The sequence below is a fragment of the Rhodococcus sp. NPDC058505 genome (assembly GCF_042720095.1).
GTDB lineage: Bacteria > Actinomycetota > Actinomycetes > Mycobacteriales > Mycobacteriaceae > Rhodococcus_G.
Map to the genome: position 1 here is coordinate 1 of NZ_JBHXNB010000016.1, position 50144 is coordinate 50144.

At 71.3% G+C, this 50144-nt stretch carries 50 protein-coding genes, 1 tRNA gene and 1 other RNA gene; 29 read left to right on the forward strand and 23 right to left on the reverse strand.

What is annotated here, in order from left to right:
• The 5 genes from sucB to ACFWPA_RS13480 all read left to right on the forward strand — a co-directional run.
• The coding region (gene sucB, locus ACFWPA_RS13460; RefSeq protein ID WP_378570471.1) for a 2-oxoglutarate dehydrogenase, E2 component, dihydrolipoamide succinyltransferase at positions 1-1061 on the forward strand (1061 nt) is incomplete at its 5' end.
• A gap of 138 nt (positions 1062-1199) precedes the next feature.
• Positions 1200-2093 carry a TIGR01777 family oxidoreductase gene (locus ACFWPA_RS13465; protein WP_378570473.1) on the forward strand — a complete coding sequence of 298 codons (894 nt, stop codon included), beginning with the start codon at positions 1200-1202 and terminating at the stop codon, positions 2091-2093.
• Between the two features lie 69 nt (positions 2094-2162).
• Entirely contained in the window at positions 2163-2927 is a 765-nt protein-coding gene (gene lipB / locus ACFWPA_RS13470; RefSeq protein WP_378508397.1) for a lipoyl(octanoyl) transferase LipB, read from the forward strand.
• A gap of 44 nt (positions 2928-2971) precedes the next feature.
• Entirely contained in the window at positions 2972-4003 is a 1032-nt protein-coding gene (gene lipA / locus ACFWPA_RS13475; protein ID WP_378508435.1) for a lipoyl synthase, read from the forward strand.
• A 78-nt stretch (positions 4004-4081) separates the two neighbouring features.
• Positions 4082-4837 (forward strand): DUF4191 domain-containing protein, encoded by a 756-nt coding sequence (locus ACFWPA_RS13480; RefSeq protein ID WP_378508396.1) that lies wholly within the window; start codon positions 4082-4084, stop codon positions 4835-4837.
• A gap of 176 nt (positions 4838-5013) precedes the next feature.
• Here the strand turns inward: ACFWPA_RS13480 and ACFWPA_RS13485 are convergent, their stop codons facing one another.
• Positions 5014-5511 carry an RDD family protein gene (locus ACFWPA_RS13485; RefSeq protein ID WP_378508395.1) on the reverse strand — a complete coding sequence of 166 codons (498 nt, stop codon included), beginning with the start codon at positions 5509-5511 and terminating at the stop codon, positions 5014-5016.
• Positions 5512-5705: 194 nt separating this feature from the next.
• Between ACFWPA_RS13485 and glnA (ACFWPA_RS13490) the strand changes: the two genes are divergently transcribed.
• The 7 genes from glnA (ACFWPA_RS13490) (at position 5706) to ACFWPA_RS13520 (ending at position 14924) form a co-directional block, all read left to right on the forward strand.
• A complete protein-coding gene (glnA, locus tag ACFWPA_RS13490; protein ID WP_378508394.1) occupies positions 5706-7142 on the forward strand; it encodes a type I glutamate--ammonia ligase in 1437 nt (478 codons plus the stop codon).
• A gap of 249 nt (positions 7143-7391) precedes the next feature.
• On the forward strand, positions 7392-8657 hold the full coding sequence (locus tag ACFWPA_RS13495; RefSeq protein WP_378570475.1) for a Fic family protein: 1266 nt from the start codon (positions 7392-7394) through the stop codon (positions 8655-8657).
• Between the two features lie 356 nt (positions 8658-9013).
• On the forward strand, positions 9014-11140 hold the full coding sequence (locus ACFWPA_RS13500) for an FAD-dependent oxidoreductase (RefSeq protein ID WP_378508392.1): 2127 nt from the start codon (positions 9014-9016) through the stop codon (positions 11138-11140).
• Positions 11141-11309: 169 nt separating this feature from the next.
• The gene (locus tag ACFWPA_RS13505; RefSeq protein ID WP_378508434.1) at positions 11310-11963 is read left to right on the forward strand and encodes an ABC transporter permease; all 654 of its coding nucleotides are present in this window, start codon (positions 11310-11312) and stop codon (positions 11961-11963) included.
• Positions 11960-13204 (forward strand): ABC transporter ATP-binding protein, encoded by a 1245-nt coding sequence (locus ACFWPA_RS13510; RefSeq protein WP_378570478.1) that lies wholly within the window; start codon positions 11960-11962, stop codon positions 13202-13204. Before ACFWPA_RS13505 ends, ACFWPA_RS13510 begins: the two co-directional genes overlap by 4 nt.
• Complete coding sequence (locus ACFWPA_RS13515; RefSeq protein WP_378508390.1) at positions 13201-13950, forward strand: ABC transporter permease; 750 nt, start codon at positions 13201-13203, stop codon at positions 13948-13950. The genes ACFWPA_RS13510 and ACFWPA_RS13515 overlap by 4 nt, the downstream gene beginning before the upstream one ends.
• Positions 13947-14924, forward strand: coding sequence for a glycine betaine ABC transporter substrate-binding protein (locus ACFWPA_RS13520; protein ID WP_378508389.1), 978 nt, complete (start codon positions 13947-13949; stop codon positions 14922-14924). The genes ACFWPA_RS13515 and ACFWPA_RS13520 overlap by 4 nt, the downstream gene beginning before the upstream one ends.
• A 13-nt stretch (positions 14925-14937) precedes the next feature.
• Here the strand turns inward: ACFWPA_RS13520 and ACFWPA_RS13525 are convergent, their stop codons facing one another.
• Genes ACFWPA_RS13525 through ACFWPA_RS13535 form a run of 3 tightly spaced genes read right to left on the reverse strand, consistent with a single transcriptional unit; the run spans position 14938 to position 17837 of the window.
• Positions 14938-16044 (reverse strand): LLM class flavin-dependent oxidoreductase, encoded by a 1107-nt coding sequence (locus tag ACFWPA_RS13525; protein WP_378570480.1) that lies wholly within the window; start codon positions 16042-16044, stop codon positions 14938-14940.
• The gene (gene thiM, locus ACFWPA_RS13530) at positions 16041-16892 is read right to left on the reverse strand and encodes a hydroxyethylthiazole kinase (protein WP_378570482.1); all 852 of its coding nucleotides are present in this window, start codon (positions 16890-16892) and stop codon (positions 16041-16043) included. Before thiM ends, ACFWPA_RS13525 begins: the two co-directional genes overlap by 4 nt.
• 60 nt (positions 16893-16952) lie before the next feature.
• Positions 16953-17837 (reverse strand): sulfurtransferase, encoded by an 885-nt coding sequence (locus ACFWPA_RS13535; protein ID WP_378570484.1) that lies wholly within the window; start codon positions 17835-17837, stop codon positions 16953-16955.
• Positions 17838-17970: 133 nt separating this feature from the next.
• Between ACFWPA_RS13535 and ACFWPA_RS13540 the strand changes: the two genes are divergently transcribed.
• Entirely contained in the window at positions 17971-18651 is a 681-nt protein-coding gene (locus ACFWPA_RS13540; protein ID WP_378508385.1) for a GntR family transcriptional regulator, read from the forward strand.
• A 69-nt stretch (positions 18652-18720) separates the two neighbouring features.
• On the opposite strand, the gene ACFWPA_RS13545 is transcribed toward ACFWPA_RS13540, so the two are convergent.
• From ACFWPA_RS13545 to ACFWPA_RS13570, 6 genes are all read right to left on the reverse strand, one after another.
• Entirely contained in the window at positions 18721-19260 is a 540-nt protein-coding gene (locus ACFWPA_RS13545; protein WP_378570486.1) for a C40 family peptidase, read from the reverse strand.
• A 171-nt stretch (positions 19261-19431) separates the two neighbouring features.
• Positions 19432-22446, reverse strand: a complete 3015-nt coding sequence (locus ACFWPA_RS13550) for a bifunctional [glutamine synthetase] adenylyltransferase/[glutamine synthetase]-adenylyl-L-tyrosine phosphorylase (protein WP_378570488.1) — start codon at positions 22444-22446, stop codon at positions 19432-19434.
• 7 nt (positions 22447-22453) lie between these two features.
• Positions 22454-23794, reverse strand: coding sequence for a type I glutamate--ammonia ligase (gene glnA / locus ACFWPA_RS13555; RefSeq protein ID WP_378508382.1), 1341 nt, complete (start codon positions 23792-23794; stop codon positions 22454-22456).
• A 52-nt stretch (positions 23795-23846) separates the two neighbouring features.
• The gene (locus ACFWPA_RS13560) at positions 23847-25394 is read right to left on the reverse strand and encodes an alpha/beta hydrolase (RefSeq protein ID WP_378570490.1); all 1548 of its coding nucleotides are present in this window, start codon (positions 25392-25394) and stop codon (positions 23847-23849) included.
• 85 nt (positions 25395-25479) lie between these two features.
• Positions 25480-26046, reverse strand: a complete 567-nt coding sequence (locus ACFWPA_RS13565) for an endonuclease domain-containing protein (protein ID WP_378570492.1) — start codon at positions 26044-26046, stop codon at positions 25480-25482.
• Positions 26043-26258, reverse strand: coding sequence for a type IV toxin-antitoxin system AbiEi family antitoxin domain-containing protein (locus tag ACFWPA_RS13570; protein ID WP_378570494.1), 216 nt, complete (start codon positions 26256-26258; stop codon positions 26043-26045). Before ACFWPA_RS13570 ends, ACFWPA_RS13565 begins: the two co-directional genes overlap by 4 nt.
• Positions 26259-26419: 161 nt before the next feature.
• On the opposite strand from ACFWPA_RS13570, the gene panB reads away from it, so the two are divergent.
• The 4 genes from panB (at position 26420) to ACFWPA_RS13590 (ending at position 29719) form a co-directional block, all read left to right on the forward strand.
• The gene (panB, locus tag ACFWPA_RS13575) at positions 26420-27277 is read left to right on the forward strand and encodes a 3-methyl-2-oxobutanoate hydroxymethyltransferase (RefSeq protein WP_378508378.1); all 858 of its coding nucleotides are present in this window, start codon (positions 26420-26422) and stop codon (positions 27275-27277) included.
• Positions 27278-27420: 143 nt separating this feature from the next.
• Positions 27421-27855, forward strand: coding sequence for a hypothetical protein (locus ACFWPA_RS13580; protein WP_378570496.1), 435 nt, complete (start codon positions 27421-27423; stop codon positions 27853-27855).
• Positions 27855-28835, forward strand: coding sequence for a prolyl aminopeptidase (pip, locus tag ACFWPA_RS13585; RefSeq protein WP_378570498.1), 981 nt, complete (start codon positions 27855-27857; stop codon positions 28833-28835). The genes ACFWPA_RS13580 and pip overlap by 1 nt, the downstream gene beginning before the upstream one ends.
• 32 nt (positions 28836-28867) lie before the next feature.
• Positions 28868-29719 carry a CHAD domain-containing protein gene (locus ACFWPA_RS13590; RefSeq protein ID WP_378570500.1) on the forward strand — a complete coding sequence of 284 codons (852 nt, stop codon included), beginning with the start codon at positions 28868-28870 and terminating at the stop codon, positions 29717-29719.
• Between the two features lie 13 nt (positions 29720-29732).
• Here ACFWPA_RS13590 and ACFWPA_RS13595 read toward each other — a convergent pair whose 3' ends face one another.
• The 3 genes from ACFWPA_RS13595 to rnpB all read right to left on the reverse strand — a co-directional run bounded on the left by ACFWPA_RS13595 (position 29733) and on the right by rnpB (position 32230).
• Positions 29733-31142: an RNB domain-containing ribonuclease gene (locus ACFWPA_RS13595; protein ID WP_378508375.1), complete on the reverse strand. Its 1410-nt coding sequence runs from the start codon at positions 31140-31142 to the stop codon at positions 29733-29735.
• A 37-nt stretch (positions 31143-31179) separates the two neighbouring features.
• Positions 31180-31362, reverse strand: coding sequence for a hypothetical protein (locus ACFWPA_RS13600; protein ID WP_378508374.1), 183 nt, complete (start codon positions 31360-31362; stop codon positions 31180-31182).
• A 438-nt stretch (positions 31363-31800) separates the two neighbouring features.
• Positions 31801-32230, reverse strand: an RNA gene (gene rnpB, locus ACFWPA_RS13605) — RNase P RNA component class A.
• Between the two features lie 37 nt (positions 32231-32267).
• On the opposite strand from rnpB, the gene ACFWPA_RS13610 reads away from it, so the two are divergent.
• On the forward strand, positions 32268-32792 hold the full coding sequence (locus ACFWPA_RS13610; protein ID WP_378508373.1) for a DUF1697 domain-containing protein: 525 nt from the start codon (positions 32268-32270) through the stop codon (positions 32790-32792).
• Positions 32793-32864: 72 nt separating this feature from the next.
• Here the strand turns inward: ACFWPA_RS13610 and ACFWPA_RS13615 are convergent, their stop codons facing one another.
• From ACFWPA_RS13615 to cobC, 5 genes are all read right to left on the reverse strand, one after another.
• Positions 32865-34316: a dicarboxylate/amino acid:cation symporter gene (locus ACFWPA_RS13615; RefSeq protein WP_378570503.1), complete on the reverse strand. Its 1452-nt coding sequence runs from the start codon at positions 34314-34316 to the stop codon at positions 32865-32867.
• A 335-nt stretch (positions 34317-34651) separates the two neighbouring features.
• Complete coding sequence (locus tag ACFWPA_RS13620; RefSeq protein WP_378570505.1) at positions 34652-35776, reverse strand: bifunctional RNase H/acid phosphatase; 1125 nt, start codon at positions 35774-35776, stop codon at positions 34652-34654.
• The gene (locus ACFWPA_RS13625; protein WP_378508370.1) at positions 35773-36510 is read right to left on the reverse strand and encodes a zinc ribbon domain-containing protein; all 738 of its coding nucleotides are present in this window, start codon (positions 36508-36510) and stop codon (positions 35773-35775) included. The genes ACFWPA_RS13620 and ACFWPA_RS13625 overlap by 4 nt, the downstream gene beginning before the upstream one ends.
• Positions 36511-36653: 143 nt before the next feature.
• Positions 36654-37781 carry a Nif3-like dinuclear metal center hexameric protein gene (locus tag ACFWPA_RS13630; protein WP_378508369.1) on the reverse strand — a complete coding sequence of 376 codons (1128 nt, stop codon included), beginning with the start codon at positions 37779-37781 and terminating at the stop codon, positions 36654-36656.
• Positions 37778-38833, reverse strand: a complete 1056-nt coding sequence (cobC, locus tag ACFWPA_RS13635; protein WP_378570561.1) for an Rv2231c family pyridoxal phosphate-dependent protein CobC — start codon at positions 38831-38833, stop codon at positions 37778-37780. The genes ACFWPA_RS13630 and cobC overlap by 4 nt, the downstream gene beginning before the upstream one ends.
• A gap of 86 nt (positions 38834-38919) precedes the next feature.
• On the opposite strand from cobC, the gene ACFWPA_RS13640 reads away from it, so the two are divergent.
• The 3 genes from ACFWPA_RS13640 to ACFWPA_RS13650 are packed head-to-tail and all read left to right on the forward strand — an operon-like array spanning position 38920 to position 40952.
• Positions 38920-39576 carry an HAD-IA family hydrolase gene (locus ACFWPA_RS13640; RefSeq protein WP_378508368.1) on the forward strand — a complete coding sequence of 219 codons (657 nt, stop codon included), beginning with the start codon at positions 38920-38922 and terminating at the stop codon, positions 39574-39576.
• A complete protein-coding gene (locus ACFWPA_RS13645; RefSeq protein ID WP_378508367.1) occupies positions 39566-40036 on the forward strand; it encodes a low molecular weight protein-tyrosine-phosphatase in 471 nt (156 codons plus the stop codon). The genes ACFWPA_RS13640 and ACFWPA_RS13645 overlap by 11 nt, the downstream gene beginning before the upstream one ends.
• A gap of 52 nt (positions 40037-40088) precedes the next feature.
• Positions 40089-40952 carry an SURF1 family protein gene (locus ACFWPA_RS13650; RefSeq protein WP_378570507.1) on the forward strand — a complete coding sequence of 288 codons (864 nt, stop codon included), beginning with the start codon at positions 40089-40091 and terminating at the stop codon, positions 40950-40952.
• Here the strand turns inward: ACFWPA_RS13650 and ACFWPA_RS13655 are convergent.
• A complete protein-coding gene (locus ACFWPA_RS13655; protein WP_378570509.1) occupies positions 40934-41968 on the reverse strand; it encodes a cobalamin biosynthesis protein in 1035 nt (344 codons plus the stop codon). The genes ACFWPA_RS13650 and ACFWPA_RS13655 overlap by 19 nt on opposite strands.
• A gap of 76 nt (positions 41969-42044) precedes the next feature.
• On the opposite strand from ACFWPA_RS13655, the gene ACFWPA_RS13660 reads away from it, so the two are divergent.
• Positions 42045-42422, forward strand: coding sequence for a type II toxin-antitoxin system Phd/YefM family antitoxin (locus tag ACFWPA_RS13660; RefSeq protein ID WP_378508364.1), 378 nt, complete (start codon positions 42045-42047; stop codon positions 42420-42422).
• A 17-nt stretch (positions 42423-42439) separates the two neighbouring features.
• Here the strand turns inward: ACFWPA_RS13660 and ACFWPA_RS13665 are convergent, their stop codons facing one another.
• Positions 42440-42937, reverse strand: coding sequence for an acyltransferase (locus ACFWPA_RS13665; RefSeq protein ID WP_378570511.1), 498 nt, complete (start codon positions 42935-42937; stop codon positions 42440-42442).
• Positions 42938-43000: 63 nt separating this feature from the next.
• Between ACFWPA_RS13665 and ACFWPA_RS13670 the strand changes: the two genes are divergently transcribed.
• The 3 genes from ACFWPA_RS13670 (at position 43001) to ACFWPA_RS13680 (ending at position 45802) form a co-directional block, all read left to right on the forward strand.
• A complete protein-coding gene (locus ACFWPA_RS13670; RefSeq protein WP_378570513.1) occupies positions 43001-43810 on the forward strand; it encodes an alpha/beta hydrolase in 810 nt (269 codons plus the stop codon).
• A 368-nt stretch (positions 43811-44178) separates the two neighbouring features.
• Positions 44179-44760, forward strand: a complete 582-nt coding sequence (locus tag ACFWPA_RS13675; RefSeq protein WP_378570515.1) for a CueP family metal-binding protein — start codon at positions 44179-44181, stop codon at positions 44758-44760.
• A 58-nt stretch (positions 44761-44818) separates the two neighbouring features.
• Positions 44819-45802, forward strand: coding sequence for a GlxA family transcriptional regulator (locus tag ACFWPA_RS13680; RefSeq protein WP_378508360.1), 984 nt, complete (start codon positions 44819-44821; stop codon positions 45800-45802).
• Positions 45803-45854: 52 nt separating this feature from the next.
• Here the strand turns inward: ACFWPA_RS13680 and ACFWPA_RS13685 are convergent, their stop codons facing one another.
• Positions 45855-46190, reverse strand: coding sequence for an ArsR/SmtB family transcription factor (locus ACFWPA_RS13685; RefSeq protein ID WP_378508359.1), 336 nt, complete (start codon positions 46188-46190; stop codon positions 45855-45857).
• A 16-nt stretch (positions 46191-46206) separates the two neighbouring features.
• Between ACFWPA_RS13685 and ACFWPA_RS13690 the strand changes: the two genes are divergently transcribed.
• Positions 46207-46695 (forward strand): SRPBCC domain-containing protein, encoded by a 489-nt coding sequence (locus ACFWPA_RS13690; RefSeq protein WP_378508358.1) that lies wholly within the window; start codon positions 46207-46209, stop codon positions 46693-46695.
• Positions 46696-46722: 27 nt separating this feature from the next.
• On the opposite strand, the gene ACFWPA_RS13695 is transcribed toward ACFWPA_RS13690, so the two are convergent.
• On the reverse strand, positions 46723-47868 hold the full coding sequence (locus tag ACFWPA_RS13695; RefSeq protein ID WP_378508357.1) for an LLM class flavin-dependent oxidoreductase: 1146 nt from the start codon (positions 47866-47868) through the stop codon (positions 46723-46725).
• Between the two features lie 235 nt (positions 47869-48103).
• Between ACFWPA_RS13695 and ACFWPA_RS13700 the strand changes: the two genes are divergently transcribed.
• From ACFWPA_RS13700 to ACFWPA_RS13710, 3 genes are all read left to right on the forward strand, one after another.
• The gene (locus tag ACFWPA_RS13700) at positions 48104-49216 is read left to right on the forward strand and encodes a transglycosylase domain-containing protein (RefSeq protein ID WP_378508356.1); all 1113 of its coding nucleotides are present in this window, start codon (positions 48104-48106) and stop codon (positions 49214-49216) included.
• Positions 49192-49326, forward strand: a complete 135-nt coding sequence (locus tag ACFWPA_RS13705; protein ID WP_378508355.1) for a hypothetical protein — start codon at positions 49192-49194, stop codon at positions 49324-49326. Before ACFWPA_RS13700 ends, ACFWPA_RS13705 begins: the two co-directional genes overlap by 25 nt.
• A 139-nt stretch (positions 49327-49465) precedes the next feature.
• Entirely contained in the window at positions 49466-49879 is a 414-nt protein-coding gene (locus ACFWPA_RS13710) for a hypothetical protein (RefSeq protein ID WP_378508354.1), read from the forward strand.
• 83 nt (positions 49880-49962) lie between these two features.
• On the opposite strand, the gene ACFWPA_RS13715 is transcribed toward ACFWPA_RS13710, so the two are convergent.
• Positions 49963-50034, reverse strand: a tRNA-Val gene (locus tag ACFWPA_RS13715).
• Positions 50035-50144 lie beyond the last annotated feature (110 nt).

A 50144-nucleotide genomic window follows, 5' to 3' on the forward strand; every position in this document is an offset into this window, starting at 1 on the left:
CTGCCGCACCGGCCCCCGCGCCTGCCGCACCGGCCCCCGCACCGGCGCCTGCCGCACCGGCTGCGGCGCCCGCACCGGCTCCGGCCGCTCCCGCTGCCGCCGCCCCGGCCAGCGACGCGACGCCCTACGTGACCCCGCTCGTCCGCAAGCTCGCGGCGGAGAACGGCGTCGACCTGGCGGCCGTGACCGGCACCGGTGTCGGTGGTCGCATCCGCAAGCAGGACGTCCTCGCGGCCGCGGAGACCAAGAAGGCTCCCGCCGCGGCACCGGCCGCACCGGCTGCCGCGGCTCCCGCCGCCGCCGCGACCCCCGCCGGTGTCCGTCCGGAGCTCGCGCACCTGCGCGGCACCACGCAGAAGGCGAACCGGATCCGTCAGATCACGGCGACCAAGACCCGGGAGTCGCTGCAGACCACCGCGCAGCTGACCCAGACCTTCGAGGTCGACGTCACCAAGGTTGCGGCGCTGCGCTCGCAGGCCAAGGCCGGGTTCGCCGACCGCGAGGGCGTCAACCTGACCTTCCTGCCGTTCTTCGCCAAGGCCGTCGTCGAGGCGCTCGGGGCGCACCCGAACGTCAACGCCAGCTACGACGAGGGCACCAAGGAGATCACCTACCACGCGGCCGTGCACCTCGGCATCGCGGTGGACACCGAGCAGGGCCTGCTCTCCCCGGTGATCCACAACGCGGGTGACCTGTCGCTGGCCGGGCTGGCCCGCGCGATCGCCGACATCGCCAAGCGTGCCCGCTCGGGTGGCCTCAAGCCGGACGAGCTGGCTGGCGGCACGTTCACGATCACCAACATCGGCAGCCAGGGTGCCCTGTTCGACACCCCGATCCTGGTGCCGCCGCAGGCCGCGATGCTCGGCACCGGCGCGATCGTCAAGCGTCCGATGGTGGTGACCGACGACAACGGAAACGAGTCCATCGGCGTCCGGTCGATGTGCTACCTGCCGCTCACCTACGATCACCGCCTGGTCGACGGCGCCGACGCGGGTCGGTTCCTGACCACGATCAAGCAGCGGCTCGAGGACGCGGCGTTCGACGCCGACCTCGGCCTGTAGGTCAACCCGGCACTGGCGGGCGGGGGCACCATCGCGATGTCGGTGGTGCCCCCGCCCGTTTCCGGGTGAGGGGCACATTCGGCCCGGTGGACCGGTCGACGGTGCCCTTCACCCCCGGCATCGGAGGAGTCCCGAACCATGCGCGTGACCATTGCCGGGTCGTCCGGCCTCATCGGAACCGCCCTCGCCGCGGCGCTGCGCGCGGACGGGCATCAGGTCGACAGGCTGGTTCGGCGTCCGGTCGCCGGCCGCGACGAGTTCCGGTGGGATCCGGAACGGGGCCGGGTCGACTCCCGCGCCCTGGACGGCGCCGACGCCGTGGTGAACCTCTGCGGCGCCGGGATCGGTGACCGGCGCTGGTCCGGCGCATACAAGCAGGTGCTGCGCGACAGCAGGATCGTCCCCACCGACGTGCTCGCACACGCCGTCGCGGACCGGTCGGTGCCGGTGCTGGTCAATGCCAGCGCGGTCGGGTTCTACGGGGACACCGGTGATCTCGTCGTCACCGAGGACTCCCCCGCCGGTTCCGGCTTCCTCGCCGGCCTGTGCCGGGACTGGGAACGCGCCGCCGCATCCGCCGCGGCCGCCGGAACCCGAACGGTGCTGCTGCGCAGCGGCACGGTGATCGCCCCGTCCGGTGGCCTGATCGGACGCCTGCGGCCGCTGTTCCGCGCCGGTCTCGGCGGCCGACTCGGCAACGGTCGGCAGTTCCTGTCCTGGATTTCCCTCGACGACGAGGTGCGTGCCATCCGGGCCGCCCTGACCACCCCGGAACTGTCCGGCCCGGTCAACGCCACCGCACCGAACCCGGTGACCAACCGCGACTTCACCGGGGCGTTCGGGCATGCGGTGCACCGCCCGACGCCGTGGGTGGTCCCCGGGGTCGTCCTGCGGGCCGCGGTCGGGGAATTCGCCGACGAGGCGGTGCTGCACGGCCAGCGGGCCGTGCCCCGCGCTCTGGAGGCGACGGGATTCACCTTCCTGCACAACACGATCGCCGACGCCCTCCGGACCGCCGAGCGCGGGCGCTGACCCCGGCGAACGTCCGGGACGGCGGGTGGTCGCCGGGCGTCTCCGGGGCACCGGCGTAACGTGTCGACGATGAGCAGCAGCGCCGCGTCCGCCCGGTTCAGCGCCGACCCGCTGGAGGTCCGTGAACTCGGTCTCGTCGACTACCTGGAGGCCTGGGAGCTGCAGCGGACCCTCGCGGACGCCCGCGCCGACGACCGCGGCCGCGACACCTTGCTCCTGCTCGAGCACCCGTCGGTGTACACGGCGGGACGCCGCACCCAGCCGGAGGATCGCCCCACCGACGGCACCCCGGTCATCGACGTGGACCGCGGCGGCAAGATCACCTGGCACGGGCCGGGTCAGCTGGTCGGCTACCCGATCGTCAAGCTCGCCGAACCGGTCGACGTGGTCGCCTACGTCCGCCGCATCGAGGAGGCGCTCATCTCGGTCTGCACAGGCCTGGGCCTGCCCTGCGGCCGGGTGGAGGGCCGCTCCGGGGTGTGGCTGCCCGCGGGCCTGCGCGGCGGCGTGTGGCTTCCCGAACGGAAGGTGGCCGCGATCGGGGTTCGGGTACAACGGGGCGTCGCGCTGCACGGGTTCGCGCTCAACTGCGATGCCGCACTGGACCGATTCGACGACATCATCCCGTGCGGGATCCCCGATGCCGGCGTCGGCTCGCTGACCGGGGAACTGGGCAGGCGGGTGACCGTCACCGAGGTGATCCCGGCGGTGATCGCGGCCCTCACCGCCGCGTTCGACGGGACGCTGCCGGTGGCCGACCACGACATCGAGCGGGTCACGTTCGACGCGGCAACCGCACCCGAGCCCGCGTTCACCACGCACCGCTTCGGCTGACCGCGGGCCGCCGATGTGACGGGCGTAGCATCGCCATCGTGACTGTGGCACCCGAGAACTCACCGGCCGCCGCCCCACAAGGGCGCAAGTTGCTCCGCATCGAGGTTCGCAATGCCGAGACCCCGATCGAGCGGAAGCCGAACTGGATCAAGACCCGCGCGAAAATGGGTCCGGAGTACACCGAGCTGAAGACGCTGGTGAAGTCCGAGGGCCTGCACACGGTCTGCGAGGAGGCGGGCTGCCCCAACATCTACGAGTGCTGGGAGGACCGGGAGGCCACCTTCCTCATCGGCGGCGACCAGTGCACCCGCCGATGCGACTTCTGCCAGATCGACACCGGCAAGCCCGCCGCCCTCGACCGCGACGAGCCGCGACGGGTCGCGGAATCGGTGCGGTCGATGGGCCTGCGCTACTCCACCATCACCGGGGTGGCCCGCGACGACCTGCCCGACGAGGGCGCCTGGCTGTACGCCGAGACCGTCCGGCAGATCCACGCGCTGAACCCGACCACCGGCGTCGAAAACCTGATCCCCGACTTCCACGCGCACCCGGACCTGCTGGCCGAGGTGTTCGACGCCCGCCCCGAGGTGCTCGCCCACAATCTCGAGACGGTGCCCCGCATCTTCAAGCGGATCCGGCCCGCGTTCCGCTACGAACGTTCCCTCCAGGTGCTCACCGCTGCCCGCGACTTCGGGCTGGTCACCAAGTCGAACCTGATCCTCGGCATGGGTGAGACCCCGGAGGAGGTGCGGGCGGCGATGGTCGACCTGCACGACGCGGGCTGCGACATCATCACCATCACCCAGTACCTTCGGCCGTCGCCGCGGCATCATCCGGTGGAACGGTGGGTCAAGCCGGAGGAGTTCGTCGAGCACTCCGAGTTCGCCACCGAGCTCGGCTTCGCCGGGGTCATGGCGGGACCCCTGGTCCGGTCCTCCTACCGGGCCGGACGGCTCTACGCGCAGGCGATGGCCCACCACGGCCGCCCGCTCCCCGAGGGTCAGGCCCACCTCGCCGACGGGGGCGACGCCGCCCAGGAGGCCGGGTCGCTGATCGCCCGCCTCACCCGCGCCTGACTCGCCGACCGCTCGTGCTCGGCCGGACGCTCCGGTCGGGTGCGATCGACCGGGCGCCCGGGTCGTATCCTGTGGGGTATGGCGAACGGCAGCAAGACCGGTAAAGCGGGCAAGGCAAGCAAGGAAGCGAAGGCCGCGGCGAAGGCGGCCCGCAAGGCGGCGTCGAAGGAACGGCGCAGTCAGCTGTGGCAGGCGTTCCAGCTGCAGCGCAAGGAAGACAAGCTGCTGCTGCCGCTGATGATCGGCGCCGTCGTCGGCCTCGCCGTCGTGTTCTTCCTGATCGGTTTGCCGTTCAGCCTCCAGTGGTTCCTGCTGCCGATCGGCATCCTGCTCGGTGTGCTCGCTGCGTTCCTCATCTTCGGTCGCCGCGTGCAGCGGACGGTCTACGGCAAGGCGGACGGCCAGGCGGGTGCCGCGGCGTGGGCGCTGGACAACCTGCAGGGCGGCTGGCGGGTGACCAACACCGTCGCCGGCACCACCCAGCTCGATGCGGTGCACCGCGTGATCGGCAGGCCGGGCGTCATCTTCGTCGCCGAGGGATCGCCGCAGCGGGTGAAGTCGCTTCTCGCGCAGGAGAAGAAGAAGACCGCGCGCCTGGTCGGCGACACCCCGATCTACGACATCGTGGTCGGCAACGACGAGGGGCAGGTGCCGCTCGCACAGCTGCAGAAGTACCTGATGAAGCTGCCCAAGAACATCGACACCAAGCGGATGGACACGATCGAGTCGCGGCTGGCCGCGCTCGGCACCAAGGGCGGACCGGCCATGCCAAAGGGTCCGCTCCCCGGCGGCGCCAAGATGAAGGGCATGCAGCGCACCATCCGCCGCCGGTAGGCGCTTGTTCGACGTCGCGGCACAAACTTCGTGCGTGTTCTCGGCACCACTCCGCGCAAAACGCTCACGACCCCTACAACTCGAGGTGAGAATCCCGAGCGAGGCGGTCGTGAGCGTTTTGCGCATCAGGTGAACCGAATGCCTGACGGCCGAGAACACGCACGAGCGCGAAGCGCCTACCGGGAGCGGACCAGCACGGTGCCGGTCGCGCGGTCGTGCATGCCGCGACCCTCGATATCGGTGATCAGCGCGGGCACCACGAACACGAGCAGCACCTGCCGAGCGAGGGCCCGCACGATGCCCACCGGAACCGGCTTGTCGATCCGCGCGACCTGCAGCCCCAGGATGAACTGGCCGGGAGTGAACGAGAACAGCGTCACCGTGACGACTCCGACCACGAACCACAGCGCAAGCGCCACCAGCGTGGGCCGGTCGTCCACGACTTCACCGCGGAGCATCTGCGATACGACCGGGGCGAAGATGAGCGCCGAGACACCGGCGGCCATCAGCCAGTCGATCATGAGGGCCCCGATGCGGCGACCGCTCCCGACGAGAGACCCCGGGCCGGTCTCCGGCAACCCGATCCGCTCCCCCCGGTACTTCGGGGTACCGTCGTCGTCGATCGGGAGTGCGGCCGCCGGGCCGGAGAGCCAAGATCCAGTCATACGCGCCATGCCGTCCAGGATAGGCGCATCGCGGCACCTCACCGGCGGCGCGCGTCGGCGATGTGACGTGGGTCGTATATCGCGACGTGTAACACTGGCGAAACATGGACTTGATTACTGGGCAACACCGAGTCCATACCGTCGCCTCGACGAACCCGCCCGATGGTCACCACTGGCGCGGACCCAACTGAAGGAGCACAAGCGTGGCGTTCAGCACGGCCGAAGAGGTCATCAAGTACATCGCCGACGAAAACGTCGAGTACGTCGACATCCGGTTCAGCGACCTGCCGGGCGTCCAGCAGCACTTCTCGATCCCCGCCTCGGCGTTCAACAAGGACGTCTTCGAGGACGGTCTCGCGTTCGACGGCTCCTCGGTCCGCGGCTTCCAGTCCATCCACGAGTCGGACATGATGCTGCTGCCCGACGTCAGCACCGCGCGGATCGACCAGTTCCGCAAGGCCAAGACGCTGAACATGGACTTCTTCGTCCACGACCCGTTCACCCGCGAGTCCTACAGCCGTGACCCCCGCAACGTCGCCCGCAAGGCCGAGGAGTACCTGAAGTCCACCGGCATCGCCGACACCGCCTTCTTCGGTGCCGAGGCCGAGTTCTACGTCTTCGACAACGTCTCCTACGAGTCGAACATGAACGGCGCGTTCTACCAGCTCGACTCCGTGTCGGGTTCCTGGAACACCGGCAACGAGCGCAACGCTGACGGCTCCCCGAACCTCGGCTACAAGGTCCGCCCGAAGGGTGGCTACTTCCCCGTCGCCCCGTACGACCACTACGTCGACCTGCGTGACGACATCTCCACCAACCTGACCAACGCGGGCTTCGAGCTCGAGCGCGGACACCACGAGGTCGGCACCGGTGGCCAGCAGGAGATCAACTACAAGTTCAACACCCTGCTCGCCGCGGCCGACGACCTGCAGCTGTTCAAGTACATCGTCAAGAACACCTGCTGGCAGCACGGCAAGTCCGCCACCTTCATGCCGAAGCCGCTCTTCGGTGACAACGGGTCCGGCATGCACGTGCACCAGTCGCTGTGGAAGGACGGCAAGCCGCTGTTCCACGACGAGTCCGGCTACGCGGGCCTGTCCGACCTGGCCCGCTGGTACATCGGCGGCATCCTGCACCACGCACCGTCGCTGCTGGCGTTCACCAACCCGACGATCAACTCGTACCACCGCCTGGTTCCGGGCTACGAGGCGCCGATCAACCTGGTGTACAGCCAGCGCAACCGCTCCGCCGCGGTCCGCATCCCGATCACCGGAAACAACCCGAAGGCCAAGCGCCTCGAGTTCCGTGCGCCGGACTCCTCGGGCAACCCGTACCTGAACTTCGCCGCGCAGATGATGGCCGGCCTGGACGGCATCAAGAACAAGATCGAGCCGATGGCGCCGGTCGACAAGGACCTCTACGAGCTCCCCCCGGAGGAGGCCCGCAACATCCCGCAGGCCCCGACCAGCCTCGAGGCCGTCATCGACCGCCTCGAGCAGGACCACGACTACCTCACCGAGGGTGGCGTGTTCACCACCGACCTGATCGAGACCTGGATCTCGATCAAGCGTGAGCAGGAGATCGCCCCGGTCAACCTGCGGCCGCACCCCTACGAGTTCCAGCTCTACTACGACGTGTAAAAAACTGCCGCCGGAATCGGGCCGCTGACCTGGGTGTCCAGGTCGGAGAGCCTGATTCCGTTCCGCAGTGCGTCCACAGAGTTTCGAGTCGGCCCGCCCGGCGATCACCGAACCGATCGCCGGGCGGGTCGACTCGTCTGCGTCGCATCTACTTACAGACGTAGCCTCTATTTTATCTACACGATCATCTGGATAGAATATGACCACCTGGGCATGTCCCTACATGATGCAGGGACCTGGAAGGACCAGATGACGTACCGGACGTTGAAGTCGATCTTTCACCAACGAGATCGTGCTGGCGCCGATGCTGAGGAACGAGCGCGACGCGAGTCGCCCGCCGCCGTCCACTGGGACCTATTGATTGGCGAACACTCGATGTTCGCGCTGATGACACTCGAAGTCGCGGCGCTGATCGAACGGATCATGAGCTTCGAGCCCAAGATTCAGACCGAATGGGTCGGGTTGCCAGTCCGCGCGCGCAGCGACTACCTGCATCGCATGGTCGTCGACGAGGTCCAGGCAACGAACGAGATCGAACAGGTCCGCTCGACCAGGAAGGAGATCAGCGAGGCAATCAATGTGGTGCAGTCGGAACAGCGTCTCGCGAACAAGCGGTTCGCGGAGATGGTGCAGCTCTACCTCGACATCGGCAACGACCAGGCCGAGAGTCCGCAGACACTCGGCGACATCCGGGCCGTCTACGACGCGGCAACTCACGGCGAGATTCGCGACGAGGACGCCCCCGACGGGAGGCTGTTCCGGCAGGGACCGGTGTCGATCACCTCAGGCATCAAGGTCGTGCGCACCGGCGTGCTGCCCGAATCAGCGATTGACCACGCCCTGACGCTCATGCTGAGCCAGGGACGCGACGACTCGATCCCTCGGCTGATCAGAGCAATCGTCGCGCACTTCATCTTCGAGTACACACACCCGTTCTACGACGGCAACGGCCGAACCGGGCGCTACCTGCTCGCGCTGGATCTCCGGCAGGTGCTGGCTCCGCATGCGAGTCTGGCATTGTCGGCGACCGTCGCCGACCACAAGGATCGGTACTACAAGGCGTTCGCTGACGCGGAGAATCCGTTGAACCGCGGAGACCTGACGCCCTACCTGATCGACATGCTGGAGATCATCGCCGAGGCGCAACATCGCCTGTTGCTCGACCTCGCGGAGCGCAGGCAGAAGATCGACGCACTCGAGGCGCTTATCCGCGTGCTGCTGGCGGATGAGCAGTTTCCGCGGAACGTGGGGCTCGACCACGAGGCGACACCGCCGATTGATCGCGCCGCCATCGGTGAGATCCTGTTCACCCTGGGCCAGGCCCACTACTTCGATGCGAACCGCACCGTCAAGTTGGACACCCTGGCCGAGGCGGTGAGTCGATCCAGCCAGTTCGTCCGCCCGCGGCTTCGGCGCCTGGACGAGGCCGGAATCATCGAGACGGTGACGAGGAAACCGCTGCGTTTCCGGCTCACTACGCTCGGCGTCTCACTCCTCGAACTGGACGGAGAGTGATTCGCTCCAGGCGGTAGGTGGATGCCGCGCGTTCGGGGGGAGGCCGGGAAGGCGTCCCAGCCCTCGTAGTTGTCCTCGATGCGCTGCGTCAGGAACGGCAGGTCACCGCCCAGGTGAGCGATGTGGAATCGGATCGACAGGAACCGCCACGGCACGTCCGCCTTCAGCAGGTGCAGGACCGCCATGGCGTCCACGTGTGCATGGGTGTCGATCGTGCGAATCCCGGTCACGGCGTCGCCGCTCTCGGTCCGTGCGTCAAGTGTCCCCCGTCCGCGGGACGCCGCTGCTGGCCGCGGGCGGTCCCGATGAGCGAGAGCGACAGCACGAACGGTGCGGATGGTCAATAGCTTCGACTGGTGACGACCGGCAACCAGACATACCCGCATCTCCTCGCGCCCGGCACGATCGGGCCGATGACCCTCGACAATCGAGTGGTTCTGCCCGCGATGGACATGAACCTGTGCGAGGACGGCGAGATCCACCAGGGCGACATCGACCACTTCGTCGCCCGCGCGGCCGGCGGCACCGGCCTGATCATCACCGGGTGCTGCGCGGTCGCGTACCCGACCGGGTCGACCAGCCTCAAGGAGCCCGGCCTGTCGGAGGACCGGTTCATTCCCGGCCTCACGGCGCTCGCCGACGCGGTCCACGACGCGGGCAGCAAGCTGTGCGTGCAGATGACGCACCACGGTCGGGTTGCCCGCATCGACACCCTCGAGGGCCGCGCGATGCTGGTGCCGTCGCAGCCGAAGCCGCCGGGCGACATGAGCGCGATGGTCGACTGCACGCCCGAGGAGCTCGGCAAGATGGCCGCGATCCAGGGTGGCAAGAAGGCGTCGTACCGGGAGGCAACGCACGACGACCTGGCGTGGCTGGTGACGATGTTCGCGGACGCCGCCGAGCGGGTCCGCAAGGCGGGTGTCGATGCCGTCGAGATCCACTGCGCACACAACTACGTGCTCGGCGGATTCCTGAGCCGCTACTCGAACCAGCGCACCGACGAGTACGGCGGGTCGCTGGAGAACCGCGCCCGGCTCGCCTGCGAGGTGATCCGCGCCGTCAAGGAGCGCGCCGGCGACGACCTGGCGATCATCGTGCGCGTCGCGGGCCAGGAGTACGGCGAATCCGACGGGCTGACCGCCGACGAGGCGGCCGCCGCCGCCGTCCTGTTCGAGCGGGCCGGTGCGGACGCCATCCACGTCACCGGCACCGCACTCAACGCGTTCGCGAACTTCACCGACGGCCCGCTGCCGGACAAGGTCGGCTACTACACCGACAACGCGTCGGTCATCAAGCGCGCGGTCTCGATTCCGGTGATCACCGTCGGCCGGATGCTGCCCGACGTCAGCGAGCGGCTGATCGCCGAGGGCCGCACCGACTTCGCGGCGATGGGCAGGCAGCTGCTTGCCGATCCCGGGCTGGTGAACAAGCTGAAGGAGGGCCGCGCCGCGCAGGTCCGGCCCTGCATCAACTGCTACGTGTGCGTGCAGGAGAACTTCTGGGACGACACCCCGCTGTGCGCGGTCAACCCCACCCTCGGCAACGAGACCCTGCTGCCGTTCCCCGCGATCAAGGCCCGCAAGCACGTCGTCGTCGTCGGCTCCGGCCCGGGCGGGCTCGAATCCGCCCGGATCGCCGCCGAGCGCGGCCACCGGGTCACCGTCCTGGAGAAGTCGGACCGGCTCGGCGGCACCCTGTGGTTCTCCAGCCTCACTACCCCCGACAACGGCCGCCTGCTGGACTGGCTGGCCGGCGAGACCGCACGGCTCGGCGTCGAGGTCCGACTCAACACCGCGGCCACCGCGGCGTCGGTGCGTGCGCTCGCTCCGGACGCCGTCATCGTCGCGACCGGCGCGGTGCGCGCACGCCCGAACGTGCCCGGCGGCGACCTGCCGCACGTGCAGACCGGTGACACGATGCGCGCGCTGATGACCGGGTCCGGCGACGTCTCCGACCAGTCGCTGCTCTTCCGCACCCTCGGCAAGGTGGCGGGGCTGACCGGAATCACCAAGAGCGCAAACCGGATTCGTGACCTGAGCAGCCGCTTCCTGCGGTTCGTCCCGATGGCGAGGAACGTCGTCGTGATCGGCGGCTCGCTGGTCGGTCTCGAGCTCGCCGAGTTCCTCGCCGAACGCGGCAGCCGCGTCACCCTGATCGAGGAGGGCAAGCAGCTCGGCGTGCCGATGGCGATGCCGCGCCGCTGGACCGCGGTCAAGCACGCCCGCGAGGTCGGCGTGAACATCCACCGCACGGCGACGGTCACCCGGATCACCCGCAAGACCGTCGAGTTCACCGCTGGCGGCGAAACCCTCACGGTGCCCGCCTCGCTGGTCGTGGTGGCCACCGGGGTCTCGGCGTCGGCACCGCTCGCCGACGCGCTCGCCGCGGACGGCGTCGACGTCCGCGTCGTCGGCGACGCCGGATCCGTCGACTACATCGAGGGTGCGATGCACTCGGCATGGAAGGTCGCCGCGACGATCTGAGTCGCGTTCCGCCGCCACCGACCTCGGCCCGGCCACCGCACACCCGGTGGCCGGGCCGAGCCGCGTCCGGGCCGCCGTGACACGCCACGGATCCGCCGAACGTTTGCGCACACCGCGTTTCGGGAGCAGGGTGAGCGGTGACCAACCGACCAGTGGGGGTGACGCCGCGGTGGACCTGCAGACCTGGTGGGACTTCGTCACCGCGCGCCGCCAGCAACTGGCCACCGACTCGTTCCTGCATGTCAGCGCGGTGGTGCAGTCGGTGGTGCTCGCCACGATCCTGGCCGTCGGCATCGGAATTGCCGTCTACCGCAGCCCGTTCGGGTCCGCGGTCGCGACCGGGCTGGCCAGCACGATCCTCACGGTTCCGTCGTTCGCGCTGTTGGGTCTGCTGATCCCGATCCTCGGCCTCGGGGTGCGGCCGACCGTCACGGCGCTGGTGCTGTACGCGCTGCTGCCGATCATCCGGAACACGATCATCGGCCTCGCCTCGGTGGACCCGGCCGTCAGCGACGCCGCCCGCGGCGTCGGAATGGGCAGGCTCCGCATCCTCGGACGGATCGAACTGCCCCTGGCGTGGCCGTCGATCCTGACCGGGATGCGGGTCAGCACCCAGATGCTGATGGGCATCCTCGCGATCGCCGCCTACGCGAAGGGCCCCGGCCTGGGGAACCTGATCTTCTCCGGGCTGTCCCGGGTGGGCAGCCCCACCGCCGTTCCGCAGGCGTTGACCGGAACCGTCCTGATCGTCATCCTCGCGCTGATTCTCGACGGCCTGTACGTCGTGCTCGGCAAGCTGACCACGTCGAAGGGAATCCGATGAGCGCTGGCGGCGACGCGCACGTGCACGGTGTCGAGATCATCCTCGAGGACGTCGTCAAGCGCTACCCGAACGCCCCGACGCCCGCCGTCGCCGGGGTGTCGATGACGATCCCGGCAGGCGAGACCGTGGTCTTCGTCGGCCCGTCGGGATGCGGGAAGACCACCACGATGCGGATGATCAACCGCCTGATCGAGCCGACGTCGGGGCGGATCACCATTGCCGGGCGGGATGCGCTGTCCATCGACGCGGACCGGTTACGCCGCGGCATCGGGTACTCCATCCAGCAGGCGGGCCTGTTCCCGCACCTGACGGTCGGCAGGAACGTCGCGACGGTGCCGGGACTGGTCGGCTGGGACCGCAAACGGATCGCCGCCCGCGTCGACGAGATGCTCGACCTCGTCGGGCTCGATCCCGACACCTATCGGCACCGCTACCCGCGTCAGCTGTCCGGCGGGCAGCAGCAGCGGGTCGGGGTCGCGCGGGCGTTGGCGGCGGACCCGCCGGTGCTGCTGATGGACGAACCGTTCGGTGCCGTCGACCCGATCACCCGCGGGCTGCTGCAGGACGAGTTGCTGCGGCTGCAGTCCGAACTGGGCAAGACGATCGTGTTCGTCACCCACGACTTCAACGAGGCGGTCAAGCTCGGGGACCGGATCGCGGTGCTGGGCAACCAGTCCCGGATCCTGCAATACGACACCCCGGAGGCGATCCTGGCGAACCCGGCCGACGACACGGTCGCCGGGTTCGTCGGCGGCGACGCCTCCCTCAAGCAGTTGACCCTGACCCGGGTGCGGGACGTGCGGTTGCTGCACTGCCCCACCGTCCACGAGGACGGTTCGGTCGACGACTTCCGGAACGCGCTGCTCGCCCGCAAGCGGCGCTGGGGTCTGGTCCTCGACCGCCGAGGCAGGCCGCTGCGGTGGGTGTCGTCGCAGCACCTCGCGCACGCGGATTCGCTTCGTGACGTGGGTGATCCGGTCGGCGAGATCGTGACCGTCCAGTCGACGCTGCAGGATGCGCTCGAGGCGCTGCTCGCGGAGTCGAGCGCGTCGACGGTCGTCACCGGCAGGCACGGTGAGTACGCCGGACTGGTCACGATCGACATCCTGGTCGCCGCCCTGCGGGAGTTGCGCGAGGAGCACGCCGACGACCACGACGACGATCACGGACCGGCGCACTGGGCCGAGCCGAGCGGCAGGCACGCCGCTCGCGGAGCCGCACCGGACGAGGCGCCGTCGTGACCGCCGCCGCCGAACGCCGGGCGGAGCGGATCCGGCTGCTGGTCCAGCCCGCGCTGGTGACGGTGCTCGTCGCCGGGGTCCTGCTGTGGGCGTTCAACCGGGAGTTGACCGCGACGCAGCAGGCGAGCATCAGCGTGTCGAACATCGCGACCCTGACCTGGCAGCACGTGCTGATCACGGTCGCGGTGGTCGCGATCGTGCTTGCCCTCGCCGTGCCGCTCGGGACGCTGCTCACCCGCCCTGGGTGGAATCGGTTGGCGCCGTTCTTCGTCGGCATCGCCAACGTGGGCGCTGCGGCGCCCGCGATCGGCCTGCTGGTCCTGTTCTATCTCGCGACCCGCACCACCGGATTCTGGATCGGGGTGCTTCCGATCGCCTTCTACTCCCTGCTTCCGGTGCTGCGCAACACGATCCTCGGCTACCAGGAGGTGGATCCGGCGCTGATCGACGCGGGCCGCGGGCAGGGCATGTCGGCGCTGACGGTGCTGCGCCGGGTGGAGTTCCCGATGGCGGTGCCGTACATTCTCGCCGGGCTGCGGACCTCGCTGGTGCTCGCCGTCGGGACCGCGACGCTGTGCTTCCTGGTCAGTGCGGGCGGCCTCGGCATTCTGATCGACACCGGATACAAGTTGCGGGACAACGTGACCCTGATCGTCGGTGCGGTCCTCGCGGTGGCGCTGGCACTGTTCGTCGACTGGCTCGGTGCGCTCGCCGAGTCGTACCTCGGGCCGAAGGGGCTGCGGTGACGGGGCGGGTGCGCGCCCTCGCCGCGGCCGCCGCGGCCGTGGTCGCCCTGACATCGTGCGGCCTGGAGTCCGGCGGCGCAATCCCCCTCGAGGTCGGTCCGGGCAGCATCACCCCGATCGAAAGTCTCGAGGGAGTCCCGATCACGGTGGGGTCCAAGGACTTCACCGAGCAGATCATCCTCGGCTACCTGATCGAGTTCGCGCTCGCCGCCGCCGGCGCGGACATCCGGGACCTGACGAACATCCAGGGGTCCAACAGCACCCGCGATGCCCAGGTGGACGGCCAGATCGACGTCAGCTACGAGTACACCGGCACCGGCTGGATCAACTACCTCGGGCACGAACAGCCGATCCCCGACTCGACGGCCCAGTTCGAGGCGGTCCGGGACGAGGACCTGGCCCGCAACGGCATGGTGTGGACCGATCCCGCCCCAATGAACAACACCTACGCGCTGGCGACGAATCGGACGACCGCGGCGGCGACCGGGGTCCGGACGCTGTCCGACTACGCGGCGCTGGTGCAGCGGGATCCGGCGGCGGCGACCACCTGCGTCGAAACCGAGTTCAATGTCCGGCAGGACGGCTACCCGGGCATGGCGGCGGCCTACGGATTCGATCCGGCGGCGGCGGACCGACGGCTGCTGCAGACCGGCATCATCTACCAGGCCACCGCGGACGGGACGCAGTGCAAGTTCGGCGAGGTGTTCACCACCGACGGCCGGATCGTCGCGCTCGACCTGGTGCTCCTTGAGGACGACCGGTCGTTTTTCCCCAAGTACAACCCGGCGCTGACCATGCGGGAGGAGTTCGCGGCGGCGCACCCCGAGGTGGCCGAGGTGATGGCCCCGATCTCGGCCCGGCTGACGAACGAGGAGATCAGCGAGCTCAACCGCCAGGTCGACGTCGACGGGCGCGAGCCCGCCGACGTCGCCCGGCAGTGGCTGGCGGACCAGGGGTTCGTCACCATCCCCTGACACGCCGCCCGCGCTACAGCGCGGAGAAGCGCGGAATCAGGTGCTCGGCGACCTGTTTCGCCTCGTCGATCAGCGGCCAGCCCGCGAGGATCAGCGAGGTCAGCCCGGTGCGGTCGCGCAGCGCCCGGACGTGGCCGGTGATCTCGTCGGGGTCGCCGACGTAGTACACCGCCGACGAGCCGGTCGCGAAGATGTCGAGCGGCGACCACGCGGTGATGCCCGCGTACATACCGTCCCCGAGGTACAGGTCGTCCGGTTCGGGGAGCTTCCCCGCGACGATCGCGTCCACCCAGCCCTGTCGCTGCGCGTCCCGTGCGGTGAAGGTCCGCAGGTCCTGCCGCCCGCCGGTGCGCCTGCGGACGGCCTGGTCGAGGACGTCGGTGATCCGGTCGATGCCGGTCTTCTCGAACAGGGACCGGAATCGGTCCATCGCCTCGGCGCGGCTCGGCCGAACGATCACCCCCGACAGGGCGCCGAAGTCCGTGAACTCGCGGCCGGCCGCGGCGGCCGCGGCCCGGGCACCGGCGAACTTCTCCTCGATGAACGACGTCTCCCGCAGCATCGCCAGGTAGGCGTCCAGGACCCTGCCCGAGTTCGCCAGCCCGGCAGGCGAATCGCCGGTCCCCCACAGCGGGACGGTGTGGCCGCCTGCGGCGTCGATGCGCAGCGGGGTGTTCGGGAAGTTCGACTCGGTGCCCGCGCGGTAGTGGCCGCGGACGTCCGCCCAGTACTGCTCGCCGAGCTCGTAACGCCGGTCGTGGTCGACGTTCATGTCGTACTTGGTGAGGATGTTGTCGCGGCCGTTGACGGAGTTGATCATCAGCCGTCCCCCGGTGAACGCGTCGAAGGTCAGCGCCTTCTCGGCGAGCAGCCGGGCCGGGATCATGTTGGCGTACACCGCGACCAGGAACTTCATCCGCGAGGTGTGCGACGCCGCCCAGGTCGCCGACACGAACGGGTCGTTGGGCCAGGTGGCCACCAGCGCCCCCTCGAAGCCCCCGTCGTCGATGGTCCGCGCGAGCTCGATCTGGCGGGCACCGTCGACCGGGTAGAGCCCGCCCGGACTCCACGGGACGTCGCCGTCCGCCTGGGTCAGATACCAGAAGGTCTTGATGCTCACCGGGTTCCCGCCTTTCCGACGGTGACGTCGAACGCCGCGACCCTGGCCCGGTCCGCGAGGGTCGCCGCGTCCACCGAGTACAGGGCGTCGAGGTAGGCGACGGCGAACGAGCCGGGCCCGGTGGACGTCTCCTCCGCGATCTCGGCGGCGACCGCGACGTGCGCGTGCGCGGCGGCCAACCCGACCAGCGGAGTGTCCGCGACCGCGAGGTACGCGGCGACCAGCCCGCCGAGCGCGCAGCCGGTGGAGGTCACCCGCGGCAGCATCGCGCTGCCGCCCCCGATCCGGACTCCGACGACCGTGCCGTCGCGGTCCCGGCCGACCAGGTGGTCCACCGGCCCGGACGCGGACACCACGTCGGCGTGCTCGAGCAGCGCCACCGCGGCGGGGACCGCGGCGGCGGCGTCGTCGGCGCTGTCCACCCCGCGGGTGTCGCCGCCGCGCCCGGCGAGGGCGATGATCTCCGAGGCGTTGCCGCGAATCGCGGTGGGCCGCAGTGTCAGCAGGTCGGCGGCCAGCGTGCTGCGCCAGGTGAGGCCACCGACCCCGACCGGGTCGAGCACCCACGGCGTTCCCGCGTCGTGCGCGGCCCGCGCGGCGAGGGTGAACGCCGCCGCGGTGCCGTCGTCGGGCGTGCCCAGGTTCACCAGGACCGCGCCCGCGATCCGCGCAAACTCGGCGGCCTCGTTGGCGTTGTCGATGTGGGCGTTGCTGGCGCCAGCGGCGAGCAGCACGTTGGTCAGGAAATTGGCCGACACGATGTTGGTCAGCGAGTGGACGAGCGGGACCCGGGCACGCAGCGCGTCGAGCGCGTGGCCGAGGTCGTCTCCGGACAGGGTGGGGGTCATCGAGGGTCCTGGGGCGGTGAGGGGTTGAGGATCGGGATGCTCAGCGGCGACGACATCGGCTCACGCGTCACCGTCCGCGGTCGTGGACATCGGCAGACCCGGATCGGCGGACCACTCCTCGAGCGACCCGTCGTACACCTGCACGTCGTCGTATCCGGCGAGGACGAGACCGAGGGCGGTCAGGCACGCGGACACCCCGCCGCCGCAGTACAGCACCAGCGGCGGTTCGGCGCCGGCGAGGGCGTCGTCGGCGAGCCCGCGCAACTCGGCGCGGTTCCGGACCAGCCCGTCCTCGCCGAGGAGGGCCTTCGCGGGCAGGTTGCGGCTGTCGGGAATGTGGCCGCGCCTGCTGTACCGGGTGCGGTCCGTACCCGCGAACTGGGCGGGCGCCAGCGCGCACACCAGCGTGCCGGGCGCCTGCCCGGCGACGATCGCGGACACCTCCGCGCGGTCCACCCACAGCGGGAGGTAGGACAGGCCCCGCTCGGGGGTCGTTCCGTTCGGCGGCACCGCGTCCCCGAACTCGCGGGGCAGGCCCAGCCGCGTCCACCGCGCGAGACCGCCGTCCAGGACGCGAGCGGCGACGCCGACGCTGCGCAGCAGCCACCACACCCGGGCCGCCCACGTCATCGATCCCTGGTCGTAGACGACGACGTCGATGCCCGCCGACATCCCAAGCGCGGCGAGCTCGTCGGCGAACCGGGACGCGTCGGGGCGGCTGAAGTGCAGGTTCCGCGCGGTGTCCGAGAACGCGGTCAGCAGGTCGACGTGCCGCGACCCGGGGATGTGGGCCGCCCGCCACGCCGCAGCGCCCGACTCCGGCCGGTAGTCACCGTCGAAGCGGGCGGGCGGGAAGCCGACGGTGACGTCGATCACGAGCGGGGCATCGGCGCGACCGAGGGCGTCGATCAGCTCCTCGGCCCCGATCAGCGGTGTCTGGTGCACACGAAACGCCCTTCTGAAGATCCGAACGACACGAACCTAAATGAGGACGAGCGTATACGCAAGTATTCGAATGTCTTCCCTGGCATAATCAGCGCGGCGGCCCGAGGCCGCGACCGAATCGAGGGAGGACACGATGACGCGCGAGGACGACGACCTGGGCACCCTGATGCTCACCGGTGCGGCTGGCCGGTCGGATCAGACGTCCAAGCAGTACCTTCGCCTGCGCGCGGACATCCTCGACGGCAAGTTCCCCCAGGGCGCACCGCTGCACGAGACCCAACTCAGCGAGACCTACGGCGCCTCCCGCACACCGATCCGCGAGGCACTGAACTGGCTGGCCCACGACGGCCTCCTCGAACGCGCGGCCCGCGGCTTCCGGGTCCGCTCCGGCACTCCCGAGGACGTGATCGAGATCTACGCGGCCCGCGTCGCGCTCGAGTCGGAAGCCGCGGGCGCCGCCGCGATCCGGCACACCGACCTCGACATGGCGCGCCTCGAACGGCTGCACCGCTCCTGCTGCGCCGCCGACGACGACACCGCGGTGCGCGCCGGGAACTTCCGGTTCCACGAGGCCCTCTGGCAGGCCGCCCACAACACCACGATCATGACGCTGCTGGTGCGGCTCACCACCCAGCTCCGGATCTACGACAGCGGCCCGCCCTCCAACTACGGCGAACCGGACCTGCTCAACACCGAACACGACCAGATCCTCGACGCGCTGCGGGCCCGCGACGAGCGCGCGGCCCGCGAGCACATGCGCACCCACCTCGAACGCAGCCGCGAGCAACGCATCCGCCTCTTCGCGGGCGAGTAGGCACTTCGTGCCCGTGAGTCCTTTTGGCCCACCAGGGGGCCAAAAGGACTCACGGGCGCCGGAGGCGCGTCAGTACCGGCGGGCGGCGTGGAACGGCATCGCGTCGACCGGCGTTTTCTTCACTGGCTGGCCGGTCGTCGGCGCGTGCACGACCGTGCCGTCCCCGGCGTACAGGCCCACATGCTCGGCGCCGCTGAACAGCACCACATCGCCGGGCTGCAGGTCGCCGCGACCCACCGGGCTCCCGGCGTTGACCTGGTCGTGCGTCGTGCGGGGGACGCTGACACCGGCCTGCCGGTACGCCCACTGCACCAGCCCCGAGCAGTCGAACGAGTTCGGGCCCGTCGCCCCCCACACGTACGGCGCACCCAGCTTCGACAGCGCGGCATCGAGCGCCGCCGTGCCATGCGTCGCCATCGGCGCGGGAGCGGGCGCCGGGGCCCCGCCGCCAGGAAGCTCGACCGGGCCGACACCGGGGATCGTGACCGGCGCGGCCAGCGCCGGGACGGCGGGCAGCAGCAGCGCTCCCCCGACGACGGCGGCGGCGACCGCGGCGTGCCGGACGGATCGGTGGGTGCGGGTGGTGCGGGCGGTGCGGGGCGTCGACATCGTCGCTGGGTCCTCCGGGATTCTTCCGCCAGCACGGCGCCGGCGCGGTCATCGAAGAATCTCGGGACTCGGCCGGCCGGGCGACCGGGGAATCACCCCCACCCATACCCGTTTGCAGCAACCACGTAGCCACAACTGGATTCGGCGTACGCCGTCGGAAACACCGGGCCCTCAGGACCCGAAGACGCGCTCCACCACGGCCTTCGCCCGGCGGGTCACCCGCAGGTAGTTGTCGAGGAACTCGTTGGCGTCACCGCCCGGCCACCCCGCGACCTGCGCGACCGCGGACAGCACCCGGCCGGGGCCGGGCAGCTGGTCGGTCGGCTTGCCGCGGACCAGGACCAGCGCGTTGCGGGCCTTCGTCGCGGTCAGCCACGACTCGCGCAGCAGTTCGACGTCGGTCTCGGCGAGCAGTTCCGCCGCCCCGATCGCATCGAGGGTTTCCAGCGTCGAGGTGTTGTGCAGCGACGGCACCTCGTGCGCGTGCCGCAGCTGGATCAGCTGCACCGTCCACTCGATGTCGGCGAGGCCGCCGCGACCGAGCTTGGTGTGGGTCGCCGGGTCGGCGCCGCGGGGCAGCCGCTCGGAGTCGACGCGGGCCTTGATCCGCCGGATCTCGCGCACCGCGGTCTCCGAGACACCCCCGTCCGGGTACCGGAACTCATCGATCATGTGCAGGAACCGAAGCCCCAGGTCGGCATCGCCGGTGACGGCGTGCGCCCGCAGCAGGGCCTGCACCTCCCAGGCCTGCGCCCACTGCCGGTAGTACGCCTGATACGACGCCAGGGTCCGCACGACCGGGCCGTTGCGTCCCTCGGGTCGCAGCCCGGTGTCCACCTCAAGCGGTGGATCGGTGCTCGGCGCCCCGAGCAGGGTGCGGACCCGGTCGGCGACCAGGTTCGCCCACTTGACCGCCGTCGTCTCGTCGACATCCGGCCGGGGCTCGCACACGAACAGCACGTCCGCGTCGGAGCCGTAGCCGAGCTCGAAACCGCCGAGCCGCCCCATCCCGATGACCGCGAGCGACGCGGGCGCCTGCTCCCCCCGCTCCGCCTCGCTGGCCCGGATCACCGCGTCCAGCGCCGCCCCGAGCACCGCGGCCCACACCGACGACAGCGCGTGGCACACCTGCGGGACGTCGAGCATCCCGAGGACGTCGGCGGACGCGACCCTGGCCAACTCGTGCCTGCGCAACGACCGCGCGGCGGCGACCGCCCGCGCCGGGTCGTCGTACCGAGCCGAGGACGCCAGGATGCCCCGCGACACCTCCTCCGGTGTCGCGTCGAGCAGTCGCGGCCCGTTCGGGCCGTCGGCGAACAGCCGCAACGCATCCGGCGCCTTGATCAGCAGGTCCGGAATGTAGGCCGACGACCCGAGCACGATCATCAGCCGCTGCGCCACCGCGCCCTCGTCGCGCAGCACCCGCAGATACCAGTCGGCGTCCACCATCGCGTCCGACAACCTGCGATAGGCGAGCAGTCCCGCATCGGGATCCGGTGTGTCGCTGAGCCATTCGAGCAGCGTCGGCAGCAGCAGCGCCTGGATGCGACCCTTGCGGGATGCACCCGAGGTGAGCGCCTTGAGATGCCCGAGGGCGTTCTCCGGGGCCACGTACCCGAGTGCCGCGAGCTGCCGGACCGCGGCGTCCGGGCTCAACACCAGCGCCTCCTTGTCCAGGCGCGCAACGGATTCGAGGAGCGGACGGTAGAACAGCTTCACGTGCAGCCGCCGGATGCGGTGCGCGTTGCGCTTGATCTCCGCGTTCAGCACCCCGAGCGAATCGAGGCGACCATCCGGCCGCATGTGCGCCGCCCGCGCCAGCCAGCGCAGCGACTCCTCGTCCTCGGCGGGCGGCAGGGTGTGCGTGCGTTTGAGCTTCTGCAGCTGCAGCCGGTGCTCGATCAGCCGGAGGAACTCGTAGGACGCGGTGAGGTTGGCCGCGTCGTCGCGGCCGATGTAGCCGCCCCCGGCGAGCGCGGTCAACGCGTCGATCGTGCTCTGCACCCGCAGCGACTCGTCGGCGCGGCCGTGCACCAACTGCAGCAGCTGGACGGCGAACTCGACGTCCCGCAGGCTGCCACGGCCGAGCTTGATCTCACGTTCCCGCAACTCCGGCGGCACCATCTCCTCGACCCGGCGGCGCATCGCCTGCACCCCGGGGACGAAGTCCTCCCGTTCGGCTGCGGTCCACACCATCGGGTTCAGCGCGTCGACGTAGCGCTGCCCCAGTTCCAGGTCCCCGGTCGCGGGCCGCGCCTTGAGCAGCGCCTGGAACTCCCACGTCTTCGCCCAGCGCTTGTAGTAGGCGACGTGCGAGTCCAGGGTGCGGACCAGCTCGCCCCGCTTGCCCTCCGGCCGCAGCGCCGCGTCCACCTCGAAGAACGCGGAGGTGCCGATCCGCATCAACTCGCCTGCCAGCCTGCTGGCCCGCGCGTCCGCCGGCTCCGCGACGAACACGACATCCACGTCGCTGACGTAGTTCAGTTCCCGCGCACCGCATTTGCCCATCGCGATCACCGCGAGCCGGGTCGGGCACTCCTCGTCCGGGTGACAGGTCGCGACCGCGACCGCCAGCGCAGCGGTCAGTGCGGCGTCCGCCATGTCCGACAGGTGTCGCCCGACCGCCTGATACGGCAGCACCGGCTCGTTCTCCACGATCGCCGCCAGGTCCAGCGCGGCGAGGACCGTCATCTGGTCGCGGTAGGTGGTGCGCAGCGCCAGCACGGCCTCCGGGCCGGTGACCGCCGCGCGGTACACGAGGTTCGACTCCGACGCCGACGCGTCCGGGACGGCCCCGACCGCGGCGAGCAGGTCGTCGGTCAGCTCCTTGCGGGACGGCAACACCACGTCGCCGCGCAACTGGCGCCACCGCCCCGGCTCGGCCGCCAGGTGGTCGCCGAGCGCGCTGGACGCCCCGATCACCCCGAACAGCCGCCCGCGCAGTCCGGTGTCGGTGCGCAGGGCGGCGTCGAGTTCGGCCCACCCTTCCCCGAGGCACTCGCGCATCCGGACCAGGGTGCGCAGCGCGAGGTCCGCGTTCGCGGCCCGCGACAGCGACCAGAGCAGGTCGACGCTGTCGACGTTCAGCCAGTCGAGCGTGGCGAGTTGGTCGGGCGCCGCCGACTCGACGAGACCGAGTCGGCCGACACCGGGGATCGTGGACCTGGCGCTGGGTGGCTTGACCATTGTCGCGTTACAGCCCCAGGTAGCTCTGCAGCTCGAACGGCGTCACCTGGCCGCGGTAGTCCTCCCACTCGCGCCGCTTGTTGCGGAGGAAGAAGTCGAACACGTGCTCGCCGAGCGTCTCCGCGACCAGCTCCGATCGTTCCATCTGCTCGAGGGCCTCGCCGAGGCTGCGCGGCAGCTCCCGGTACCCCATCGCCCTGCGCTCCGCGGAGGTCAGCGACCACACATCGTCCTCGGCCTCCGGCGGCAACTCGTAGCCCTTCTCGATGCCGCGCAGACCGGCGGCCAGCAGGACCGCGAACGCCAGGTACGGGTTGCATGCGGAGTCGGGGCTGCGGATCTCGACGCGCCGGGACGACGCCTTGTTCGGCGTGTACATCGGCACCCGGATCAGCGCGGACCGGTTCGACGGACCCCACGAGGCGGCGGTCGGTGCCTCGCCGCCGTGGACGAGGCGCTTGTACGAGTTCACCCACTGGTTGGTGACCGCGCTGATCTCGTTGGCGTGCTCGAGGATGCCCGCGATGAACGCCTTGCCGGTCTCGGAGAGCTGCATCGGGTCGTCGGGGTTGTGGAAGGCGTTGTTCTCGCCCTCGAAGAGGCTCATGTGGGTGTGCATCGCCGACCCGGCATGCTCACCGAACGGCTTGGGCATGAACGTGGCACGCACACCCTCGTTGCGGGCCACCTCCTTGACGACGTACCGGAACGTCATCACGTTGTCGGCCATCGACAGCGCGTCCGCGTAGCGCAGGTCGATCTCCTGCTGGCCCGGCGCCGTCTCGTGGTGGCTGAACTCGACGGAGATGCCCATCTGCTCGAGGGCGTCGATCGCGTGCCTGCGGAAGTTCGGCGCCGAGTCGTGCACCGCCTGGTCGAAATAGCCGCCGGTGTCCGCGGGGATCGGCCGGGTCCCGTCGATCGGGCCGTTCTCCAGCAGGAAGAACTCGATCTCGGGGTGCACGTAGCAGCTGAACCCGAGGTCGCCCGCCTTGCTCAGCTGCCTGCGCAGCACGTGCCGCGGATCCGCCCAGGACGGGGTGCCGTCCGGCATCGCGATGTCGCAGAACATCCGCGCCGAATGCTGCCGCCCGTCCTTGTGCTCCCACGGCAGCACCTGGAACGTCGACGGGTCCGGCTTCGCGACGGTGTCCGCCTCCGACACCCGGGAGAACCCCTCGATCGCCGATCCGTCGAAGCCGATGCCCTCGCTGAAGGCGCCCTCCAGTTCGGCGGGCGCGATCGCCACGGACTTGAGGTACCCGAGCACGTCGGTGAACCACAGTCGGACGAAACGAATGTCGCGCTCTTCGAGGGTCCGGAGCACGAATTCCTTTTGGCGATCCATGCACGCGAGAGTAGGCACCGCGCGTTAAATCTGTGTTACATCCGGGCGGTGGTTACGAACACGTGAGGTCGGGGGCGGGGGCGGTCAGGTCGGTCAGGTACGCGACCACCGGATCGTCGACGCAGGCCACCCCGTTCAGCACGACGGTGTGCTGCGTCCCCCGGTAGGTGATCAGCGCCGCATCCAGCTGCTTCGCCAGGTCGACACCCGCCTGGTAGGGCGTCGCGGGGTCCTGCGTCGTGGACACGACCACCACCCGCGGCAGCCCCGGCGCGTCGACCGCGTGCGGGGTCCCGCTGGCGGGCACCGGCCAGACCGCGCACACGTCCAGCGGGGCGGTACCGGTCCCCCGACCGTCGTCGAGGAACGGCGCGGCCCGCCGGTACGCGGTGTCGCCCGCCGACGCTACGGCCCGGTCCGTCACCGGCGGATCGTCGACGCAGCGGACCGCGTTGAACGCGTCGTTGATGTTGCTGTACGTGCCGTCGTCACCGCGACCCTGGTACTGGTCCGCGAGCAGCAGCAGCGCATCACCGCGGCCGTCCGCCAGCGCGGACAGTCCGCTGCGCAGCGCCCCCCACAGCTGCGGCGAGTACAGCGCCTGCTGGACGCCGGTGATCGCGTCCTGGTAGCCGAGCCCCCGCGGATCGGTCGTCTCGGCGGGCCTGGCGATCAGCGGGTCGACCAGGGCCCGGAACCGCGGCACCGCCTGGCCGGGATCCGACCCGAGCGGACAGTTCGCCTTGGTGGCGCAGTCCGCGGCGAAGTCGTCGAACGCCCGCTGGAACCCGGCCGCCTGCAGCACCGTCTCCTGCACCGGGTCCTGCTCCGGATCGACCGCGCCGTCGAGCACCATCGCCCGCACGTTGGCGGGGAACGTCTCCGCGTACGTCGACCCGATCCGCGTCCCGTACGAGAAGCCAAGGAAACTGAGCTGCTCGTCGCCGAGCACCGAGCGGATGACGTCCATGTCGCGCACCACCTCGCGGGTGCCGACGTGCGCGAGGAACTCCGCGCCGGTCCGCTGCGCGCACTTCGCCGCGTAGTCGGCGTTCACCGCCTCGATGTGCGCGATCCCCGCCGGGCTCATGTCCACGCGCGGGTCAGCGCGGTCGGCGTCGAACTCGACACCGGTCAGGCACCGGACCTGCGGGGTGGACGCGCCGACACCGCGCGGATCGAACCCGATCACATCGAATCGGGCGGCGAGCTCGGTGCCGTCCCCGACGGTCGCCATCGACAGTCCCGACGCCCCCGGCCCGCCGGGGTTGACCAGCAGCGACCCGATCCGGTCGCCCGTCGCAGCACTGCGGGAGATCGCCACCTCCGCCGTGTCCCCGCCCGGCTCGTCGTAGTTCACCGGCACCGTCACCCGCGCACATTCGAGCCTGCTCGCCAGCGGCCCGTCCGTCTCGTAGTCGGCGCAGGACTCCCACCGCAGGTCCTGGTCGTAGAACCGTTCCAGCCCGGCGGGGACCACACCCGCACCCGACGCCGAAGCCGCGGCAGGCGGTTCCGGCGCAACCTGACCGGCGCAGCCCGCCACGGCCGCGGTCACCGCCAAGCCCGCGACCAGTGCCGCGGGAGTCCTCATACGCATGGCCTCGATGGTGCCACGCGCCGCCGCACCCCCGATTCGGGAAGGATCGGCCCCGCAGGCAGGGGCAGATCCTTCCCGACCCGAGTCACTCGCGCGACGCCAGCGCGTCCGTGATTTGGGCGAGGACGGCATTCGGCTCGAGGCGGAGCTGATGCGAGGTGAACCGAAGCACATGCCAGCCCGCGTTGACCAGGATGTTCTGGCGCTTCGCGTCGTTGTTGAACCGGGCGACGTCGCGGTGCCAGGCCCAGCCGTCGACCTCGATCGCGACGCGGTCTCGGATGAACGCGACGTCGATCTCGTAGCCGCACGCGCGCACGTGCGGACGCCATCCGTTCAGGGCGACCGATCGCAGCAGCCGCAGCAGCATCCGCTCGGCCTCGCTGTGCCCGCCCTCCCCGGCGGAGTGCAGGAGTCGGGCCGCGGCCGCCGCGCCGCTGCGGCCACGATTACGCTCGTGCACCGCCACCAGGATCGGCAGCGTGGTGTGCCGTTGCAGTGCCCGGTCCATCAGCACTGAGCCGTCGGGCAGCACCACCGCCGCCTCGAGCACCGTCAAGGGGAGCTCGGTGACCCGCAGTCCGCGGGTGCTGCGGGTGTCGGCCCAGTGCAGGTCGCGGCGGCGGATCCGCTGATCGGGGCGCGCGGTCACGGCCCGGCAGCGAACACCGCCGCCCGCAGGCGGACCGCGTTGGTGTGCTGTCGGTCGGCGCGCAGGTACACACCGCGGTGCAACCGACGCCATTCGCCCGTGCTCACCCGCCGGTCGACCGCGGTCCGGCTCATGCCAGCTGCCAGCGCCTGGGTCAGCGTGACGATGCCGTCCTGGCCGGCCATGATCCGGTGCACTGCCGTCGGCGTCATGCCGGGTTGGACGCCGGTGGCCGCGCGGGAGGTTCCCCGGCTCGCGGATCGGATGTGACGAACCGCACGGGCGCGGCGACCCACCCCGGTGGCAGACTGTGCGTGTCATCACCCACAACCCGGGGACCCGCATTGGGCCTCGAGGCACGAAAGGGACACTGATGTCCGAGACTGCTGTTCCCGAGACTCCCGTCTACGGCGGCGCACCGGCCGCGCCGGTCAAGCGCACCAAGATCCGCACCCACCACCTGCAGGCGATGAAGGCCGAGGGCACCCGCTGGGCGGAGCTGACCGCCTACGACTACTCCACCGCCCGAATCTTCGACGACGCGGGCATCCCGGTCCTGCTGGTCGGCGACTCCGCCGCGAACGTCGTGTACGGCTACGACACGACGGTGCCGGTCACCGTGGACGAGATGCTGCCCCTGGTGCGGGGCGTGGTGCGCGGGGCTCCGCACGCCCTGGTGATCGCCGACCTGCCGTTCGGCAGCTACGAGGCGTCGCCGCAGCAGGCCCTGGAGACCGCGTTCCGATTCATGAAGGAGGGCGGCGCGCACGCCGTCAAGCTCGAGGGCGGCGAACGGGTCGCCCCACAGATCGCGGCGATCACCGCGGCGGGCATCCCGGTGCAGGCGCACATCGGGTTCACCCCGCAGTCGGTGAACAGCCTCGGCGGGTTCCGGGTGCAGGGCCGCGGGGACGGCGCCGAACAGCTCGTCGCCGACGCGATCGCCGTCCAGGAGGCCGGCGCGTTCTCGGTGGTGATGGAGATGGTGCCAGCCGAGATCGCCGGGCAGGTCACCCGCAAGCTCACCATCCCGACCGTCGGCATCGGCGCTGGCGTGGAGTGCGACGCGCAGGTGTTGGTGTGGCAGGACATGGCCGGCTACACCAGCGGCCGCACCGCGAAGTTCGTCAAGCAGTTCGCGACCGTCGGCGACACTCTCCGGGCCGCCGCCCACGCCTACGCGGACGAGGTCCGGGCGGGCAGCTTCCCCGGCGAAGAACACAGCTTCTGACCCGGCGCGTATCGACGCCCGGTTCCCGGTCCGGTGGCACACTGCTTCCGCGCCAGGGAACCGGGCGTCGCCCGTATCCGTTGACGGTGCGACGCGGGTTCCACCGTCAGCACGTCCGCCCACCGACAGACTGGGGACACCACATGCCTTTCCGCCGTTACGTTGTCGCCGCCGCCGGGGCGGCCGTCGTGCTCGGTTCGACCGCGGCATGCGCGACCGAGACGCCGCCAGCCCCGGCGAGCACCGCCGCGCCCGCGCCAGCACCGGTCACCGGGCAGGCACCCGCCGTGATTCCCGGCGACTCCGGCGGCGTCACCACCGTGCAGGCCGAGAAGCTGTGCTCCGACATGGCGGCGCAGCTGCAGAGCTGGCGCACCTACACCCCGACCATCGGAAAGGGCGGCCTGAACACCGTCGTCGGCACCTGGGCCGCGCAGAACGGCGTCAACATGATCGACCTGGTCGCGCACAAGGCCCGGATCGACGTGATCACCTCCGCGCAGTGCCCGGACGTGCGTGAGGGCGCGATGTACGCGCTGGAGATCCCGGACCTGGCGTCCGGGCTGATCGGCTTCTGATGCCGCGCGACGACCGGGCGCTGCGGCGCCTGTATCCGCCGATCGCGCCGCACCGCACCGGCATGCTCGACGTCGGCGACGGGCAGCGCATCGCCTGGGAACAGAGCGGCAACCCGGACGGCAAGCCGGTGGTGTTCCTGCACGGCGGCCCCGGCGGCGGCACCTCCCCCGACCACCGCCGCTTTTTCGACCCCGACGCCTACCGGATCGTGCTGTTCGACCAGCGCGGCTGCGGCCGGTCCACCCCGCACGTCGCGGACGGTGCCGACCTGTCGGTGAACACCACCGCCCACCTGATCGCGGACATCGAGGCGCTGCGCGGGCACCTCGGGGTGGACCGCTGGCAGGTGTTCGGCGGGTCGTGGGGATCGACGCTGGCGCTGGCGTACGTGCAGGCGCACCCGGACCGGGTCACCGAGCTGGTGTTGCGCGGCATCTTCCTGCTGCGCCGCAGCGAGATCGACTGGTACTACAACGGCGGTGCGAGCGCGATCTACCCGGACCGCTGGGAGGAGTTCCTCGCCCCGATCCCCGCCGCGGACCGCGGCGGCGACCTCGTCGAGGCGTACCACCGTCTGCTGCACCACCCGGACCCGAACGTCGCGCGCGGGGCCGCGGTCGCCTGGTCCGCATGGGAAGGCGCGACCAGCGAACTGATCCCGAAACCCGATCACGTGGAACGCAACTCGGATGAGCGGTTCGCGTTGGCGTTCGCCAGGATCGAGAACCACTACTTCGTCCATCACGGCTTCCTCGCCGAGAACCAACTGCTCGACGGGATCGGCGCGATCGCCCACCTGCCCGCGGTGATCGTCCAGGGGCGCTACGACGTCGTGTGCCCGGCAACGTCGGCGTGGGCGCTGCACCGGGCGTGGCCGTCCGCACGGCTGCACCTCGTCGACGACGCGGGCCACGCCGCCGCCGAGCCCGGCATCACCCACCACCTGGTGCAGGCGACGGACGGCTTCCGCGCCGGGTGACGCCCCGGGCCGCGGTGCGGTAGACCTGAGGGATGGGCACCCAGAGACGCGCGGACCGCGCTGCGGTGCGCGGCCACGTCCGCGACCAGCGGGACCGGCTCACCGCCCTGGTGGACGCGGTGGCCGCGGACGAGCCGGACTCGGTGCATCGGATGCGGGTGGCAGCGCGACGCCTGCGCAGCGTGATCGGCACCTACCCGTCGGTGTTCCCCGCGCCGGCGGCCGATCCGCTGCGCGACGAACTGCGGTGGCTCGGGAGGGTTCTCGGCCGCGCGCGGGACGCCGAGGTCCTCGCCGACCGGTTCGGTGAGGTCCTCGACGCGCTGCCCCCCGAGCTGCTGCGCGGCCCGGTGCGGTTCCGCCTCGTCGACGAGCACCGGCGACGCTACCGGGACGCCCACACCGCAGCGGTGACCGCGGTGACCGGCCCCCGCTACCGGGCCCTCGTCGACGGTCTCGACGTCCTGTGCGCCACCACCGCGAGCGGTGGACGACCACGCAACGAACTGCGGCACGCCCGGCGCCGCGTGCTGCGCGCGGGCCGATCCGCCGGACTTCGGGACGGTGCCGCCCCCGGCCCACCCGACGCCCTGCACACCACGAGAAAACGTGCGAAGGCGCTGCGGTACGCCGCCGAGGCGATCGCCGCGGCCCGACCCGGCACGGCCCGGCTCGGGGAGGCCGCCGAGCGGCTGCAGACGGTGCTCGGTGCGCACCAGGACGCCGTGGTCGCGCGGGCCGTGCTGCTCGCCGCCGCGGACCGGGCCCGCGCCGCCGGCGAGGACACCTTCAGCTACGGCGTGCTCGCGGCGGGCGAGATCACCCGTGCCGAACGGACGGCCGCCGACGCGCGTCCCGTCCTCGCCGCCATCGACGACCTGTGACCTGCGAGCACCCTCACCCGTCGTACGCGAACCGGACCGTCCTGGCCACCGGATCCGCCTCCGCAAGGCGCACCGACACCCGCGCGCCCTCCGGCGGGTTGCCGTCACACCGGGCGATCACCACCGGAACGCCGATGTACACCTCGGCGGCCCGCTTCCCCTCCGCCCCGCGCAGCACCACCGCGTCGAACAGTTCGCCCTCACGCCCGGCGAGCACGCTCGCCTCGGCCATGTCGACGCACGCCCGGTCCACCTTCCCCGCCACCTGATCGGAGCCACGCATCAGCGCGGGCAGCGTCGGCAGGGCCTGCCGAACCCACTGCGGCACTTCCGTTCCCGCGGTCACCGCCAGGCAGACCTCGGTGGCGAACCGATCGGACAGCCGGCGCAACGGCGCCGTGACGTGCGCGTAGGGTGCCCCGATCCCGGCATGCACCGTCAGCTCCGGCACCGCGCCGTCGAACGCCGCGTAGTCGGCGCCGCGCAGCAAGGTGGTCGCATCGCTCATCATCACCAACGTCTCCGGCGAGTTCGGTGGCAACCCGGCGAGCATCACCCCGACCGACATCGACGCCGGCCAGCCAAGCCCGAGCGCCCGCGCGGACCGGCGCAGCGCCAGCACCGCATCGTCCGGGGCGGGCGGCAACGTGCGCAACAGGCCAACCCCGGCGTCCAACATCAACCGGGCAGCACACATCCCGGTCAACAAGGACACCTCGGCGTTCCAGTCGTCGACGTCGGTGCGCGGCTCCACCTCAAGATTCCAGCCGCCGTCCCCGTCCGAGACCACCGCCTGCTCCGGCAGCTTCAGTTCGATCGCGCCGCGCTGGGCCGCGGACGCCAACCGCAGCACCCCAAACGCGGGCAGCGCGGCGATCGACGGATGCAGCGTGTCCGCGTCCGAATCCGCCTGCACGCCCGCGTAGTCGAACCGCGCCACCGACCGCACCAGGGCCCTGGTGACCCCGAACGCCACCGGCTCCGCCCGCTCGTCGAGCTCGATGCGCCACAACGCCGCGGGCCGCACCCGACCGGGCAGCAGACTCGCCGAATCCTCCGACAGCACGCGCGGATGCAGCGGCAGCGAGCCGTCCGGGAGGTAGAAGGTCTGGCCGCGACGCCGGGTTTCCCCGTCCAGGTCGCCGCCGGGTTCCACGACCGCCGCGACGTCCGCGATCGCGTAGTGCACAACGAATCCCGTCCCGGTCCGCTCCAGGTGCAGCGCCTGGTCGAGGTCCATCGAGGTGGGCGGGTCGATCGTCACCAACGGCAGATCGGTGCGGTCAACCCGCCCGGTCGCAAACCGGTCCGTTGCCGTCTCGGCCTCGGCGAGTGCGGCGGGCGGAAACGTCCCGGACAGGGAGAAGGCTGCTCGAACCGCCTCGAAGTCGATGCCGTTGGCGGAGATTCGCGTGGTCACCAAACAGAGCCTAGTGTCCCGGCCCGCCGGGGACCGCGGGTCAGTCCTCCCAGTCGCGGTCCTCCCGGTCCGCGGCCCGGTTGCGTTCGGCCGCGATCTCCAATGCGCGTTCGGCGGTCGCCCGATCCGGGTACGGCCCCATCCGGTCCAACCCGCGCGCATCCTTGCCCTGCCGCACGGAACCATCGGAAACGCAGTAATACCACTGGTCGTCGTCGCTCATCGGTCCAGTGTGCGCCACGTTCGGCGGCCCGGCCATCCGATGACTCGGCGGTAACTTGGCGCGCCGCCGGAAGATTTCCGGGAGAACGCTTGAAGGGAACTCACAACCATGAGATTCTTACGCCGCAGCGGGCCATGGTACGTCGCTCCCCCTCGTCGAACCATGGCCTTTAGATCTGTCCCGGATCGGCTGCGCAGCGACGAATCCCGAATGGAGAATCCCCCCACATGGAGCCGATGTCCTACCTGCTCTTCGACGCACTGCTTCCGCACCTCGGTGAAGAGGGCGCGAAGCACTGGGCGACCCTGCTGGTGGTCAACCCGGTCTGAGCCGGGCCCACATCGACTGTGCCCTCGCCCTCAGGGGCGGGGGCATTTTCGCGTCTCCGACGCGGCGGCATTTTCGCGTCTCCGACGCGGGGACCGCCCCCCCGGGGGGCGGACGAGTTGGCCTGTAAGCCGGATCCTGTTCCCGACGCCGAGGCGTCGGGCGGCGACCATCCATCTGGGCACACCGTCGCCGGGTACCTCAAGCGGTCCACCCGCGGGCTCGGGCGAGCAGCCCTCGAACACCCGCGCAGCCGCACCCGAGTGGGTGCGGCCTTCGACCTTGCTCCGGGCGGGGTTTACCTAGCCACCCCGGTCACCCGGGGTGCTGGTGCGCTCTTACCGCACCGTTTCACCCTCACCGACGCCATGCCTCCGAAAAGGCATGTGCCGGCGGTCTGTTTTCTGTGGCACTGTCCCGCGGGTCACCCCGGGTTGCCGTTAGCAACCGCCCTGCTCTGTGGAGTCCGGACTTTCCTCGGCACCGGGCCTGCACGCTGGCTGCGTACGGTTCCCCCTGCCGCGGCCGCCCGACCAACTCGTCCGCCCGTCCAGACTACCCGGCGCTAGGGTGTGCGCATGACACGGTATGCGGCGCTGCTGCGGGGCGTGAACGTCGGCGGAGTCACGATCAAGATGGCGGACCTGCGGGCCACCGTCGAAGCGGCCGGGTTCGAGAACGTGACGACCGTGTTGGCGTCGGGCAACGTCCTGTTCGACTCCGACCGCACCGACGTCGCCGCCGTCAAGAGCGACATCGAGTCGGCGCTGCGGGACCGCTTCGGGTACGAGGCGTGGATCGTGCTGGTGGACCAGCCGACGCTCGCCGCGATCGTCGAGGCGTTCCCGTTCGACGCCGACCGGGACGGCTGGCACCCGTACGTGCTGCTGTCGTCGGATCCGGCGGCGCTGGACGAGATGCTCACCGCCGCGGGGAAACTCGACCTCGGCGACGAGAACCTGAGCCTCGGCAACGGCGTCCTGTACTGGCACGTCGAACGGGGCCAGACCCTGACCAGCCCGTTCGGCAAGCTCAGCGGCAAGGCAAAGTACCGCTCCGCGACCACCAACCGGAACCTACGCACCCTCCGCAAGCTCCTCTGAGCGGCTCCGCCGCCCGTGCGTGATTTTCACCCCGACCGGGGTTAAAATCACGCACAGTTCGGTAACTGCTGGTCAGACGGTTGCCGGGTGCCGCTCCGGCGTTCGGGCCGGCCCGGCATCCGCCGGCGCCCCCCCGTTCGGCGGAGCCTCGGTGACCGGGACCTGGTCCGCGGTGTCGTCGGCGAACGGGTCGCCGCGACGTTCCGCGTTGTACAACTCCTCGTCGAGAATGCCCTCTCGCTTGGCGACGATCGTCGGCACCAGCGCCTGACCGGTGACGTTGACCGCCGTGCGGCCCATGTCGACGATCGGCTCGACCGCGAGCAGCAGACCGACGCCGGCGAGCGGAAGGCCGAGCGTCGACAGCGTCAGTGTCAGCATCACCGTCGCCCCGGTGGTCCCTGCGGTCGCCGCGGAGCCGATCACGGCGACAACAACGATCAGCAGGTAGTCGGTCAGGGTCAGATCAAGGCCGTAGAACTGGGCGACGAAGATCGCGGCGATCGCCGGATAGATCGCGGCGCACCCGTCCATCTTGGTGGTCGCACCGAGCGGCACCGCGAACGACGCGTACTCGCGGGGCACGCCGAGGTTGCGTTCGGTGACCCGCTCGGTCAGCGGGAGCGTGCCGATCGAGGAGCGCGAGACGAACCCGAGCTGGGTGGCAGGCCACACACCGGAAAAGAAGCGGCGCACCGACAGCCCGTGCACGCGGATCAGAATCGGGTAAACGACGAGGAACACGATGGCCAGGCCGAGGTAGATCGCGGCGGTGAACCAGCCGAGTTGGCCGAGCGCATCCCAGCCGTAGGTGGCGACCGCCTTCGCGATCAACGCGGCGGTACCGATCGGGGCGAGCCGGATGATCCACCACAGCACCTTCTGCACGATCGCCAGCAGCGCGGCGTTGAAGTTCAGGAACGGCTCGGCCTTCTCCCCGACCTTCAGCGCGGCGATCCCGATCGCGACCGCGATCACCAGCAACTGCAGCACGTTGAAGCTCAGCGAAGTGGTCGCGGTGCCCGCATCCGTCACGGTGGTCTTGGCGCCGAGCGCGAGGAAGTTCTGTGGGACGAGCCCGGTGAGGAAGGCCCACCAGGAGCCGGACGACTTCGGTTGCGCGGCCGACGTTGCGTCCACCGTGGTGTTGGCGCCGGGCTGCACGACCAGCCCGACGACGATGCCGATCACGACCGCGATCAGCGCGGTGATCGCGAACCACAGCAGCGTCTGCACCGCGAGCCGAGCCGCGTTCGCCACCTGACGCAGGTTCGCGATGGAGCTGACGATCGCGGTGAACACCAGCGGGATCACCGCGACGGTGAGCAGCCCGACATAGCTGGAACCGATGGTCGTTACGGTGCCGACCAGCCAGTTGGGGTTGCCGTCGGCGGCGTCGGGCATCGACCGGGCGAGCAGGCCGATCAGGACGCCCGCGACCAGGCCGATGACGATCTGGGTGCCGAACGAGGTGGCCCAGGAGGGCAGGCGGCGCCGCGTGGGGGCGCTCAAGGAGGCCGACATTGGACGGACCTTTCTTGCGGGTGCGCGCACGGCGAATCACATCGGGGTGCGCGAGAGGGCTGACGTTCGCAGGGCATTCCGACGGCCGCGACGAGAGCGACGACCGCCCCGGGACAGGTGTGTCGACCGGGTCAGCTGATACAGACGGCGCTCGACTGCAGGCAGTTGTCGACGAAGCGTCGACTGGTCAGCAGTGAGTTCACCCGCACGATGTTACCCCCGCTAAAAAGTGCGCTCCGCGCCGGTGCGTGATTCTTACCCTCACTGGGGTAAAAATCACGCACGGCGGCGGAGCCGACATTGACAGGCACGGCGGCGGAGCAGGCGCGACGGTGCTACAGGTGCGAGGTGTCGTTGACCAGCCGCACCGACGCGCCGCCGTCGGGGTAGAACTCGGCGATCGACAGCGACGCGAGGTCGAGGTGCAGCCGGTACAGCAGCGACGGCCCGACCTCGAGCGCCAGCTGCAGGAGCGTCTTGATCGGGGTGACGTGCGAGACGACGAGCACGTTCTGCCCGGGGAAGTCGCGCAGCAGGTCGGCCCGCACCGCGTCGACGCGGGCGCGGACCTCGTCGAAGCTCTCCCCGCCCGGCGGACGCACCGAGGTGTCGCGGAGCCAGCGGCCGTGCAGGTCCGGGTCGCGTTCGCTCGCCTCCAGGAAGGTCAGCGCCTCCCACCCGCCGAAATCGGTCTCGGTGAGGCCCTCGTGCACGGTGACCTGCAGTCCGAGCGCGTCGGCCGCGGCCTGCGCGGTTTGCCTGGCCCGCGCCAGCGGCGACGACACCACCGCCGCGATGCCGCCCCGTGCCCCGAGCCGGGCCGCGGCCGCCGCGGCCTGCGCCTGCCCGACCTCGGTCAGCTCCGGGTTGCCGCGACCGGAGTAGCGGCGCTCCACCGACAGTGGTGTCTGGCCGTGCCGCAGCAGCAGCAGCCGGGTCGGCGCGCCGACGGCACCGGTCCAGCCGGGCGCGGTCGGCGTCGATTCCGCGGCCGCGGGCACCGGTGCCACCTCGGGAACGTCCTCGACATGCCCGTTCGTCGTCTCGACGGCAGTGCCGTCCATGGCCAGGTTGGCGAGGCGGTCGGCGTGCGCGTTCTCGGCGCGCGGGATCCAGGTGTAGGTGACCGCGTCGAATCCGCCTGCCAATTCCCGCGCACGCCGCGCGAGCGGAATCATGTCCGGGTGCTTGACCTTCCAGCGTCCCGACATCTGTTCGACGACGAGTTTCGAGTCCATCCGGACGTCGACCAGGTGCGCGTCGAGCGCGGCGGCGGCGGTGAGGCCGGCGATCAGCCCTCGGTACTCGGCGACGTTGTTGGTCGCGACACCGATGTCCTCGGCGCGTTCGGCGAGGACCCGGTCGTGGTCGGCGTCGAACACCACCGCCCCGTAGCCGGCCGGGCCGGGGTTACCCCGGGATCCGCCGTCGGCCTCGACGATGACGCGCGCGGAACTCACAGACCGGATTCCTTGGTGCGCACCATGATTGCGCTGCATTCGGGGCATCGGACGACGACGTCGGGGGCGGTGGCCTGGATCCGGGCGATCTCGCCACGGTCGATCTCGATGCGGCAGGCGCCGCAGCGGCGGGCCTGCAGCAGGGCGGCCCCGACCCCACCGCTGGCGCGCTGACGGTCGTAGACGGCGAGCAGGTCGGCGGGGAACTCGGCGACGAGCGCGGTGCGGTCGCTCTCGCAGCGCTGCTGCGCGGTGTCGAGGTCGGCGACGGCGTCGTCGCGGCGGCGGCCCGCGTCGACGAGGGCGTCGTCGATCTGGTCGACCTGACCGCCCGCGTGGTCGTAGTCGGCCTGGGTGGCCTCCCGCCGTTCCATCACCTCGAGGAGGTCCTCCTCGAGCGCCTCCTGGCGACGGGTGAGGCTGGCGAGTTCGTGTTCGAGTTCGGTGAGCTGCTTGGCCCCGACGGTGCCGCTCTGCAGCAGCTGACGGTCGCGGTCCTCCCGCTTGCGGACCGCGTCGACCTCACCCTCGAGCTTCGCGATGTCGCGGTCGAGGTCGTCGAGGACGATCTGGACGGCGACGGCGGCATCCTTGCGTCCCACCCGGTCCGCCTCGAGGCGCTGCACCTCCTGCTGCTCGGGGAGGGTGCGCCTGCGGTGCGCGATCCTGGTCAGCTCGGTGTCGACCGCGGCGAGGTCGAGCAGCTTGGCCTGGATCCGGGGTTCGACGTTCACGCGGGCATCGCTCCTGCTTGTGGTTCGCGGGTGGTGGGGATTCGCATACCGTACCGCCCGTCGGCGCCTGCTCCGAACGGGTGAAGGGCACCTTCGCCCGGTTGGGCGGGGCGGGGGTGCCCTTCACCCGGTCGGCGGGGAGGTCAGCCGCCGAGGGTCCAGGGGTCGGTGCGGACGGCGGACAGCGCGGCGGCCCAGCCGTCGACACCCCGGAATCGGGCGTCGAGCAGGTCGCGGGCCTGCCCGCACCACGGCTGCTCGCTGGCCCAGTGCGCGACATCGACCAGCACCGGTCCGCCGCCGCGCAGGTGCTCGTCGGCGGGATGGTGCCGCAGGTCGGCGGTCACGTACGCGTCGACGCCCGCGGCCCGTGCCGCCCCGAGCAGCGAGTCGCCGGAGCCGCCGCACACCGCGACGGTGCGGACGACGGTGTCGGGGTCGCCTGCGGCGCGGACACCCCACGCGGTCTCCGGCAGCGCCCGCCGCACCCGCGCCGCGAAGTCCCGCAGCGACTCCGGTTCGGCGAGCTCACCGATCCGCCCGATGCCGAGCGCGCTGCCGGTATCGGCGAGTTCGAGGACGTCGAACGCCGGTTCCTCGTAGGGGTGCGCGGACCGCAGCGCGGCAAGCACCCGGGCCCGCAGCCCACGCCGGGCGACGACCTCGACGCGGTCCTCGACGACCCGCTCGATCCGCCCGACCGACCCGAGCGCCGGGCTCGCCCCCGCGCCGGGCAGGAACTGGCCGGTGCCTGCGACGGTCCAGCTGCAGCAGCTGTAGTCGCCGACCTGCCCGGCCCCGGCCTGGAACAACGCCTCGCGCACGGCCGCCGTGTCGGGGCCGGGGACCAGCACGACCCACTTGTCGAGCGGGTCCGACGGGGCGGGCGATAGTGGCCCGGTGATGGTCAACCCGAGCGCGTGCGCGAGCGCGTCGGACACGCCGGGGTCGGCCGAATCGGCGTTGGTGTGTGCGGTGTACAGCGCACAGCCGCCGCGGATCAACCGGTGCAGCAGCGCACCCTTCGGGGTGTGCGCGCCGACGGTATCGACGCCGCGCAGCAGCAGCGGGTGATGCACCAGCAGCAGCTGTGCCCCCCAGGCGAGGGCCTCGTCGACGACGGCGGCGGTCGCGTCGACGGCGACCATCACCCGATGCACCGGGTCGGCGGGGTCGCCGCACACCAGCCCGACCGAGTCCCACGACTCCGCGAGCCGCGGCGGGTACGCCTCCTCGAGCACCGAGATGACCTCGGACAGGGCAACGCTCATGCCAATACCTCCGTCAATGCGCTCACCAGGGTCTGCGCCGGGTCCGCGGCGCGGACCGCGACGCGGAGGTGGTTGGGGTCCAGGCCGGGGAAGGTGTCGCAGCGCCGGACCGCGATCCCCCCGTCCTGCAGCTTCTTCCGGACCAGGTCGGCGTCCGGGACGCGGAGCAGCAGGAACGGCGCGCTGGCCGGGCCGACGACCTCGACCCCGGCGGCGCCGAGCAGTGCGAGCATCGCGGCCCGTTCGGACGCGATCAGCGCCGCCTCCCGCTCCGCCCACGCGACCGCCTCGGGTTCGCTGCAGGCCCGGATCGCCTCCACCTGCAGGCTGCCGAGCGGCCAGTGGGCCCGGCCCTGCTGCAGCCGGGCCAACACGCCCGGGTCGCCGAGGGCGTAGCCGCAGCGCAGCCCGGCCAGCGCGAACGTCTTGGTCAGCGACCGCAGCACCAGCACGTCGGGCAGGGATTGCCCGGCGAGGGACTCCGGCTCCCCCGGCACGGCGTCACCGAAGGCCTCGTCCACCACCACGATCCGGCCGTCGCGGCGCAGCGCGAGCACGTCGGCCGCCGGGTGCAGCACCGACGTCGGGTTGGTGGGGTTGCCGAGAACGACGAGGTCGGCGGCGTCGGGGACCGCGGCAGCGGCGAGCCGGTACGGCGGCGGCAGCAGCACCTGCTGCACCGGAATCCCGGCCTGCCGCAACGCCCATTCGGGTTCGGTGAACGACGGGTGGATCAGGGCTGCCAGCCGCGACCCCAGCCGCGGCAGCATCGCGAAGCCCTCGGCGCCGCCGGACAGCAGCAGCACCTCCTCGGGGTCGCGACCGTGTCGGGCCGCGACCTGCTCCCGCGCGGCCCGCTCGGCGCTCGCCGACGGGTACCGCCCGAGCGTCGCCAACTGCGCGGTCAGCCGCGCGGCCAGCCACCGGGGTGGGCCCTCGCCCCGCACATTGACGGCGAAGTCGACCAGCCCGGGAACGGCGTCGACGTCGCCGTGGTGACGGAGGTCGACGTCGCCGGGGCGATCCGGGTCACCGTCGCCGGCGCGACCCACCTCGTTGCCGTCGGATGCCGCGGTGTTCACGACGGGCAGTCTATGGCGGTCCGGTGCTCGCCGGTCGGGGCAGGCAGGATGGACGGGTGCGCTCCCCCATCCTGCTGTTCGACCTCGACGGCACCCTCACCGATTCCGCTCCGGGCATCGTGTCGGGGTTCCGGCACGCGTTGGCATCGGTCGGCGCCCCGGAACCCGCTGGCGATCCGACGCAACTGATCCTCGGCCCGCCGATGGCGGACACGCTGCGCGGCGTCGGGCTCGACGATGCGACCGCCGAGCGCGCCCTCGCCGCCTATGTCGACCGGTACGACCGTGTCGGCTGGGCGGAGAACGCGGTGTTCGACGGCGTCGCGGACCTGCTCGACGCGCTGGCCGCGGCGGGGGCCCGGCTCGCGGTCGCGACCTCGAAGTCGGAGCGGTTCGCGGTGCGCATCCTCGAACACTTCGGCCTCGCCGGGCATTTCGAGGTGATCGCGGGCGCCTCCCCGGACGGTGCCCGGCGCGCGAAGGCGGACGTCATCGAGCATGCCCTGCGCGGCCTCGGCGTCGCCGCCGTCGCGGGCGGCACCGACGGCGTGGTGATGGTCGGGGACCGGATCCACGACGTGCAGGGCGCCGCGCACTGGGGCATCCCGACGGTGTTCGTGCACTGGGGGTACGGCGCGGAGACCGAGGCCGAGGACGCGCGCTGGTCCGCGGCGACCGTCGCCGATCTGGAGGCGATCCTGCATGCGCGCTGACCCGCTGCACATCACGTTCGTCTGCACCGGCAACATCTGCCGATCCCCGATGGCGGAGAAGATCCTCGCTGGCCGCCTATCCGAGACCGGTCTCGCGGAAGCGGTCCGGGTGTCCAGCGCGGGCACCGGCGGCTGGCATGTCGGCGACGACGCCGACCACCGCACCACCGCGGTCCTCGCCGCGCACGGCTACCCGACCGGGCATCGGGCCGCGCAGGTCGGGCCCGACCACCTTGGCGCGGACCTGGTCGTCGCCCTCGACACCGGCCACGACCGGGCGCTCGCGCAGCTCGGGGTTCCCACCGGACGGCGCAGGCTGCTGCGCAGTTTCGACCCGGACGCGGACGGCGACTCGGTGCCCGACCCCTACTACGGGGGGAGCGCCGACTTCGACCTCGTGCGGACCCAGATCGAGGCCGCGGTGCCCGGATTGCTTGCCTGGGTGCGCGAGCACCTGTGATCCCGCGCCTGCCCGTTTCGGGGTCCCCGGCAACGCCAAGTACCGTGGTGTCGTGCGAAGGCTGAAGTTTCTGCTACGTCCGGGCTGGCTCGTGTTGGCCGTCGTCGTCGCCGGATTCGCCTACCTGTGCTTCACGGTGCTTGCTCCGTGGCAGCTTGGCAAGAACACCAGCACCTCCACCCGCAACACCCTGATCGAGGAGTCGGTGAACGCGGACCCGGTGCCGATCGAATCGGTGCTCCCCGCGTCCGGACCGATCGCCACGAACGACGAGTGGCGTCAGGTCACCGCCACCGGAACGTACCTGCCCGAGGACGAGGCGCTGGTGCGGCTGCGGTCCATCGAGGGGGATCCCGCCTACGAGGTGCTGACGCCGATGCGGCTGTCCGGCGGTCAGGTGATCCTGGTCAACCGCGGCTACGTGCGTCCCGTCCGGGGCACCGTCGCACCACCGATCGAGCCGCCGCCCACCGGCGAGACGACGGTGACGACCCGGGTCCGTGCCTCCGAGGGAACCGCCCCCGGCAAGGACCCGATCGTCGAGAACGGCATCCCCCAGGTGTACTCCCTCAACGCGGGCCAGGTCGGCGCCGTGGTCGGGCTGCCGCTGGTCGACGGCTGGTTCCAGCTCGCCGCCGGTGAGCCGGGGGTGCTGACGCCGATCCCGCTGCCGCAACTCGATGCGGGACCGTACCTGTCGTACGGGTTGCAGTGGCTGGCGTTCGGGATCATGGCCCCGCTCGGGCTGGCGTACTTCGTCCGCGCCGAACTGCGGGAACGGCGCAGGGGACGCGAGCGCCGGGTCGCCGAGCCTGCCGCGCCCGTCGAGGCGAGCACCGCCGCCGCCACCCGCGAGCCCGAGACGATGTCGGCGACCGAGGCGAAGCTCGCCGACCGTTACGGCACCCGGCGCTGACCCGCACCCGGTGACCGGGCGGATACCGGACCGTCGCCCGAGTGCCCGACCCGGCAACCGCCCGGTCGGCGTCGGAACGCCGACGCCACCAGCACCGCCGCGACCGCGGCACCCGCCTGCACCACGGTCGACAGCCGCGCCACCCTGGCGATGTCGCCGACGCCGGGCGCCGGGCCGGCACCGAGGGTCGGCCGATCCTCCGCGCCGTACGCGTACTCCGTGCGGCCGCCGAGCGCGATCCCCAGCGCGCCCGCCATCGACGCCTCCGCGACGCCCGCGTTGGGGCTCGGGTGCGCGGACGCGTCGCGTCGCCAGGCCAGGGCGGCCGCGCGCGGTGAGCCGCCGACGACCGGGGCCGCCGCGGCGGTGAGCAGTCCCGTCACCCGCGCGGGCGCGAGGTTCACCGCGTCGTCGAGCCGCGCCGCCGCCCACCCGAACCGCAGATACTTCGGCGAGCGGTACCCGATCATCGCGTCGAGCGTGTTGATCGCGCGATACCCCAGTGCGCCGGGGGCGCCTGCGACCGCCGCCCACACCAGCGGCGCGACGGTGGCGTCGGAGGTGTTCTCGGCGACGGATTCGACGGTGGCGCGGGCGATGCCCGTCGCGTCGAGCAGGTCGGGGTCCCGCGCGCACAGCGACGGCACCAGTGCCCGCGCGCCGGGGAGGTCGTCGGCGGCGAGCCGGTCGGCCATCCGGAACCCCACCCCGGTCAGCGAGGTTCCGCCGAGGGAGATCCACGTCGCCGCGGCGACGACCGCCGTCTCCCCCGCCCAGCCGAGCCGCCCGGCGACGCGGGCGGCGAGGGCGGTGCCGCCGACGACGGCGCCGACGAGCAGCCCGGTGTGCACGGCCCCCGCCGCCCTGGAGTCGCGGTGGGTGCACCGTTCGAGGGCGGCGGCGGCCGATCCGAACCCGGCGACCGGATGCCACCGCACCGGGTCGGCGAACACCCGGTCGGCGAGATAGCCCAGGGCGATGCCGGTGGCGCGGGCGGAGATCCTGGGACGTTTCACACCGGTAGTTGTATCAATCGCGGCGGCGGCGGCAATCCGCCGTGTCCTGACCCGAATCGGCTCCGGTGATGCGAGGATGCGCGGGGCACCCCAGCGGGGTGCGGTGCAGCGACGATTGGAGTCGGCGGGAGTGGCGGCGACCACGGTGAAGAACGCACGCAAGCGGTTGGGGTCCCTGGTGCGGGAGGTCAACGAGGGCACCGTCGCGGTCGAGATCGCGGGCAAACGCGGCGACGCGGTGCTGATCTCCCGCGACCGCTACGCCGCCCTGCAGGAGGCGAACTTCCTGCTCCGGTCCCCCGAGCTGATGGACAGCCTGCGGCGGGAGATGGCCCGCATCCTGGCTGCCGCCGCTTCGGCGCCGACCACCGGCGAGGCGGCAGCGGCGACCGCCGCGAAACGCACCCGCGGGTCCCGCGCCCAGGCCAGGAAGAAGCGCAAGCGGAAGAAGTAGCCGAGGCACGGCCGCCGTCAGGGCCGCGCCGCGCGATCCGCGGTGCCGACCGGCAGGTCCCGCACCCGCCGCGCCGGGTTCCCGACATAGAGGCCATGGGCATCGCAGTCGCGGGTGACGACCGCGCCCGCACCGACGATGCAGCCCGGCCCGACCGTCACCCCGGGCAGCACGATGGCGCCCGCGCCGATCCAGCTGCCGTCACCGACGGTGATCGGCCGGTGGACCACCCGCCCTCCGCGGCCGTCCTCGGGGCCGATCTCGTGGGTGCTGGTGATGAACCGGGCGCCGTGCCCGACCGCAACCTGCCGACCCAGGGTGATCGGCGCGGTCCCGTCGAAGAGCACCCCACGGTTGACGAAGGTGCCGACCCCCATCCGAATGTCCTTGCCGCCGAAGTGACATCCGGAGTAGATCCCGGCGCCCCACACCCGCGCCCCCGCGGCGAGCAGCAGCAGGATCCGCAGCCACACCGGGACGAACGGGGACGCTTGGATGATCGTGATCAGACGCACCGCGCCACGATAGCCGCGGCGACACCCTAGGCTCGACGGGTCAACGAAACCGAGGAGTGCGAGATGGAGCCCGACCCGATCCCCGTGCTGTTCGTGCACGGTCTGTGGATGCACGCGAGCAGCTGGCGGCCGTGGCTCGACCTGTTTGCCGACCACGGGTACGTTCCGATCGCGCCCGGCTGGCCCGGCGACGGCGACACCGCCGAGGCCACCCGGAACGATCCGGGCAGGCTGGACGGGGTCGGGATCGCCGAGCTCACCCGGCACTATCGGACGGTGGCGGAGGCGCTGCCGACGCAGCCGATCGTGGTCGGGCACTCGTTCGGCGGGCTGATCGCGCAGAAGCTGCTCGGGGAGGGTGTGGTCCGCGGCGCCGTTGCGATCGCCCCGGTCCAGTTCAAGGGCGTCCTTCGGCTCCCCCCGGCCCAGGTGCGGACGGTGCTGCCGATCCTGCGCAGGCCGGGCCTGCGCACCCGGACCTGGTCGCACACCGCGGACACGTATCACGCGGGGTTCGCGAGCGCGGTGACCCGCGAGGAGTCGGACGCGTTGTTCGAGGCGCACAGCATCCCCGGCCCGGCGAGGCCGCTGTTCCAGGCGGCGTTCGCGAACATCGTCGGCGGGCCCACGAAGATCGACACCCGCTCCTCCCGCGGCCCGCTGCTGCTCGTTGCCGGTGGCGCGGACCGGATGGTCCCGGAGCCGATCGTGCAGTCCGCGTACAACATTCAGCGTCGCAACACCGGCGCAACCGAGTATCGGGTGCTGCCCGACCGCGGACACTCGCTGGCAGCGGACCGCGGCTGGCGGGAGGTCGCCGATCTGGCGCTGGACTTCCTGGACCGCCACGATCTCGGTGCCCGGCAGGGCTGAGCCTGCGCAGGCACCGGGGCGGGCGCCCGCACCTCGGTGGGCTGGGGTGGCTGCCGCTCCCGGCTGCGGATCTCCATCAGGAACACCGCACCCACCGTGAGGTAGGCGGCGGCGACGACGACCGGGGCGACGATCAGGGTCAGGACTGCGAGGAGTTCCATCGGACACCTCCGTTGGCAGGCGGACTTTCTCGTTCGGCGGCACGTGCACTGGTGCGCGGTCCCGCGATCGCGGCAACCCGCTCCCCACCTCACGGTAGAGGGCGATCACGCGGCGCCGGTGAAGGGCGGGTGAACTCTCGCTGTGATGCCGACCACGGTGGCGTCCGGGCGACCGGCGCCCCCGCGCATGCGCGCTAGGTTGGCGGTATGGCCCGCTCCCGTCTGCACCCGATTGCCCTGTTCGTGTCCGTCGCCGCCGGGGCGCTGCTGCTGGCGGGGTGCACCACCACCCCGTCCGCCGCTCCCGCCGCGAATGTGCTGGCGGCGCACGGTCTGGACGGGTTCGACGGCCGGGAGCTGATCGAGCGGCTCGACACCCTCCCGGTCGCCGAACGACCGAACGACCTGCTCGCCTCGGTCCGGCCCGACGCGGTCGTCGTCTCGGACCCCGACGGGTTCGAGACCAGCGTGCCGCTGCCCGCCGACGAGTTCTACGTCTCGATCGCCCCCTATGCGACCCGAACGCACGACTGCTACTTCCACAGCCTCACCACATGCCTCGGCGAGCTGCGCGACGAGCCGATCCGGGTCCGGGTGACGGACCCGGCGGACGGTGCGGTGCTGGTCGACCGGACCACGCGGACCTACGACAACGGCTTCATCGGGCTGTGGCTGCCGAAGGGCATCGACGCCGACCTCCTGGTGGAGTCCGGTGGCCGGTCGGGTCGCACCACGATCGGCACCGGCGCCGACGATCCGACGTGCGTGACGACTCTCGCCCTCGTGTAGCCGGTCGGTAGTGCCGCGAACCACTGGCCGGAAGGTCGATGTGTGAAAGAATCCGGCCATGCATCGTGTGGTGGTTCTGGCGTTGGACGGCGTGATTCCCTTCGAGCTGGGCATTCCCGCCCGGGTGTTCGGCGGCGCAACCGACGCGGGCGGGCATCCGCTGTACGAGGTGCTGACATGCACCGTCGACGGCGGGCCGGTCCGCACCGACAGCGACTTCGCGGTGTCCGTCGAGCACGACGCGGCGCTGCTGGCGACCGCGGACACGGTGGTGATCCCGGCGACCCATCGGCTCGGCTCGGCGCGGGACGGGCGCCTGCCCGAACCGGTCGCCGCCGCGTTCGCCCGCGTCCGGCCCGGCACCCGCTGGGTGTCGATCTGCATCGGGTCGTACCTGCTTGCGGCGGCGGGCCTGCTCGACGGCCGCCGGGCCACCACCCACTGGCGGCACGCCGAACACTTCCAGCACACCTTCCCGCGGGTCCGGGTCGACCCGGAGGTGCTGTACGTCGACGAGGGCGAGGTGATCACGTCGGCGGGCGCCGCCGCCGGGCTGGACGCGTGCCTGCACCTGGTGCGCCGCGACCACGGCGCCGACGTCGCCAACCGGGTGGCGCGGCGATGCGTGGTTCCGCCCTGGCGCGACGGTGGCCAGGCCCAGTACATCGAGCGGCCGCTGCCCGCGACCACCGCCGAATCGACGGCGGCGACCCGAGACTGGGCGCTGCAGCGGCTGGACGAGCCGCTGCAGCTGTCCCGGCTGGCCCGGCACGCCAACATGAGCGTCCGCACGTTCACCCGCCGGTTCGTCGACGAGGTGGGCACCACCCCGGCCAGGTGGCTGATCATTCGCCGCGTCGACCGGGCGCGGCAGCTGCTCGAGACGACGGACCTGTCGGTGGACACGATCGCCACCGACGTCGGCTTCGGCACCGCCGCCTCGCTGCGTCAGCATATGGCGGCCCAGCTGGGCGTGCCGCCGTCGACCTACCGCAGGACGTTCCGCGGCCAGCTCGACGACGAGGCCAGCCTCGCCCGCTGAGCCTCCTCGCTCGCTGCGCCTTCTCGCCCGCTGCGCATCGCGCCAGCGCCGGTCAGTCGCGGCCGAGTTCGTGCAGCAGATCGACCGCAGCGCGCGCGTACTCCCCGATCCACCGGTCGTGGATCCGCTTGATCGGCAGCGGCGCCAACGCGAGTCGGCGTTCGCGCCCGACCTTGCGGCCGGTGACCAGGTCCGCCCGCTCGAGCACCCGCAGATGCTGCAGCACGGTGGTGCGGTCGAGGTCGGGGAAGTGCGCACACAGTTCCCCGGTGGTGCAGGACGCGTCCTTGAGGACGTCGAGCATCCGCCTTCGGGTGCTCGACGCCAGCGCCTTGAACACCCGGTCGTCGTCGGAGTTCTCGTTGCTCTCGCCCTCGCCCGCATTCATGTTGTAAAATTACAACATGAACGAGAACATCGACACTCCCCAGCCCCTCACCGCACTGTCGTTCACGGTCTCCGGGCACGTCGCCCGCCCGTGCGCCGAGGTCTACGAGGCGGTGGCCGACCCCGAGCAGCTGTCGAAGTACTTCACCACCGGCGGCGCGCGCGGCCGACTCGAACCCGGCACCGAGGTCACCTGGGACTTCCACGACTTCCCCGGCGCCTTCCCGGTCACCGTCGTCGCCGCCGACCCGCACCGGCGGATCGTCATCGAGTGGGACGGCACCGCCACCACCTCGGACACCGGAAAGACCACGACGACCTTCGAGTTCGAGCCCGTCGACGACAACACCAGGACCCTGGTCACGATCACCGAATCCTCCTGGCAGCCAACGGAGGCGGGCGCGAAGAACGCGTTCGACAACTGCATGGGCTGGACCGGGATGCTGGCCGCACTGAAGGTGTGGGTCGAGCACGGCATCAACCTGCGCGACGGCTTCTACCGATGATGCAGCGCCCCGCGTGACCGCACCCGGTCAGAGCCGACGGGCTCCCCGGAGCACCTGCACCATCGGCCACGATGACGCGAGCCCGACGCGAAGCCGGGGATGCACGAAGCCGAGACCGGCGAGGACGACGTAGCGGAGCCCGTTGTCCCGCCACTCCGCGAGCTGCTCGAGCACCTCGGCGGGCGTCCCGGCCAGCATCGACGCCCGGACCAGCGACGGCGGGACACGATCCGCGCAATCGAGCGCGGTCGGCTCGTCAATGGTCTGCGGCAACAGATCCTGAATCCCACTGAACCCCGACCCCATCGGGTGCTCGGCCCCGTGCCGCGCCCACACCTCGCCGGACGCGGTCAGGGTGAACAGTCGCGCCGCGAGCGAGCCGACCATCTCGTCGACCTGGGCGCCGCTGCTGGCCGTCATGACGAACAGAAACGCCGCGGGCGTGACGGCCGCCGGATCACGTCCGGAATCGGACGCCGCGGTCCGCACCACGGCGAGCCGCTCCGCGTACTCGCTCGGCCGGAGCGCGTAGGCGGGGAACCACGCGTCCGCGTACCGTCCCGTGACCCGCAGCATGCGCGGCCCGTGCCCGGCGATCCAGATCTCCGGCCACCTGCCGCGGTACGGCGGGATCGCGAACACCGCGTCGCGAAGCGGGAAGAACTCCGAGTCCCGGGTCACCGGTCGACCGTCGGCGTCCCACAGCGCACGGATCGTCGCGATCGCCTCCGCGAACCGGCCCACCGGCCGTTCCCAGTCCACGCCGTAGGGCGCGTTGCCCTCGCGTTCCCCCGGGCCGATCCCGTGGATCGCGCGACCCCGGCTGAGCTGGTGCAGGGTTGCCGCCGCCTGCGCGGTGACGGCCGGGTTGCGGCGGCCGGTGTCGGTGACGCTCACCCCCAGCCGCAGCCGGGACAACTTGTTCTGGGACGCAACGTATCCCAGTGCGGTCCACGGCTCGTAGCACGCGTCGGCCCGGGGCACGAGCGCCGCGGCCCCGAGGTGCTCGCGTTTCCAGATCGACGCCGGGAAGATGCTGTTGAGGTGGTCGGGCACCCACATCGAATCCGCACCGCCGGCGACCGCCAGCTGCCGGGTCGAGCGCAGCATCAGTTCCGGCGAGAACCGGGTGTGCAGCGCACTGTCGACCAACCCCGCCTTGAATCCACTCATCGCGGCCGCCTCGTCGGGCTCTCCCTGGCACGCGGCACAGCCAGCGGGACGCACCGCACCCAGTCGGAATAACCGGTCGGTTTCATCGTCCCCGCAGTCACCGGTGAAGTCACGGCCCGTTAGCCCCCGGAAGGAAACCGCGGGGCTCCGGACGTCGTACGCCGTCTAATATCGAACGCAACGGCGAATAGGCCAGTTCCGGTTTCTGGCCCCGGAGTACCGCCGTCGAGGACTCATGAACATCCGTCTCGGCGACAGCCGGAACCGCCAACCCCGCCCACCGCATCCGCCCGAGCAGCCACCGCAGCGGGTGCCCCGCTGGCTGCGCCCCGGCTCCCCCCTCGGTGACCGGCTCGCCGGCCTGCTGCCCCCGACCGATCCGGCGGGACCGACGCCACCGACACCGCCGTGGCCTCCTGCCGGCGCCCCAACGCCACCGGGGCCGATCCCCGGCCCCTACCCGTGGCCGGCACCACCCCCGGCGAGCGCACCGACCTGGCCACGGGTCGCGGTCCGCTGGGGGGCGCGACTGCTGGCGGCCTTCCTGGTGTTCTGCGTCGTGACGCCGATCGTCTACCGGGTGGTGACGCCGCCCCGCACGTTGTTCATGCTGACGGACGAGGCGAGCGGTCCGACGGTGCAGCAGACCGTCTCGCTCGACTACATCAGCAGGCACTACGTCGCGGCCACCCTCGTGCACGAGGACGCGCAGCTCGGCACCCGAACCGGCCCGTACCACCTGGGCGAGTTCGTCGATCGCACCACGACCTACCTGACGACCGGTGAGGACAACTCGGGGTCGACCATTCCGCAGCAGCTGGTGAAGAACATCTTCCTGATCCGCGGCGAGTGGCTGGTCGCCAAGGTCGCCAGGAAGGGTGTCGAGGCCGTGCTCGCGTGGCCGTTCAACATGATGGGCGACCGGCGGCAACTCGACCTGTACCTAAACTACGCGCAGTTCGGCCCCAACCTGTACGGCATCTGCGCCGCCAGCTGGTACTACTTCAACCGTGCTCCGTGGGAGGGAAACACCTGGGACGCAGCCACTCTCGCCGGCCTGCTACCCCTCGGTGAGGACGCCAAGCGCTCCCCGGGGGGCGGCGTGGACATCACCAGCGACGGTCAGTGGGTCGTGGCCAGCACGGTGACCAGGGCCCGCGAACGGGTACCGCAGCGGATCGCGGAGATGGGCGGCTGGGAGGGCACCGTGGAGACGGTCGGCATCCTCGACTCCGCCGCCGACAACGACCCGCTCGGCGACCCCGACAGCTGCAGCACGATGCCGGAGTCGGTGGCCGAACGCCTCGCCGCCGAGGACGCCTGGTGGAGCCCGCAGTACGGCGGCTGAGCATCGCTCCGGGCGGCAGCGCCGCACTGCCCGGCCGGACGGGCATGCTCACCGCGCTGAAAGTGTCGGTCGGGCCGGGCGTCGACCTGCACGACAGGTTCTACAGGTAGCGTCGCCACGCGGCGAGGGAGACTCGCACCATCGGCCATCCACACGATCGTGCTCGGACGAATGGCCGAAATCCTGACCGGAACACCGCGAAACCACTACGGTGTGCGGGCTCATTCCATGAACCCGAGGAGAACCACCGTGCGTAGAACCGCAGGATTCATCGGCGCCACCGTCGCCGCCGTCGGCCTCGTCATCGGCACCGCCGGCGTCGCCACCGCGCTCGCTACGAGCATTCCCGGCACCACCGGCCACCCCTACGTCGCGGGCGTCGACGTGGAGCCGGGTTCGTACTACTCCCGCATCACCGACAGCATGGACTGCCGGTTCTCCCTCACCCAGGTCGACGACGAGGCGCCCAGCTACGAGGGCGTCGGCGTCACCGGCGAGTACCGCATCGTCGACATGGACGCCGGAGACCGCCTCGACTCCGTCGGCTGCACCAACTGGAACCGTCAGGGCGGCCCGTTCGGCTCGGCCGGCTCGGAGGACTTCGGCCTCCTCGGCGTACTGGGTTCGGAGGACTTCATCTTCAACCTCCCGCTCGGATCCTGACTCCGCGGAACGGCAGAAGCCCCCGCCTCGAGGTGGGGGCTCCTGTCCGGCTGCGAATCGACGACCCGCGCGGCCGAATGCAGTGGGCGCGGAGGGTTTCGAACCCCCGACCGCTGGTGTGTAAAACCAGAGCTCTACCACTGAGCTACACGCCCGAACCCCGGCGGGGGGGCAGGGTTTCCCGCGCCCGGAAGGACACAGGCATGGTTCGCGGGGCGGGCCGTGTGCCCACGGCCCTGGGGACGGGGCCGCCCCGGGGCGGTAA

Excerpts from the sequence above, each read along its gene's own strand:
- ACFWPA_RS13480 (WP_378508396.1), top strand. The coding sequence starts at position 4,082 with ATGGCGAACGGCAGCAAGACCGGTAAAGCGGGCAAGGCAAGCAAGGAA.
- ACFWPA_RS13615 (WP_378570503.1), bottom strand. The coding sequence starts at position 34,316 with ATGTCGGCCTCCTTGAGCGCCCCCACGCGGCGCCGCCTGCCCTCCTGG.
- ACFWPA_RS13495 (WP_378570475.1), top strand. The coding sequence starts at position 7,392 with ATGACGTACCGGACGTTGAAGTCGATCTTTCACCAACGAGATCGTGCT.
- ACFWPA_RS13560 (WP_378570490.1), bottom strand. The coding sequence starts at position 25,394 with ATGCGTATGAGGACTCCCGCGGCACTGGTCGCGGGCTTGGCGGTGACC.
- ACFWPA_RS13610 (WP_378508373.1), top strand. The coding sequence starts at position 32,268 with ATGACACGGTATGCGGCGCTGCTGCGGGGCGTGAACGTCGGCGGAGTC.
- glnA (WP_378508382.1), bottom strand. The coding sequence starts at position 23,794 with ATGGATCGCCAAAAGGAATTCGTGCTCCGGACCCTCGAAGAGCGCGAC.
- ACFWPA_RS13510 (WP_378570478.1), top strand. The coding sequence starts at position 11,960 with ATGAGCGCTGGCGGCGACGCGCACGTGCACGGTGTCGAGATCATCCTC.
- ACFWPA_RS13660 (WP_378508364.1), top strand. The coding sequence starts at position 42,045 with ATGCGCGGGGCACCCCAGCGGGGTGCGGTGCAGCGACGATTGGAGTCG.
- ACFWPA_RS13590 (WP_378570500.1), top strand. The coding sequence starts at position 28,868 with ATGGGCACCCAGAGACGCGCGGACCGCGCTGCGGTGCGCGGCCACGTC.
- ACFWPA_RS13540 (WP_378508385.1), top strand. The coding sequence starts at position 17,971 with ATGACGCGCGAGGACGACGACCTGGGCACCCTGATGCTCACCGGTGCG.
- ACFWPA_RS13570 (WP_378570494.1), bottom strand. The coding sequence starts at position 26,258 with ATGACGCCGACGGCAGTGCACCGGATCATGGCCGGCCAGGACGGCATC.
- ACFWPA_RS13600 (WP_378508374.1), bottom strand. The coding sequence starts at position 31,362 with ATGAGCGACGACGACCAGTGGTATTACTGCGTTTCCGATGGTTCCGTG.
- ACFWPA_RS13685 (WP_378508359.1), bottom strand. The coding sequence starts at position 46,190 with ATGAATGCGGGCGAGGGCGAGAGCAACGAGAACTCCGACGACGACCGG.
- thiM (WP_378570482.1), bottom strand. The coding sequence starts at position 16,892 with ATGACCCCCACCCTGTCCGGAGACGACCTCGGCCACGCGCTCGACGCG.
- ACFWPA_RS13675 (WP_378570515.1), top strand. The coding sequence starts at position 44,179 with ATGGCCCGCTCCCGTCTGCACCCGATTGCCCTGTTCGTGTCCGTCGCC.
- ACFWPA_RS13645 (WP_378508367.1), top strand. The coding sequence starts at position 39,566 with ATGCGCGCTGACCCGCTGCACATCACGTTCGTCTGCACCGGCAACATC.
- ACFWPA_RS13630 (WP_378508369.1), bottom strand. The coding sequence starts at position 37,781 with ATGAGCGTTGCCCTGTCCGAGGTCATCTCGGTGCTCGAGGAGGCGTAC.
- pip (WP_378570498.1), top strand. The coding sequence starts at position 27,855 with ATGCCGCGCGACGACCGGGCGCTGCGGCGCCTGTATCCGCCGATCGCG.
- panB (WP_378508378.1), top strand. The coding sequence starts at position 26,420 with ATGTCCGAGACTGCTGTTCCCGAGACTCCCGTCTACGGCGGCGCACCG.
- ACFWPA_RS13580 (WP_378570496.1), top strand. The coding sequence starts at position 27,421 with ATGCCTTTCCGCCGTTACGTTGTCGCCGCCGCCGGGGCGGCCGTCGTG.
- lipB (WP_378508397.1), top strand. The coding sequence starts at position 2,163 with ATGAGCAGCAGCGCCGCGTCCGCCCGGTTCAGCGCCGACCCGCTGGAG.
- ACFWPA_RS13680 (WP_378508360.1), top strand. The coding sequence starts at position 44,819 with ATGCATCGTGTGGTGGTTCTGGCGTTGGACGGCGTGATTCCCTTCGAG.
- ACFWPA_RS13485 (WP_378508395.1), bottom strand. The coding sequence starts at position 5,511 with ATGGCGCGTATGACTGGATCTTGGCTCTCCGGCCCGGCGGCCGCACTC.
- ACFWPA_RS13670 (WP_378570513.1), top strand. The coding sequence starts at position 43,001 with ATGGAGCCCGACCCGATCCCCGTGCTGTTCGTGCACGGTCTGTGGATG.
- ACFWPA_RS13550 (WP_378570488.1), bottom strand. The coding sequence starts at position 22,446 with ATGGTCAAGCCACCCAGCGCCAGGTCCACGATCCCCGGTGTCGGCCGA.
- ACFWPA_RS13700 (WP_378508356.1), top strand. The coding sequence starts at position 48,104 with ATGAACATCCGTCTCGGCGACAGCCGGAACCGCCAACCCCGCCCACCG.
- ACFWPA_RS13465 (WP_378570473.1), top strand. The coding sequence starts at position 1,200 with ATGCGCGTGACCATTGCCGGGTCGTCCGGCCTCATCGGAACCGCCCTC.
- ACFWPA_RS13695 (WP_378508357.1), bottom strand. The coding sequence starts at position 47,868 with ATGAGTGGATTCAAGGCGGGGTTGGTCGACAGTGCGCTGCACACCCGG.
- ACFWPA_RS13690 (WP_378508358.1), top strand. The coding sequence starts at position 46,207 with ATGAACGAGAACATCGACACTCCCCAGCCCCTCACCGCACTGTCGTTC.
- ACFWPA_RS13545 (WP_378570486.1), bottom strand. The coding sequence starts at position 19,260 with ATGTCGACGCCCCGCACCGCCCGCACCACCCGCACCCACCGATCCGTC.